Annotated in this window: 27 protein-coding genes (1 of these 27 running past the window's edge); 6 read left to right on the forward strand and 21 right to left on the reverse strand. The window is 39.9% G+C overall.

Annotated features, from left to right (window positions below):
* From HMPREF2794_RS20805 to HMPREF2794_RS20815, 3 genes are all read left to right on the forward strand, one after another.
* On the forward strand, positions 1-975 hold the 3' portion of the coding sequence (locus HMPREF2794_RS20805) for a PTS galactitol transporter subunit IIC (RefSeq protein WP_010536695.1). It extends 423 nt beyond the left edge of the window; only the last 975 of its 1,398 coding nucleotides appear in the window; the start codon falls outside the window, past its left edge; the stop codon is at positions 973-975.
* Between the two features lie 33 nt (positions 976-1,008).
* A complete protein-coding gene (kduI, locus tag HMPREF2794_RS20810; protein WP_010536694.1) occupies positions 1,009-1,929 on the forward strand; it encodes a 5-dehydro-4-deoxy-D-glucuronate isomerase in 921 nt (306 codons plus the stop codon).
* Between the two features lie 258 nt (positions 1,930-2,187).
* Entirely contained in the window at positions 2,188-3,705 is a 1,518-nt protein-coding gene (locus tag HMPREF2794_RS20815; protein WP_029425304.1) for an MFS transporter, read from the forward strand.
* Between the two features lie 370 nt (positions 3,706-4,075).
* Here the strand turns inward: HMPREF2794_RS20815 and HMPREF2794_RS20820 are convergent, their stop codons facing one another.
* The 5 genes from HMPREF2794_RS20820 to HMPREF2794_RS20840 form a co-directional block, all read right to left on the reverse strand.
* On the reverse strand, positions 4,076-7,447 hold the full coding sequence (locus HMPREF2794_RS20820) for an AAA domain-containing protein (RefSeq protein WP_070752565.1): 3,372 nt from the start codon (positions 7,445-7,447) through the stop codon (positions 4,076-4,078).
* A gap of 83 nt (positions 7,448-7,530) precedes the next feature.
* On the reverse strand, positions 7,531-8,358 hold the full coding sequence (gene tatC, locus HMPREF2794_RS20825) for a twin-arginine translocase subunit TatC (RefSeq protein WP_010536691.1): 828 nt from the start codon (positions 8,356-8,358) through the stop codon (positions 7,531-7,533).
* A gap of 6 nt (positions 8,359-8,364) precedes the next feature.
* Entirely contained in the window at positions 8,365-8,586 is a 222-nt protein-coding gene (locus HMPREF2794_RS20830) for a Sec-independent protein translocase subunit TatA/TatB (RefSeq protein ID WP_008760985.1), read from the reverse strand.
* A gap of 159 nt (positions 8,587-8,745) precedes the next feature.
* On the reverse strand, positions 8,746-11,235 hold the full coding sequence (locus HMPREF2794_RS20835) for a bifunctional UDP-N-acetylmuramoyl-tripeptide:D-alanyl-D-alanine ligase/alanine racemase (protein WP_070752553.1): 2,490 nt from the start codon (positions 11,233-11,235) through the stop codon (positions 8,746-8,748).
* On the reverse strand, positions 11,211-12,200 hold the full coding sequence (locus HMPREF2794_RS20840) for a GSCFA domain-containing protein (RefSeq protein ID WP_022300740.1): 990 nt from the start codon (positions 12,198-12,200) through the stop codon (positions 11,211-11,213). The genes HMPREF2794_RS20835 and HMPREF2794_RS20840 overlap by 25 nt, the downstream gene beginning before the upstream one ends.
* Positions 12,201-12,719: 519 nt before the next feature.
* Here HMPREF2794_RS20840 and dxs point away from each other — a divergent pair.
* From dxs to HMPREF2794_RS20855, 3 genes are all read left to right on the forward strand, one after another.
* On the forward strand, positions 12,720-14,663 hold the full coding sequence (gene dxs, locus HMPREF2794_RS20845) for a 1-deoxy-D-xylulose-5-phosphate synthase (RefSeq protein ID WP_010536688.1): 1,944 nt from the start codon (positions 12,720-12,722) through the stop codon (positions 14,661-14,663).
* Between the two features lie 2 nt (positions 14,664-14,665).
* Complete coding sequence (gene trkA, locus HMPREF2794_RS20850; protein WP_010536687.1) at positions 14,666-16,006, forward strand: Trk system potassium transporter TrkA; 1,341 nt, start codon at positions 14,666-14,668, stop codon at positions 16,004-16,006.
* A gap of 98 nt (positions 16,007-16,104) precedes the next feature.
* Positions 16,105-17,556: a TrkH family potassium uptake protein gene (locus tag HMPREF2794_RS20855; protein ID WP_083312149.1), complete on the forward strand. Its 1,452-nt coding sequence runs from the start codon at positions 16,105-16,107 to the stop codon at positions 17,554-17,556.
* 89 nt (positions 17,557-17,645) lie between these two features.
* On the opposite strand, the gene HMPREF2794_RS20860 is transcribed toward HMPREF2794_RS20855, so the two are convergent.
* The 16 genes from HMPREF2794_RS20860 to HMPREF2794_RS20935 all read right to left on the reverse strand — a co-directional run bounded on the left by HMPREF2794_RS20860 (position 17,646) and on the right by HMPREF2794_RS20935 (position 45,554).
* Positions 17,646-19,028, reverse strand: a complete 1,383-nt coding sequence (locus HMPREF2794_RS20860; RefSeq protein WP_055268594.1) for an SGNH/GDSL hydrolase family protein — start codon at positions 19,026-19,028, stop codon at positions 17,646-17,648.
* A 93-nt stretch (positions 19,029-19,121) separates the two neighbouring features.
* Positions 19,122-20,660, reverse strand: a complete 1,539-nt coding sequence (locus HMPREF2794_RS20865; RefSeq protein WP_055268593.1) for a family 43 glycosylhydrolase — start codon at positions 20,658-20,660, stop codon at positions 19,122-19,124.
* A gap of 6 nt (positions 20,661-20,666) precedes the next feature.
* Positions 20,667-21,800, reverse strand: coding sequence for a glycoside hydrolase family 130 protein (locus HMPREF2794_RS20870; RefSeq protein ID WP_010536683.1), 1,134 nt, complete (start codon positions 21,798-21,800; stop codon positions 20,667-20,669).
* A gap of 26 nt (positions 21,801-21,826) precedes the next feature.
* A complete protein-coding gene (locus HMPREF2794_RS20875; RefSeq protein ID WP_055268592.1) occupies positions 21,827-23,980 on the reverse strand; it encodes a GH92 family glycosyl hydrolase in 2,154 nt (717 codons plus the stop codon).
* Between the two features lie 117 nt (positions 23,981-24,097).
* The gene (locus tag HMPREF2794_RS20880; protein ID WP_055268591.1) at positions 24,098-26,371 is read right to left on the reverse strand and encodes a GH92 family glycosyl hydrolase; all 2,274 of its coding nucleotides are present in this window, start codon (positions 26,369-26,371) and stop codon (positions 24,098-24,100) included.
* Between the two features lie 37 nt (positions 26,372-26,408).
* Positions 26,409-28,397 carry a sialate O-acetylesterase gene (locus tag HMPREF2794_RS20885; protein ID WP_055268590.1) on the reverse strand — a complete coding sequence of 663 codons (1,989 nt, stop codon included), beginning with the start codon at positions 28,395-28,397 and terminating at the stop codon, positions 26,409-26,411.
* Between the two features lie 153 nt (positions 28,398-28,550).
* Positions 28,551-31,631 (reverse strand): SusC/RagA family TonB-linked outer membrane protein, encoded by a 3,081-nt coding sequence (locus tag HMPREF2794_RS20890; RefSeq protein WP_055268589.1) that lies wholly within the window; start codon positions 31,629-31,631, stop codon positions 28,551-28,553.
* Between the two features lie 4 nt (positions 31,632-31,635).
* Positions 31,636-33,432 (reverse strand): RagB/SusD family nutrient uptake outer membrane protein, encoded by a 1,797-nt coding sequence (locus tag HMPREF2794_RS20895; RefSeq protein ID WP_070752556.1) that lies wholly within the window; start codon positions 33,430-33,432, stop codon positions 31,636-31,638.
* A 6-nt stretch (positions 33,433-33,438) separates the two neighbouring features.
* Positions 33,439-36,573: a SusC/RagA family TonB-linked outer membrane protein gene (locus HMPREF2794_RS20900; RefSeq protein ID WP_055268588.1), complete on the reverse strand. Its 3,135-nt coding sequence runs from the start codon at positions 36,571-36,573 to the stop codon at positions 33,439-33,441.
* A gap of 23 nt (positions 36,574-36,596) precedes the next feature.
* Positions 36,597-37,649, reverse strand: a complete 1,053-nt coding sequence (locus tag HMPREF2794_RS20905) for a DUF4961 domain-containing protein (protein WP_010536677.1) — start codon at positions 37,647-37,649, stop codon at positions 36,597-36,599.
* A 17-nt stretch (positions 37,650-37,666) separates the two neighbouring features.
* Positions 37,667-38,119, reverse strand: a complete 453-nt coding sequence (locus tag HMPREF2794_RS20910) for a DUF5004 domain-containing protein (protein ID WP_010536676.1) — start codon at positions 38,117-38,119, stop codon at positions 37,667-37,669.
* Between the two features lie 29 nt (positions 38,120-38,148).
* Positions 38,149-40,005 carry a RagB/SusD family nutrient uptake outer membrane protein gene (locus HMPREF2794_RS20915; RefSeq protein ID WP_055268587.1) on the reverse strand — a complete coding sequence of 619 codons (1,857 nt, stop codon included), beginning with the start codon at positions 40,003-40,005 and terminating at the stop codon, positions 38,149-38,151.
* 217 nt (positions 40,006-40,222) lie between these two features.
* Positions 40,223-41,551, reverse strand: a complete 1,329-nt coding sequence (locus tag HMPREF2794_RS20920) for a DUF5005 domain-containing protein (protein ID WP_010536674.1) — start codon at positions 41,549-41,551, stop codon at positions 40,223-40,225.
* Positions 41,552-41,577: 26 nt separating this feature from the next.
* A complete protein-coding gene (locus HMPREF2794_RS20925; RefSeq protein WP_010536673.1) occupies positions 41,578-42,606 on the reverse strand; it encodes a BT_3044 domain-containing protein in 1,029 nt (342 codons plus the stop codon).
* Between the two features lie 19 nt (positions 42,607-42,625).
* On the reverse strand, positions 42,626-44,677 hold the full coding sequence (locus tag HMPREF2794_RS20930; protein ID WP_070752558.1) for a RagB/SusD family nutrient uptake outer membrane protein: 2,052 nt from the start codon (positions 44,675-44,677) through the stop codon (positions 42,626-42,628).
* Positions 44,678-44,708: 31 nt separating this feature from the next.
* Positions 44,709-45,554 carry a SusC/RagA family TonB-linked outer membrane protein gene (locus HMPREF2794_RS20935; RefSeq protein ID WP_246839627.1) on the reverse strand — a complete coding sequence of 282 codons (846 nt, stop codon included), beginning with the start codon at positions 45,552-45,554 and terminating at the stop codon, positions 44,709-44,711.
* Positions 45,555-45,688: the final 134 nt, after the last annotated feature.

A 45,688-nucleotide genomic window follows, 5' to 3' on the forward strand; every position in this document is an offset into this window, starting at 1 on the left:
ATTTTCTGGGGATTTTTCGCTGCTATCATTTGCTATATTATAACGTTGGTAATGGCAGATATGACTGCCCCTGCCTTCCAGAAGTTCTATGATAAGATGGACGGTATCTCTATCCCGCAACCTTTCTGCCAGAGCTTTGTTCCGTTTGCTATTGTTATCAACAAACTTTTAGATAAAATTCCGGGATTCGACAAACTGAATATTGACTCTGAAGGAATGAAAAAGAAATTCGGCCTGATGGGCGAACCGCTGTTTTTGGGTATCGTAATTGGTTGCGGTATCGGAGCTTTGGGCTGTGCCAGCTGGAAAGAAGTTTTGGACAGTATTCCGGGTATCCTTGGACTGGGTATTAAAATGGGAGCAGTAATGGAATTGATTCCACGTATTACCAGCCTTTTCATCGAGGGTTTGAAACCGATCTCCGATGCTACCCGCGAACTGATCGCTAAAAAATATAAGAATAATACAGGTTTGAGCATTGGTATGAGTCCTGCACTGGTTATTGGACATCCGACAACCCTGGTTGTATCTCTGCTTTTGATCCCTGTTACTATTTTCCTTGCAGTCATTCTTCCGGGCAACCGTTTCTTGCCTCTGGCCTCTTTGGCGGGTATGTTCTACTTATTCCCGATGATTCTGCCTATCACCAAAGGCAATGTAGTGAAATCATTCATCATCGGACTGGTAGCATTGATCGTAGGTCTGTACTTCGTTACAGAACTGGCCGGATTCTTCACAATGGCTGCCAAAGACGTATATGCCGCTACAGGTGACCCTACGGTAAATATCCCCGCCGGCTTTGAAGGCGGAGCGCTCGACTTCGCTTCCAGCCTCTTCTGCTGGGGTATCTTCCACCTGACTTACAGTCTGAAGATTATCGGTCCTGCCATACTTGTAGTACTTGCATTGGGCATGGCAATCTACAACCGTATCCGTATGACAAGAAATGATGCAAAAGATGCAGTAAACAATTAAGTAATCATATAATCCAAAATAAAGATTCGAAACATGAAAAAATTAGCAATTGCAATGATGTTGGGTATCGCAGCTATGTCTGCTTCTGCCCAGGTAAATTACAAGATGCAAGTGGCTTGCAATCCGCAAGACGTGAAAACGTATGATACAAACCGCCTGCGTAGCAGCTTCCTGATGGAAAAGGTAATGGTTCCTAACGAAATCAATGTTACTTATTCTATGTATGACCGCCTCATCTTTGGGGGTGCCGTACCTGTAACAAAAGAACTGGTACTGGAAACAATCGATCCTCTGAAAGCTAAATTTTTCCTGGAACGCCGCGAACTGGGTGTTATCAACATTGGTGGCGAAGGTATCATAACTGTTGACGGCAAAGAATATACACTGAATTTCAAAGATGCATTGTATGTAGGAAGAGGCAAGCAGAAAGTGACTTTCAAGAGCAAAGACTCCAGCAAACCTGCTAAATTCTATATCAACTCAGCTACCGCTCACAAAGAATACAAAACTCAGCTGATCACCATCGACGGTCGTAAAGGTTCTCTGAAAGCTAACTCATTCCCTGCAGGAAAGATGGAAGAAAGTAACGACCGCGTTATCAACCAGCTGATTGTTAATAATGTACTTGAAGAAGGTCCTTGCCAACTACAAATGGGATTGACAGAACTGAAACCGGGCAGTGTATGGAACACCATGCCGGCACATACTCACACTCGCCGCGTAGAAGCATATTTCTACTTCAACGTACCGGAAGGCAATTCTATCTGCCACTTCATGGGCGAACCTCAGGAAGAACGTATCGTATGGATGCAGAATGAACAAGCTATCATGTCACCGGAATGGTCTATCCACGCAGCTGCCGGAACAAGCAACTATATGTTTATCTGGGGTATGGCTGGTGAAAATCTTGACTATGGCGACATGGATAAGATCAAATATACAGAAATGCGCTAATCATTGCGCAGTTTTTTAGCACATATCAAGTGATCCGAAAAGCTTCATCCTTTCCCCAAAACAGGAAAAGGATGAAGCTTTCCGGATTTGTCATATTCTTCCCCCAAAGAGACCAAATGTTACGATAATACATTACTATGTACAAATTATATGTATAATGCAACGAATTATACATGATTTTGACCAATTATTACAAAAAAAAATCAGCTGAAATACCGACCTTTGTCAGCAAATCAAAATCTATTTAAATCCATTATCATGAATGCATTTCAAAAAACAGGCGAAAAGATGACAAACTACAGATGGACGATCTGTGCGATGCTATTTTTTGCTACTACAGTTAACTATCTCGACCGCCAGGTACTTTCGCTGACCTGGGATGAATTTATCAAACCGGAATTTCACTGGGATGAATCGCACTACGGTACTATCACTTCCGTATTTTCTATTGTTTACGCAATATGTATGTTGTTTGCCGGTCGCTTTGTGGACTGGATGGGAACGAAGAAAGGATTCCTTTGGGCTATTGGTGTATGGTCTGCCGGTGCCTGCCTTCACGCCGTTTGCGGTGTTGTTACAGAAGCTCAGGTAGGACTTCACAGTGCTGCCGAACTGGCCGGAGCTACCGGAGACGTTGTTGTGACAATCGCTACTGTCAGTATGTATTGTTTCCTAGCTGCACGCTGTATACTTGCTCTCGGAGAGGCCGGTAACTTCCCCGCTGCTATTAAAGTAACTGCCGAGTACTTCCCTAAGAAGGACCGTGCCTACGCTACTTCTATCTTTAACGCCGGTGCTTCTATCGGTGCTTTGATCGCTCCGTTGACAATTCCTATCCTTGCTAAGGCTTTTGGTTGGGAAATGGCATTTATCGTTATTGGTGGACTCGGCTTTATCTGGATGGGGTTCTGGGTATTTATGTATGATGCTCCTTCAAAGAGCAAATACGTAAACAAAGCCGAGCTTGAATATATCGAACAAGACCAGAATGAAGCCGGTGCCGGTCCGAAGACTGAAGAAAAAGACGAGAAAAAGATGAGATTCTGGCAATGTTTCAGTTACAAACAGACTTGGGCATTTGTCTTTGGCAAATTCATGACTGACGGGGTATGGTGGTTCTTCCTGTTCTGGACTCCGTCTTACCTGAATTCTCAATTTGGCATCAAAACATCTGATCCTCTGGGAATGGGACTAATCTTCACACTTTACGCAATCACCATGTTATCAATCTACGGTGGTAAGCTTCCTACTATCTTTATCAACAAGACTGGTATGAATCCTTATGCAGCGCGTATGAAAGCGATGCTGATTTTCGCATTCTTCCCGCTAGTAGTACTGCTGGCACAGCCTTTGGGAACATTCTCTCCCTGGTTCCCTGTTATCCTTATTGGTATTGGGGGAGCAGCTCACCAGTCCTGGTCAGCTAATATCTTCTCTACTGTCGGTGATATGTTCCCCAGAACAGCGATTGCAAGTATCACAGGTATTGGCGGTATGGCCGGCGGTATCGGCTCCATGATTCTACAGAAAGTAGCAGGTAACCTATTCGTATACGCTTCCGGAACAACGATGCTGGACGGTAAAGAAGTGGAAATGACAAAAGATCTGCTGGAACAAGGAGCACAATTTGTACATCCTGCCATGACATTCATGGGCTTCGAAGGCAAACCAGCCGGATACTTCGTCATCTTCTGCGTATGTGCAGTTGCTTACCTGATCGGTTGGGTAATCATGAAAGCACTGGTACCTAAGTACAAACCTATCGTATTGGATTAATCCCAATATAATAATATAGAATAAAAACAGGAGGACGACTCATACAAGTTTGTCCTCCTGTTTTTATTAACCAATTATTTATTCAAAAAAGCTCAAAAACAAAAAAGCCTCTTCTCACGAAGAAGGCTTTTTAGGTTTACTTATTCTTCATAGCCATTCTGCCTATTTTACAAAACATATTGTGCATTCAAACAATGAAGGATAGTAAACGTTAAGATGAAAAAAAGGGAAGTCTCACGACTTCCACAATTCTTCTAACCTTAAATCTAAATCTCTATGAAAAAAACGTATTGCAAAGATAGGGGTTTGTTCAACAAATAGGTGTTAATGAATTGCATAAAGAGAGAATAAAAATTAACGACTGCAAAAATTACGCAATAATCCGAAGGCTCTCTATTAATTTTAATAAACTTTTATAGAGTGGATTACGCTCAAGCAAAGCCGGCACACCTGTCAGAAGCATTTGTTTTCTTGCACGCGTCAGAGCGACGTTCAATTTCCGGTCAATCAGAATTCCATCTTCTTCTGTCAGATTAGAAAGGAATTTCAGTTGATACGGATAGTTCACACAGAATGAATAAATAATCACATCCCGCTCACTTCCCTGAAAGCGTTCTACGGTATCGATCAATATCTGATTCAGTGCAGGGATGTCAAGAGCCTCTATTTCTTTCTTGATTAAAGCGATCTGACTGCGATAGGGAGTAATGATTCCCAATGTACGGGAAGCATCAAAGGTCTCTGAATGTTCTTTATATACATCTGCAGCCAAACGGGCGGCTATCTGTGCTTCCGAACGGTTTGTCTTTGCGGAAGATCCCATCGGTTCGGGTTGCGAAGGGTAGAAAACCAGTCGGTCGATATGTTCGGAGTCTTCCAGTTGATGCGGAAGCCCGACAGGCAGCAGGCGGCCTTCATAGAAAGCACGGTTTGCAAACAGAGCAACTTTAGGATGCATACGCCCCTGACGGCAAAGCATATCGTAAAGATGATGGGCATCAGTATGCTGGCGGACTGTACGATACAGTCTTTCAAACAAAGAATCCTTCAGGTTCTTCAACCCGATAGCGGACAGGGATTCATCATAAATTTCCGACTGTTCCGAATTCTGCAAGACGACGGCAGGAAGTTGTTTATGATCGCCTATCAGAATAAATTTGTCAACGGCATCTTTCCCATTTTCTCCCCGGGCACAAAGAATGCCCAGTAGCTGCGGTTCCAATATCTGAGTAGCCTCATCGACAATAGCCACATTGAAATGTTTCAATCTGAAAAGTTCCGGTTTGGCGGAGATAGACGCTACTGTACCTACCAATATACGGCAGCGGTTGATACGTTCGTAAACCTCGCTACGACGCATACAGGCAGCCAGTTCATTTTCTATCAGATGCCCCCGATAGCTCTCGTCGCATGAAAGTTCGCTTCCTACACGAATAAAATCAACTTCCGGACGAATGGAGGAAAGGGCTTTGCAAATTTCATCAACCGCACGGTTGGTATACGAAAGCAATAAAATCTGAGCATTTTCATCCTCATAAAAGGTTTCAACCATCTTTTTTAGTGCACAAGATGTTTTGCCGGTTCCCGGGGGGCCTACCAACAGGAAGTAATCTTTTGCAGCTTTGGCTTTCAAGGCGATACGGAGAAAATCATTAGCAGCTTCGGCTATCTGCGCATTCAATGTCTCATCAAACTGTGGTTCCCGCTGAGAAAGCAGCAAGTCACGACGTTCTTTGGTAGCAGACATAAAAGCATAGAGCCCTTGATACATGCTGCGGAAAGTAGTATCCATCGCATCGTGTTCGATAGCGTAAAGACTATCAGACGGAAGAACTGAAGAATTCTGCTGTGTAGCACGAAGGCGGATACAGATTTCATTCTCGTTCAGAAAGTCGATATTCCCTTTAAATACCATCTTATTAGTAACGTTGTCCGCATCCGAATTCCGTTCATAAAGAACGATAGCATCGCCTTGACGAAAGTTAGGAAGGACGTCTGACGCATCTTCTGCCGGCATTCCCGGAGGTGCCGACGGTACCAGCAGTAAATGGGCTTTATGCTCATCAGCTGCGTGATTCTCTTTAATTCTTAAATCATAGATAATCTCTCCCGATTCACATTTCTCCGCTAAAGTGGAAAGCCATAGAGAAGCTGCTCCTGTACACCCTTCATAATCCACATCACCGGATTTGGATGTATAAAGCTCCTTTGTTATAAAATTATAGAGGGCATAGAAATAGCTTTTTTCCAAAGAAGAAAGAGAACTCAGTTTTTCTTGAAAGTTATCAATGGAAGGGCGCAGATACGTTTCCCAGAAACGTCCGGACAGCCCTCGCTCATTTAATACGGAAGCCTTGATTTCTTCCAGCTTCTGTGCCGTGTATTCAAGACTGTTCCGCAACTGGACACCATATTCGTCCGCCACAATCCGGTTGCGCAAATCGATCACCCGACGGACCATTGCCCACGAAGGACGGGAAGGATAGAGCAATGGATAGCGAGTATAGAGCAGATAGGCTTTCACCTTCCGGTGATCCATCCCCATTGAGTATTGCAGAACAGCCTGATAAAGCAACATCTGCACTTTATTATTCTCTTTCGGCTCTACTTTTCCACGAATCGCATATTCGTCAGCTTTACCCGATTTCATTTCGATAAAGGAAGACATATCGCGTTGCATATAGTCGAGCCGTCCTTGCAGACCGAGTGCTTCGCATATATAAGAAGGTTCGAGCACGGCATCCGTTTTATCCAGTTCATAGCCGGCTGCATGAAAGGTGTCATTCACCGTCTCACGAATATGATCGAAATGAAGTTTGCAGTCATCAAAGAACTGCCGTTCCTTTTCCCGGTCACGCAGATCGGCACAAGCCGCCAGCTCAATAGGATAACGGCGGAAAGCTTTCCGCATACATTTCAGATAGTCGACCTCTCCCTCTGCATGTATCCACTCATCGAGGAAAAGGTTGGCTATATTTCCTAAAAGTAATGGACGTGCATTCTCTATCGGCTGCAGGCGGGAAAGGAAATAGTTTGCCGGATGATGTCCATAATCCCGATAACATTCTGCCAATGAACTGATATCAATCAGGTAGTCCGGTTCAAGGACAATGAACGAAGGGGTGAGAAAGCCAGCTTCGTCAACAGAGACATCCAGCAAGTTGAGTTGTGCATGACGCCAAAGTAACCGGCAAGTCTCCGCAAATTCTTCATTTATCTGAGGAATATTATAACGAACGCGCAACGGTTCATCCGCTATTTCATCCAAAGGGGTCACATACAGATACTGCTCATCGGAATACTGAAAACAGACACGCATCCGCTGGACGCGCTTGTGTGCCGGAGGAGCCACGATATAAGTGGCATCCGTTCGGGGAAGCAACTGATACAGTTCCTGTGGAATATCTTCCTCAAAAAGTTTACGGATGAAGAAAGCCAACGTCTTCGCATCCCGCAGAAGATGTTCACGGGTAGGTTCCTGCTGTCGGTTCAGAATCGCATTGGAAGTCAGCCGGAAGGTATGTAGCCTGTTCTGTTCTGCCGCAGAAAGCCCCACTTTAGCCGCTACAAAACTAATTCGTGCGGAAAGATCGGTCATCTGCAAGCTCCCATTGTGCATATGTAAGCGACAAAGCCTTTCGAGCAAATCGCGCATCTGTTTGTAACCGACTGTCAGTTGCAAATGATCTGCTTTACAAACAGCTAAAAGGATTTCATAAGATTCTCTTCCTTCATTTTCCATACGACAAAGGTACATGATAAAAATTACATCTGAAGAATATCTTCTTCAGATGTAGAGCAACGAACGATAAATAATTAGGTTTATCAGACTTTTGCCACGCCTTCTTCCTCTTCTTCTTCCAATTCAGGCACCTCTTTCTTATCCTTTATCATCAGAATACTCATTTCATAGAGCAGATAAAGCGGGATAGCTACCACACTCAGTGTGAACGGGTCGCCAGTCGGAGTGATAATAGCCGCAGCGATTACGATGATGACAACTGCATGACGGCGATATTTGCGCAGGAAAGACTTATTGACTACTCCCAGCAAAGACAACAACCAAGTCACCAAAGGAAGTTCAAAAGCCAACCCCATACAGAGAATCAGCATCATAAAGTTATCGATATACGAATTGAGCGACAGAATATTCTCGACTTCCGAACTCAACTGATAGGTAGAAAGGAAACGGAGCGTCAACGGATATACCATAAAGTACCCCATAAGCACACCGATAAAGAACATACCGGTTCCTATGGTCAATGCCTTCCTCACTCCTTTCCGTTCATTCGGATAAAGGGCCGGATTGATAAAACGCCAGACCTCAAAGAAGATATAAGGCATAGCTGTCACTACCGACATCCAGAAGGCTGTCGACATATGTATAAAGAAAGGAGCTGCCAAATTGATATTGACAAGCGTCACCTTAAACTCCTGCGTAAAGAATTCATCAGTCAAATCGAATTTCTGACCGATATAGCGTAGTAAGTCGTAAAATACAAAATCATTATGGCAAGGCGCCAGTATTATATGGTCGAACAAATAGGGCATCGCTATGAAATAGCCGATTGCCAATACAAACCATACCCCGATAACACGAAAAAGTACCCGACGCAACTCATCCAAATGATCCCAGAAGGTCATTTCTGCCATTGCTTATTATTTCTTAGCTGAATCTGCCGGTGCGTCGATTTCGTCTTTTGCCTTATTGATTTCTTCTTTTGCCTCGTTCACGCCATCTTTAAAGCTCTTTACTCCTTTTCCTAACCCACGCATCAATTCGGGGATTTTCTTACCACCAAAAAGGAGAAGAATAACAAGAGCAATAATGATCCATTCAGAGCCACTAGGCAAAAAGCCTAATAATAATAAGTTTGTCATATGTTTATTTATTATAGAGGTTTATTAGTTGGTGCAAAGATAATTATTTTAATGGATAATGGAGAATGGATAATGGATAATTTGCTATGCAGATGATTGTGCAACTCATTTTTTATTCATTATCCAATCCATTGTCCATTATCCATTGTCCATTATCCATTAAAGAAAGTAGACTCGTTTTACCCGGTTCGAAATACTGGTCAGCACTTCGTAAGGAATAGTATCCAGTTTATCCGAAAGAGTGGTTATCGGCAGGTCATCACCAAAGATGATAGCCTTGTCACCTTCTCTGCAATCGATATCTGTCACATCAATCATACAGACATCCATACAGATGTTTCCGACATAAGGGGCTTTCTTGCCATTCACCAGACAATAGGCATTGCCACGTCCCAGATGACGATTCAAGCCATCGGCGTAACCGATAGGAATAGCTGCAATGCGGGAAGGGCGTGCCAGATGCCCCATCCGGCTATAACCTACCGTATCTTCTTCGGGTACATCCCGAATCTGAAGGATTGTCGTTTTCAGCGTACTTACATTATTGATAATCGAATTGTCGATCGGACTTACTCCATAAAGTCCTATTCCCAGGCGTACCATATCAAACTGTGCACCGGGGAAACGTTCAATACCGGCAGTATTGCAGATATGACGCAGAATCTTGTGAGAGAAGGCTTCCTGCAATTCCTGAGAACCTTTCTCGAACAGCTCAATCTGTTGACGGGTAAAGAAGTCGAACTGCGCCGAATCACTTCCCACAAAATGAGAGAACACCGACCGGGGAATAACTGCATTCTGACTTTTCAAACGGCGAATCAACAAAGGAATTTCATCAATGGAAAATCCTAGACGATGCATACCCGTATCCAGTTTCACATGAATCGGGAAGTTGGTTATTCCTTCTTTTTCTGCTGCTTTAATCAGCGCGTCGAGCAAATGGAAATTATATACTTCCGGTTCGAGTTTATAATCAAACATCGTTTTGAACGATGTCAGTTCCGGGTCCATGATGATAATAGAAGAAGTGATACCTGCTTTACGAAGTTCGGAACCTTCATCGGCGACAGCTACAGCAAGGTAGTCGACATGGTGCTCCTGCAACGTTTTGGCTATCTCGTATGAACCGGCTCCGTAAGCTGCAGCTTTCACCATGCAGATTATTTTTGTCTCCGGATGACGGAGCATGGAACGATAATGATTCAAATTGGCAATCATCGCGCCCAAATTGACTTCCAGAATCGTTTCATGCACTTTCAGTTCCAGTTCTTCCGACACCAGATCAAAGTTAAACACACGGGAGCCTTTTATCAGGATAACTTCCGAATGCAGAGATTTGAAAAGACCTGATCTCAGCAATGCGTCCGTATCCGGAAAGAAATATCGTTCGGGCGTACCTTCAAAGCGGGCGGCACACGAAGAAATCTCCGCTCCTACACCAATCAGTTTGTTAATGCCCCGACTCTGAATCAGCTGTGCTACCCGACGGTAAAGCGTAGCTGTACTCTGTCCTGTCTCCAGAATATCCGATAAGATGAGTGTTCGTTTAAACCCTTTCTTCTCGGAACGGCGTACCAGAAAATCAAGCGCTATATCTAAGGAAGCCAGATCTGAATTGTAGCTGTCGTTGATCAGAACACAATTATTTTTACCTTCTTTTACTTCCAGACGCATGGCGATCGGTTCGAGCCGTGCCATTCGTTCGGTTATCTGGTCAGCAGGTGTCATCAGATAAAGACAAGCTGCCAGACAGTTCAACGCATTCTCGATGGAAGCATCGTCTATAAAAGGGATGCAGAAGATGTTATCCATATCCAGATAGCGGTAAGCGATCACCGTATGGTCTTCTTTTTTGGTCACTTTACTGATATAAAGCGGGCGTTCTATATCCTTGCAACTCCAGGCTATTTCACGTGCTGTCAACATCGACTTTGCCACGCAATTACTGATCAGCTCGTTATCTCCATTATAGATCACTACATCACAATCTTTAAAGAGGGTGAGTTTCTCCATACATTTCTCTTGCAATGAAAAGAAATTCTCCTGATGGGCACCACCTATATTGGTCAGAATACCGATAGTCGGTTTAATCATCCGCTTCAATGCTCCCATCTCTCCCATTTCGGAGATGCCGGCTTCGAAGATACCCAGTTCGGCTTCTTCATTCAGTTGCCAGACAGACAAGGGAACACCGATCTGCGAGTTGTAACTACGGGGCGAACGGATAATGCAGCGGTCAGGGCTTAATAATTGATGCAACCACTCTTTCACAATGGTCTTTCCATTACTACCCGTGATGCCGATTACCGGAATCTTAAAATTCTCCCGATGGGCTTCGGCCAGTTTTTGCAAAGCCTTCAATGGATTCGCTACAATTAAAAAATTAAGATCACCTTCCAATTTCCACTCTCCGCTCTCCATTCTTTTAAAGTCCTTTTCCGCCACCACAAAATTGCGCACTCCCCGGTCATACAGTTCGGGGATGTAACGTGCACCATTATTACGTTTGGTGGTTAGAGCAAAAAACAGGGTTTCTTCCGGAAAACTCAAAGAGCGGCTATCTGTAAGTAGCCAATCAATCGTCGCTTCGCACTCTCCTACACGGCGTGCACCGATATATTCGGCTATGGATTCAATCGTATATGACATAGTTCTTTTTCTTTTTGAAAGTCTAAGTACGGGTATTTTCCGTTAAGTCGTTCGATTTTTAACACTATTTGTCCTAAAAAGCGTTGATACGCTTCCGACTCCGGATGAAAAGGCTTGTGTGACAAGTCTCTGGATATATCTTCTACGGCAGTAATCAGCTGCTTTGTTTCAGCAGAAAAGAAGGTTTCCGAGAAACGTTCCCACAGATAACGGACAGTCATCGGTGACGGATGGAGCATATCATCGGCATAGAAACGATAATCACGGAGTTCATCCAACACAATCTCATAAGAAGGGAAATAGAATACATGTTCCGGAAACCGTTGTTGCAGGCGGTCGATTGCAAGCAACAGCGTCGATTTACTCAACTGGTTAGCATGCATCCCGTCACGTATATGCCGGATAGGGCTAACCGTGAATAAGATCTTCAAGCCGGAGTTACGTGCAACGATACTGGTAATAAGCGAGGTATATTCGTTCACGATCTCATCGACTGAAAGAATCCGACGGTTGAAGTGACTTTCCGGCAGTTTATGACAATTAGAGACTACTTGCCTTGTTTCTTTCTGCTCGTACACGTAAGCAGTACCGAAAGTCAGCATCAGCCAGTCGAGCTCATGAACAGAACGGTGAGCCTGCGACAGGCGAGTGTTTATCTTTTGAAGAACTCCCTCCGGAGATGACGCGGAAAATGAACCATGATGCATCGGACTATGCCAACACTCCTTATACAGGAATAAATCTTTCTCCTGATATACCTTTCCCTTCAATATCTCCACTAAAGCGGCAGAGACAGACAGCGGATTATAGAGAATCCCAAAAGGATTCATGTCAACACGGAACTTATTTTCAGCCAACAGCGAGCCTATGTTTTCAGCAAAACAAGAACCCATCAGAAGAATCCGTTCTGAATGACTGATAAGCGGTGAACCCGTCGGCAGTTCTACCTTTGTTTGAAAATCCATATATTCTCCTTCTTTCGATTGTTTCTATAGAGCAAAAGTACGACAAAGATAAGATATTCCATTTTATCTTCAGCACACAAATAATGATATTCTCTACTCAAACATCCTAAAGCCACTTCGCTACGACGTCAGCCATTAATTGGAAAGTTACTTTCCATGCAAGGAAAAGAATCACTTGACTTAAGGAAAAAGTGTCTTCTCCCGTTAGAAATCTATAAACGCAACTTGCAATTATAAAAACGAAGCTTGCATTTATATAATCAAAACTTGCAATTACAAAAACAAAGCTTGCAATTATACTTTGGAATGGGAGGAAAATAACTTATCTTCCTGCGAAGTAGAAGTTTGCTATAAAGGATAAACAAGTTAAGTCCACATACTTCATACGAACAAGCCGGTTTAAAAAGCTGTGAACGACGGGATTCCTTCCGACAGCTTAGCTTTAACAATAAGAATTTAAGCAAAAAGAAAGGGCTTCCGCTTTCTTTTTCGTATTTTTGCACCAAATTTTCTCGAATCATGAAGAATGAACCGATATATAACTTGCTAAACTCAATCAATAGCCCTGATGATCTGCGCCGTCTGGAAGTAGACCAACTGCCGGAAGTATGCGATGAATTAAGGCAAGACATTATTAAAGAACTCTCCTGTAACCCGGGGCACTTCGCTGCCAGCCTCGGTACTGTGGAACTGACTGTAGCCCTGCACTACGTCTACAATACACCTTATGACCGTATTGTATGGGACGTAGGACATCAGGCATACGGCCACAAAATTCTCACAGGACGGCGTGAAGCATTTTCCACTAACCGGAAACTGGGAGGCATTCGTCCTTTCCCTTCTCCTGAAGAGAGCGAATACGATACCTTCACCTGCGGACACGCTTCTAATTCCATCTCTGCCGCCCTCGGCATGGCTGTTGCCGCTGCCAGAAAGGGAGACGACCAACGCCATGTGATAGCCATTATCGGAGATGGTTCGATGAGTGGAGGACTGGCTTTTGAGGGACTGAACAATTCTTCAACTACCCCGAACAACCTGCTTATCATACTGAATGATAATGATATGGCCATTGACCGTAGTGTCGGTGGAATGAAACAATACCTGTTCAACCTGACAACTTCGAACCGCTACAACCAACTGCGTTTCAAGGCTTCCCGCCTGCTATTCAAGCTCGGCATCCTGAACGACGAACGCCGCAAAGCACTTATCCGTTTCGGCAATAGTCTGAAATCAATGGCTGCCCAACAACAGAATATATTCGAAGGGATGAACATCCGCTACTTCGGTCCTATCGACGGACACGACATAAAGAACCTTTCACGAGTATTGCGCGACATTAAAGACTTGAAAGGTCCCAAAATACTGCATCTCCACACGATTAAAGGAAAAGGATTCGCCCCTGCCGAAAAACATGCTACCGAATGGCACGCTCCCGGCAAATTCGACCCTATCACCGGAGAACGTTTTGTGGCTAATACGGAAGGAATGCCTCCCCTGTTTCAAGACGTCTTCGGAAATACATTAGTGGAATTGGCAGAATCCAATCCGAAAATTGTAGGTGTAACACCCGCCATGCCTTCCGGTTGTTCGATGAACATTCTTATGTCTAAGATGCCCAAACGGGCTTTCGACGTAGGTATTGCCGAAGGTCACGCCGTTACTTTCTCCGGAGGAATGGCGAAGGATGGTTTGCTCCCCTTCTGCAACATCTATTCATCGTTTATGCAACGGGCTTATGACAATATTATCCATGATGTAGCTATTCAGAACCTTCCTGTAGTTCTCTGCCTCGACCGTGCGGGCCTTGTAGGAGAAGATGGTCCGACGCATCATGGTGCGTTCGACATGGCTTATCTGCGCCCGATACCTAATCTGACCATCGCCTCCCCCATGGATGAGCATGAATTACGGCGACTGATGTACACGGCACAGCTGCCGGACAAAGGTCCGTTCGTACTCCGCTACCCACGTGGCCGCGGTGTGTTGGTCGACTGGAAATGCCCGCTCGAAGAAATTCCCGTAGGCAAAGGACGAAAATTGAAAGATGGAAAGGATGTGGCTGTCATCAGCATAGGTCCTATCGGTAATAAAGCAGCCAATGCCATCGCCCGCGCCGAAGCAGAATCAGGAAAAAGCATCGCCCACTACGACCTGAGATTCCTCAAACCACTGGATGAGGAACTGCTGCATGAAGCAGGCCGAAAATTCCGTCACATCGTCACCATAGAAGACGGAACGATTCAGGGAGGAATGGGAAGTGCCGTACTCGAATTTATGGCCGACCATGCATATACCCCGACCATCAAACGCATCGGAATTCCGGATAAATTCGTGCAACACGGTACGATACCCGAGCTATATCAGCTCTGCGGAATGGATGAAGACAGTATAACAAAGGAACTGCTGAAACAATGTGAGCTTCTGCCCAGCATGAGCAAAATAAAAGAATTAACGAACTGAAAATGAAGATTATTATCGCAGGTGCCGGCAATGTAGGCACCCACCTGGCTAAATTATTGTCACGGGAAAAACAGGACATTATCCTGATGGACGATGACGAAGAAAAACTAAGTGCTCTTAGCGCCAACTTCGATTTGCTGACAGTCACAGCTTCTCCTTCTTCCATCTCGGGACTGAAAGAGGTAGGTGTGAAAGAGGCGGATTTGTTCATCGCAGTCACTCCCAACGAAAGCCAGAATATGACTGCCTGTATGCTAGCCACGAATCTAGGAGCTAAAAAGACGGTCGCCCGCATCGACAATTACGAATATCTTCTACCCAAAAACAAGGAATTTTTCCAAAAGTTGGGTGTACATTCGCTGATTTATCCGGAAATGCTGGCTGCCAAGGAAATCGTATCTTCCATGCGCATGAGCTGGGTACGTCAATGGTGGGAGTTCTGTGGAGGTGCCTTGATACTGATCGGTACCAAGATGCGCGAAAAAGCAGAAATATTGAATATTCCTCTTCATGAACTGGGTGCACCCGATATTCCCTACCACGTGGTAGCCATCAAACGAGGTACGGAAACCATCATTCCACGCGGAGATGATGTTATCAAACTACATGATATTGTTTATTTCACTACTACACGAAAATATATTCCTTATATCCGAAAAATAGCCGGTAAAGAGGACTATGCCGATGTACGCAACGTTATGATCATGGGCGGAAGCCGTATTGCTGTCCGTACCGCCCAGTACGTGCCGGATTATATGCAAGTGAAAATCGTAGATAATGATATCAACCGCTGCAACCGACTGACTGAATTATTGGACGATAAAACAATGATAATCAACGGGGATGGCCGGGACATGGACCTTCTCATCGAAGAAGGATTAAAAAATACCGAAGCATTTGTCGCTTTAACGGACAATTCGGAAACGAATATCCTCGCCTGCCTCGCCGCCAAACGAATGGGAGTGGAAAAGACGGTAGCGGAAGTAGAGAACATCGATTATATCGGCATGGCAGAAAGCCTTGATATCGGCACCGTCATCAATAAAAAGATGATTGCTGCCAGCCATATTTATCAGATGATGCTGGATGCCGATGTATCCAATGTGAAGTGTCTGACATTCGCCAATGCCGATGTAGCTGAGTTTACCGTGCCCGCCGGAGCAAAGATTACCAGAAATTTAATCAAGGACTTGGGATTGCCTAAAGGAACGACCATCGGAGGAATGATCCGTAATGGCGAAGGAGTGCTCGTAACGGGAGATACGCTGATTCGTCCCGGAGATCATGTTGTTGTATTCTGTCTGAGTATGATGATCAAGAAAATTGAAAAGTTCTTTAATTAGCAAGTATTAGGTGTTAAGTATCAGGTATTAAGTATTAGGTACTAACCGTAGCCGCTTATACTTGGCGCATAATACTTAATACCTAAAACAGACTGTTTATGATTAATTCGAAGATGATATATCGCATCATGGGGTTTCTGTTACTGATAGAAACAGCTATGTTAATGTGTTGTGGTGGCGTTTCACTATTCTATAAGGAAGACGACTTAAATAGTTTCCTGCTTTCATCAGCTATCACAACCTTCGTAGGGGTGATTATGCTCGCTATCGGAAGAGGGGCTGAGAAATCACTCAACCGTCGCGACGGATATGTTATTGTCAGTGTAGCCTGGATCACATTCTCTCTTTTTGGAATGTTGCCTTATTATATAGGTGGTTATATTCCAAATGTTACTGATGCCTTCTTCGAGACTATGTCCGGATTTAGCAGTACAGGTGCCACCATCATGAACAATATAGAATCAATGCCTCACGGCATCCTCTTCTGGCGGGCAATGACACAATGGATAGGTGGTTTGGGAATTGTGTTCTTTACGATTGCTGTTCTTCCGATTTTTGGTATGGGAGGTATCCAGGTATTTGCAGCCGAAGCCAGCGGTCCTACTCACGACAAAGTACACCCACGTATCGGAGTTACTGCCAAATGGATCTGGGGAATCTATGCCGGAATGACCGGAACACTGATTATCTTACTGGTATTTGGAGGGATGGGGCTTTTCGACAGCATCTGCCATGCTTTTACTACTACCAGTACTGGCGGATTCTCTACTAAACAAACAAGCATTGAATATTATCACTCGCCTTACATAGATTATGTGATATCTATTTTCATGTTTCTATCGGGAGTCAATTTCACTTTATTATTGTTGATGTTCAACGGAAAAATAAAGAAGTTCATTCATGATGCCGAACTGAAGTTCTATTTCATATCTGTTGCTTTTTTCACAATTTTCATTGCTGTCTGGCTTTATCAGACCAGTTCGATGGGAGCAGAAGAGGCATTCCGAAAGTCTCTGTTTCAAGTTATATCACTGCAGACTTCCACCGGTTTTGCTACTGCTGACTATATGCTCTGGCCTTCTATTCTTTGGGGCTGTCTTCTTATCGTTATGATAATAGGGGCTTGTGCAGGTAGTACGACAGGCGGTATCAAATGTATCCGCATGGTCATTCTCTTCAAGGTTGCCAAGAATGAGTTTAAACATATTCTGCACCCCAATGCTGTATTACCCGTACGAGTGAATAAACAGGTTATCTCCCCTTCTATCCAGTCCACCGTACTGGCTTTCACATTCTTATATGCAGTTATCGCTATTGTCAGCATACTTATTATGATGGGATTCGGAGTAGGATTCCTTGAATCAATCGGAACAGTCATATCAAGCATCGGTAACATGGGACCGGGACTCGGCACGTGTGGCCCAGCCTTCTCGTGGAGTGAATTGCCTGATGCAGCCAAATGGCTACTCTCCTTTCTGATGCTTCTCGGACGTCTGGAGCTATTTACGGTATTGCTGCTGTTCAGTTCCGACTTTTGGAAAAAGAATTAATTGAACATCATATATAAAAAAGGTGCCGACTATTAGCCGGCACCACAATACACCAATTCAAACCTTTACTAACTTATCTAAAACCAATATTATATCTTTCTCAGAATAATCTTTCTTACTACTGGTTTGTTGATTTCGTAAATCTTGGAAACCAGAACATCCATCTCTTGTTCACGTGCATCACGAATCTCTTTAAACATCATCTTTGAATAAAGATCTCGACGTCCCTTCAACCACATGTTCTTCTCTACATTTTCATCCATCACTTCAATAGCCTTTCTGTCATTAGCAAACAATAAACCTTTTTGTTGGAAGAAACCAAACTGGCACCACGCATATTCTCTAAATGTTCTTTCAAGTTCCCAACGGTACTCATTGAGATGCATGATAGCTAATGCCTGCTGGTATTGTGGAGTTTTAGATTCTGCAGCCAAGTTTATACCCTTTGCCAAATCAGCAGCATCCCAGGTTCCTATTTCCTGATTGTCAATCAACAGTTTATATTGCCCCTTCAAACCGGTAACTTTCAGCAATTCTGTGTTCATTTCTTCCATAAAAGGAACTTCTTTTATAACTTCTGCCTGACTCTTCTTAGATCCCCAACCACGTGCAATAGTATCCAAAGGATAAGGCAATGCCTCTGCCAGATAATCAAAACTAATATCTTTGCCTATCTTCTTTATATTCGAGATGGTACAACCTTCTGCCTTCACTGCTTGTTTCTTATTCGCATTGATTTCCATGTTGGCCACATCTTTACCAGCAAAACCTTGTGCTTTCAGGAAAAGATAAGCCATCACCATATGACCGTCATTGTCCGGATGGATACGATCGTTACCACAAAGAGTAAAACTAGGATCTTTTTGTTGAAGTTCCTGATTTATAGCTACCATAGGTGCATTCCAATCTGTGAATTCCCAACCATTTCTTGCAGCAGATTCTCTTTGATATTCTATGATTCTCTTAATAGTCTCATTTTTTTTCTTAAAGACCGTATTGTCCTTTATTTGCGCAGTTTCGTCATAAGGAGAAGTTCCCGTCATTACAATACGAGTATGTGGCAACTCCTTGAAGCGTTTTTCCATCTGCTGGAAGTTTTTGATGCTTTCCTGATACTTCTGTTCACCAAATTCTTTCGCATTATCACCATTATATTCATAATAACCGGAATCATTCATACCGAAAGTTACCATCAATACAGTAGGATTTTTGCTAAAAATGTCGCCATCCAAACGTTTATTCATATCATACGCTGTATCACCTCCGATACCTCCATTGAATATGCGAATAGGCATATTCGGGAAACGGGTCATGTAATACAACCAGATAAATGAATGGTAACGACCACCATCCGTAATACTATTTCCTAAAAACACAGCTCTGTCACCTTCCTTAAAAGGTTTCACAGTCTGAGCAAACGCAGTAGTATACGCCATGCAAACTGCTGCAACTAATACTAAAAACTTTTTCATTTTATCAATCTATATTTTACAAATACTGTTAATCTACTATGAGGGATAATTTAATAGTATAAACTAAAAATTTTATCACCATCTACTTTCTTTTTATTTTAAATTCTTCATTTTAAAATAAGAAAACTCTGCCGGTACATCCTTATCTCCATAATGTAGTAATCCCGGACGCTGCACTCTATCCCAACGAATCAAGGATTTACCCTTGAAAGGGGTATTCTGCACAGATTGCCATGTTTTTCCATCCAGACTTTTATAAAAGTGGAATATACACCCCTGTTCAACTTCCAATTTCAAATATATCTCTTTACTTGCAAAAGCTGAATCATAAAGTACTGACTCAATATCGTCTTTCACCACTTTCAAAATAAGTTTATCTCCTTCAATTCCCCAAGCAATCAGGTTTTTATCATCGCCATACAAGGTCAATCCTTTCAGTCCTTTGCCTGTGTTTATTACTTTCGTCTCACAGCTATACTGTGGAGATTGAGGACGTAAACATAATGCTGTACCATATTTATTGTTATTCTTTGGAGTACCGGATAAAAATAACTTTCCTTTCTTTAGCACAGCGTGTATATCTGAATAAGGATAATTCCACGTCCAATCAACTTTCAATTGATTCCCCTTAAAATTATCTTCAAAATCCGAAAGAGGCTCTTGCTTTGTACCGACAAAAGGTACAGGCTGTTCAGCTATAGCCAAATTCCCAGTCTGGAAACGCACCCAATGATCATCCGTCATTTCCATTTCTTGCAAAATCGGTTGACGCCCGATAAAGAAACCATCTCCCTTCAAATAAGCGTGACACATATAAAACATACGACCATCAGATGTTCTCACCACAGTACCATGACCACATGATTTATAATCTCCTTCTCCGCCATGAAGAATGGGGTTTCCAGAATATTTTTCATAAGGTCCACCATAATTCCTTGCACGTGCTACATATACATCATAGTCACTAGAAGGACCACAACATCCATGGGCAGCGTATACTATATAATAGTAGTCGCCTTTTTTAAAATGGTACTGTCCTTCCATACCGATTCCCTTTTCATCTACTAAAAGAGTAAAAGGTTCACCATCCAAATGCAAACCATCAGCGGACAGTTTACATCCTAACAATTCTATCGGACGCGTATCCAAACCATAAGCTTTCCAACTGATATACAATTGCCCGTTATCATCATAAATAAATGCATCGATAGCTTCCTTTCCATACTCTACAATCGGACCATGATCGGTAAATTCATGTAAAGGAGAATCAGACGTAGCTACTCCAATATATGATATTCCAGTACTTTTTTGGCGGGCGGTATAATAACAATAAACTTTATTATTATGATAAAACAATTCTGGTGCCCAAAATGAATTAGAAGTCCAGGACGGTTGCTTGGTAAAAACATGCCCTACCTGTTTCCAGTTTACCAGATCCTTGGAGGTAAACATTGGATAAAAAGGTGCCCATTCCGAAGAGGTACCCGTAGCATAATATGTATCTTCAACCCGAATGACGGAAGGATCGGGTACATCTCCCCGAATAACAGGATTTGTGAAGTAGTTGTGTTCTTGTGCCACCATTTGCAATACAAAACAAATACCAAACAAAAAGAGTCCTATCTTTTTCATTGCATTTTATTTCTTAAAAGAATCATACACAGCAACTGCTACACGTGAATCTGCACAACCATAATATAAGTACCATTTCTGATTATGGAATACTAAACCTTCTATAAATACTGTTCCCGCGGGATATTGTCCGCTCTTCTCAAAATCTGATTCCGGAATATAGAATGGTTTATCCAATTGGTCAATCAATTTAGTCGGATCTTTAGCATCAAATAATGCTTGCCCGGCACAATAAGAATTAGCAGTATACAATGTATCCCCCTCTGCACCTGACTTATTCTTACCATTATAAAGCAATAAAATACCTTTATCAGTCATGATTGCAGGTGGACCACACTCTGTCAGGTCACTATCAAATTTACCTTCACGAGGAGTAATTACTTTCAGAAAGTCTCCTTTTTCATCAAGCATTGGTTCCCAATTAATCAAATCCGTGGAAGTAGCTACGTTTACAAATTTTTCTCCCCAATACATCCAATATTTTCCATCAATTTTAGCAATCACTTGTTTGCCATCTACCAATTTTGTGACAATAGAAGCTGATTTGGAAAATTCATCAAAAAAACGTCCGCCATATGCTTTTGCAAAAGCCGGACCATATTTTTCCCATATCTGAAGATCACGAGAAGTAGCTACGGCAAGACGGGCCTGCTTACGATTCCATTGTGTATAAAGCATTACATAAAGGCCATCCTCTGTCACAGCAACTCGCGGATCTTCACACCCCCCTGGCCATTCCAATTCTTTCTGGTTATCATCTGCCGGATAAAATACAGGAACAGTCATCCGGTTAAAATGCAAACCATCATCAGAATAAGCATACCCTAAGCGAGAAGTGCGTGAACCAATTCCTACCGCCGAATTATCTTCTGCCCGGTAAAGCACAACCACTTTACCATCATAAATTGTAGCAGCCGGATTAAAAGTATCACTAGATTCCCATGCTACCGAATCCTGTCTCATTGGGCAATAAAAAACAGTAGTGGTATCAGGAGAAACAATTGGGTTAATACCTTCCGGGCGTTGAAAATCCGCCCATGCCCAATCGGGAAATTCAGATGTTTGCTTCTTCTCTCCACAGGAAGTAATCACTGCTGCAACCATCAATAAATAAGCTATATGTTGAAATTTTCTTTTCATGATTGTTCTTTATAATAGTTCATTAATTAAGGAAAAGATGGTGGAACAACCTTTGCTCCCCACTTCATATCCGGTTTACCCGAAGTACTGTATTCGATAGTAGCTCCGCTGTTGAGTTGATCCCAGTCTATCCATGTACTTTCATGTGATTTTCCGTTTAGCTTCATGGATTTGATATAGATGTCCTTTTCTGAACCTCCCTTTATCACAATATCACCTTTTTTCAAATGCACCTTAACAGATGAAAAGATTGGAGTATTTATCGTAAATCCCCCCACGCCCGGAATCTCCGGATAAAGCCCGATACAAGCAAACACATACCAAGCCCCCATTGTACCCAGATCGTCATTTCCCGGAAGACCGTCTATCTTACTTGAATATTGCTCATTCAACACACGATTAATGATTTCTTGTGTTTTGTATGGACGACCAATCCAATTATATATCCAAGGTATGTGGAAACTCGGCTCATTGCCGGAAGCAAACCATGCATCGTTATATCCGGCATCCAGGCGCGTAAAGAATTCATCCAACCGTTTCTCGGCTTTTTCCTTACCACCTATTATTTCTACCAAACCGACAATATCATAAGGCACCATCCAAAAATAATTCTTATAAGTAGATTCACGGAAGTCTTCACCAAGAGATTTCCATGATCCGTCCGGATTACGTGATTGTAGCCAACCTGTGTCCGGATTATACAAATTCTTCCATGAACGGGCAAAATGGAAATAACGCCAACTGGCAAATTCATCTCCCACTGCATGCAATGCAAACTGTCCGATAGCAAAATCTGCTGAGGTATACTCCAATTGAATAGATGCATTATAATAACCCTTATCCAAATATTGCTTCAATCCCGGGCGAGTCTCCACATCTTGCGACTTAGAACCCGGTTCCTCCGCCCCTTTTCTCATAATCTTGAAGATAGGTTTCGGATCATAGTTACGAGCTCCGAAAGCATAAGCATTAGCAATCAGAATAGGAGTCGGATCTCCCTGCATTACCCCTGTTTCAATATTAGCCATCACCCAACGAGGAAAAGAACCACCGGACTGTTCTGCAAATAATTGATGGGAAATAACAATATCGGAAGCTACCTCCGGATCAAGCATGGATAATAATTGAATCTGTGTACGATATGTATCCCAATTACTAAAAGAAGTATAATGTTTAGAACGTGACTTATGCACTCTGAAATCCGCTCCCATATATTCCCCATTTACATCGCTACAAACATTCGGGTGAATAAATGAACGATATAAATGTGTATAGAATTGGGTCGTACGATCGGGATTGGTACCCTCCACTTCAATCATACCCAAATAATGATTCCATTTTGCCTCCGCTTGATTCTGTATCTTTTGGAAATCCCATTCTGTATTTTCGGCTTTCAAATTTTCACGTGCATTCTCTACTGAAACATAAGAAACTCCAATCTTATATTGAATATTCTTCTTTTTGTTTACATCGAAAGTAAAGTATACACCAGAATACTCTCCTTCCGCAAAAGTTGTATTTGGCATCAATTCTTCTCTTTTCCATGTACCGGTTTCTAAAGCATCGGTATCAAACTCTGCAACAAAATAGACTTTATACGGAGTACGAAGTCCACAGAAATTTCCTCCTTCTGCATAACCTTCACACTTATTCGGGGCAGTAATAACAATAGCAGCCTGTTCAATAGGAGTTGCAGAAATACCTCCACCGATGATTATTGTACCATATTGTTGATCTGCCGGATATTCATAGCTAGCCATCCCCGTTCGCTCGGTCACTGTCAGTTTTGCTTTGATATCCTCTTGCACCATAGCCTCATAATAACCGGCATGTCCTTTTTCTTCAGATATATTTATACGATAGTTAAGGATATTATCTGGAGACATTTTCAGTTTTCCTTTCACTGGAAAAGTAGGAAAATTTCCCATATGCTCACAACCACCACCACTCAACTGATTGATGACAAACCCCGACCTTTTAGAGAAATAAGATGGAGTAAATTGCACCATTCCGTAAGGATAAGTTGCTCCCGGATAGAGATATCCGGAAGTCAGTCCGGTACCTTTTGTTCCAATCAATGTATTGACTTGGCAAGCATAATCATCAGCCACAGCTTGTGTTGCAACCATTCCTCCTAAAATAAGAGAGAACAATAAACTAAATAAGAATTTATATTTCATTCCGGATGTTCTTTAGTAGAGTCTATTTCGAATAAGAAACAGGAATACCACTAATAGTATCCTATTTCGTTATTCGAATAAAATCTATCGTATTATTGAACTTTATTCTTTGATTCTTTATTCTTTAGACAAAGAGAAAGGAGCAGCATACTTCGAAGTACATCTTTCTTTATTAGGTTGGCTTCCCATTTCAAATTTTAAGACTCCTCCTTCTGCTATATCATCATAATGGATATAGTTTTTATCTAAAAGTCTGCCATTCAAAGTAGCTGATTGTATATACAAATTTTCTTTACTATTTTCCGGTGCTTCAATCACAAACTTATTGCCATTTTCCATGGTTATGGTAGCCTTCTTAAATAATGGGCTGCCAATCACATATTCATCTGTACCCGGACAAACAGCATATATACCCAATGAACTCAGAATATACCATGAAGACATACCGCCTTGGTCTTCATCACCCGGATAACCTTTCTCTGTTGAGTTATATAATCTTTCAACAATCTGACGTACCCAATATTGAGTTTTCCACGGCTGACCTGCATAGCAATACAAATAAGGCATGTGTTGAATCGGCTGATTTCCGTGTGCATATTGTCCCATATTAGCTAGCTCCATTTCTTTCATTTCATGAATAATCCCGCCATAAGTACCTGGTTTAATTACATTAGGAATAGTAAATACAGAATCTATTTTAGTAGTAAACTTCTCATCACTTCCAAACAAATCAATCAAACCTTGTACATCATGGAACACTGACCATGTATAATGCCATGCATTTCCTTCACAGAAAGGTCCACCCCATTCTAGTGGATCGAATGGTTCCTGCCATTTACCATCAACACCCTTTCCACGCATAAATCCGATAGACTTATCAAAGACATTTTTATAGTTGAACATCTGACGGGCAAATACTTCCTGGTAATGTTTATTTCCAACCATTTTAGCAAGTTGATATCCGCAGAAATCATCATATGCATATTCCATTGTTTGTGCACTAGAACCCATTGATTCAGGATAAGGGACATATCCTAACTGGAAATATTCTTTCCAGAATCCACGTCCGTTAGCACCACCCCAAGGACCTTTATTCATTGCCTCATGCGCATAAGCCTCCAGCGCTTTTTCAGGATCAAAATCACGAATCCCTTTTGCCCATGCATCTGCCAGCAGTGAAATAGAATGATTACCTAACATTCCTCCTGTTTCACCCGGGGAAGACCATGAAGGTAACCAACCGCATTGTTCCTGTGCTGCCAGAAGAGCATTCATATAACGTCCCTGCATTGTTGGATGCAAAATGTTTGTCAAAGGAAATTGAGAACGGAATGTATCCCAAAATCCATTATCAGTATACATGTAACCATCATAAATCTTACCATTATATGGGCTATAATAATACGGTTCACCATTTTCTTTGCGTTCGTAGAATTTACGAGAGAATAAGTTAGCACGGAAAAGACAAGAGTAGAAAGTCTTCATCTGTTCGTCCGTACATCCTTCAACTACAATTCTATTCAGTACTTCATTCCAAGTCTTCTGACCACGTGCTTTCGTTACTTCCAGATTCTTATCTTTACCGAGTTCTTTATTTAAAGTTATCAGAGCCTGCTCTGCACTTATGTATGAGGAAGCTGCTTTAGCCTGAACCTTCGAGCCTTTTTTAAATTTAATAAATGCACCATATCCTTTACCTGATCCATCTAATTTCTGTGGAAACACTTCATCCTTTTGGTTTTCCCATACGCCGTAATCTTCGAAAGATTTATCAAATTGAACAACAAAATAGTTACGGAATGATTTTGAATCGTTCACAAAACGTTGATTATTTACCCAACCGGAGATTTGTCTCTTAGCCGGATCAATTTTGATTTCACTCATATCCGTATATCCGTCAAGTACCAAATAAGCATCTCCTGTAGTAGGATAGGAAAAACGTAAATGTACACCACGGGTAGTCGGAGCCATTTCAGTAGTAATGCCATTATCGAATGTTACTTTATAATAATGAGGTTTAGCTATCTCATTATCGTGACTAAACTTAGTAGCACGGGCATCTTGATTTACAACCAACTCCCCTACCATCGGCATGAAAGAATATACAGCATAATCACTCACCCAAGGACTACATTGATGTGATTGGCTAAAAGCACGAATCTTATCAACAGCATACATATACTTAAATCCATCCCCATTTTTACCTGTTTGCGCAGACCACATATGCATACCATAAGGCATACCTGTAGTAGGATAAGTATTACCGTAGCTCAAACCAAAATTAGAATCGGTACCTTGTAACGTATTCACATACTGTACCAGATCTTTTAGCTGAGCATTCATCACAGTCGAATACAAAAAGAAGATAATTAAATAAACTAGTTTCTTCATGGTTTATTATTGAATTTATTAATTAAATAAAGACTTACTATTTATTGACATAAGTAATACCTTTCCAATCATCAGTACGGAAAGGAGACATTGGCAGATCCGCACCGTTATACATATTGCATATCGGATAATCAGCCCATGCATAACGTACTGCAACCGGGAGGGTAACTTCAGGTGAGGAAACAACAACTGTATTTCCTTCGATCACAGCATCTGCCCAATGAAATTTATGGTCTACACCAGCAATGGTAAATCCTTTCGGCATTTCGCCATTCGCCGTCTTCAGACCACCATCAATATGATCAAAGAAGATACGAATTTTATTTCCTTCAATCTTATAAGATTTATATATCGGACCGGAATAAGGAATCTTCTCGCCATAAGTCTGCGCCCGGGCCGCTAATGCCAAGCGTCTACCCACTTCTTGCTTGTTCTTCGGATGAATATCAAACTCCTCACCTATATCAATTGCCACAGCCATACCTGTATTTTGCAAATGTAAAGTCCGAGTTTGAGCTTCTCTCAATTCCGCCCAAGTAGATTCAACAGGAGCTGTTTGTTTCGCTGTAAAACTAGCTAACTGCACCATATAGAAAGGGAAATCATATCCCCAGCGATTTCTCCAATCAGTAATCATCAACGGCATTAAATCACGATACTGAAAAGCCTCTCCCGCATTTGATTCTCCCTGATACCAGATGGCTCCTTTGATAGCATAGGGAATCAGTGGATTAAGCATAGCATTAAATAAGAAAGTAGGAGAATTTGGATTCCATGACATATCAACAGGCATTGGTGCAACCTCTCTCATATCTAAAGAAACCTGATATTTCCAATTACCAGCCAACTGGATAGCTTCTGTATCGGAAAGATGAAGTGAAATACTTTCAGGACTTCCATTGATACCACCAGTACCACCAGTATCCATTACACGTACAGCAATCACCGCTTTTCCCTTCTTCACAAGTTCTTTCGGAATCTTATAGCTTCTAGGTGCCATCCATCCTTCTGTATGTCCTATCTGTATACCATTGAAATAAGTAAAATCATTATCATCAATAACACCTAAATTCAAGATCAAGTCTTTTCCTGCCCAACCAGCCGGGATATCAATTGTTTTCCTAAACCAAACAAGCCCACTAAATCCTGGTAAATCTTGTTCTTGCATCAAACCTGGAACTTTCATAGATTTCCATGCCGCATCGTTAAAATCAGGAGCTGCCCATATAGCCTCCCCATTAACACACCCCTTGTCAATTCTTTCAACTTCAGATTTCCAAGTCTCAACATCTTCTTCAAACTTTTTCTTGCGTCCTTCCTGAGATGCAGGCAAACCGACCAATGCTTCGAGTCTTTTCTTCATACTCGGTATAGTGGCTAACGCCTCGTTACTGGTCCATGTTTCTATGATTGTTCCTCCCCAAGATGTATCAATCAACCCAATTGGCACATTACGGTATTTATTTAAATCACGTCCAAAGAAGTAACCTGCTGCAGAAAAGTCCGCTACACTCTTTGATGTACACACTTGCCAACCATTCTCTTTTGCTGTAATATTCTCAACAGGTGTAGGACTCATCGCATTTTCTACCAGTAAGAAACGAATATTAGGATAATTATTTGCCTCTTCTTTCTCCTGTTCATAGTTCTTCACCTTGCCCCAACCTTCTACCTGCATTTCCATGTTGGATTGTCCGGAACATATCCAGACTTCACCAATCATTACATTAGAAAGTTTCACCTTTTTACCATCAGAAATTGTAATATTATAAGGGCCACCCGCTACTGGGGTAGCAACTTTCGTACTCCATTTTCCTTGTTCATCAGCTTGAATAGTATATTTCTTCTGATCCCATGAAGTCGTAATTTCTACTTTCTTATTAGGCTTAGACTCGCCCCAGATAGGGGCTTGCGTTTGTTGCTGCAACACCATATTATCCGAAAATATCGGAAGCAATTTCACTTGTGCAGAGAGTGTAGCACTCCCTAATAGAAAGAATAGAGAGATTGCAAGATTCTTATTCATATTAACTACTTTTTTATAGTATACAATGTTTCAATTTATTTTATGACGAACAAATATACAATAACCACTAAACTTACTCCTTAAAAAAGTAAAAAGAGAATAATGTTTTTATAGCAAACATTATTCTCTTTTTATCTAAGCTCTACTTATTTACTAGAAGCCCAACTGAACTCCAAAGTTTATAACACGCTGATTCATATAAGCATCACCTGCTGTATTGGTCTTAATTTCAGGGTCTTGCTGATATTTATCATAACCGGTAAAAGTCAGTAAGTTATAAGCATTTACATAAAAACGGACATTGTCTAAGAACTTAGGTAATGCTGTCTTGGGAAGTTGATAACCCAAGTCAACAGTCTTCAAACGAATATACCATGCATTAATCAGCCAAAAATCCGAATTATAAGCAGAAGCACTGTTTATTGTACCATCTTGCATTGTCAAACGTGGGAACTCAATACTTTCTCCATTTTCATAACGTTCCTGTGTCCAACGCTTTTGGTGAAGTGGCTGGAACTGACTCTTACCAGACTCAATCCCTGTTCCATTGATAGCAAAACTATAATCAAACGATCCTTGGAATAATACACTGATACTAAACCCTTTCCAACTTCCTCCAATCGTCCATCCCAATGTTGTAGTAGGTAAGTTCGGTTTACCAATAGCACGTTTATCAAAATCATTGATAGTACCATCACCATTCAAATCTGCATACTTTAAGTCACCTGCCTGCACAGCAATATCAGGTTTAGCCGGAGCGTCCGCAGCACCAGAATTAATCTTTTCAATATCTTCCGGTGTATAATAGCCAATCCAATGATAACCAAAAGGCTGCCCAATCTGTCTACCCGTTTCTCTCAACCATTCATATTTCTGTTGAGCCTCAGCTTTATAATCGACTCGATTTTTAGCATAACCAAATACAAAATTGGTATTAAAGTTGAAGTTACCAAAACGGTCTTGATAACCAATCTGTCCATCAAAACCTTTATTGGTAGTTTCTGCTACATTTTCAGGAGACAAGCCGATACCTAATATGTCCGGAATATCATTTCTAGTAACTAGCTGATCATAACGTTTATCTATAAACCAGTCGAAAGTCAAGGAGAATTTATCAAACAAATTCATATCTACACCAACATTAAACTTTCTCGCTTTCTCCCACGTTACATTTAAATTTCCTAAATCACCTTCTTTAATGCCACTAACACCAAAGTTGTTACCTTCACCAAAAGCATAAGAATCACCTGTTTTATATACCTGCCGATACAGATAACGATCGCCGCTTGCTACATCTGACCCTACAAGACCATAAGAAGTTCTAAACTTCAATAACTGCACATTCCTTCCCAACCAGTCTACATTCTTGAAAAAGTCTTCTTGAGAGATAGCATAACCTATAGCCAATGCTGGAAAGAATCCGAAATTGTTATCTTTACCAAAACGATCGGTCCCATTATATGCCATGTTCAAATCTACCAAATATTTATTTTTATATTTATAGCCTAGCTGCATCGTATAACCTTCGAAATTATTGGGAACAGCTGCATCCTTTTCATTTGTTGTACTCTGACGATTGTACAAAAACATAACATTTACATCATGTGCATTATTGAAAACATGGGCATATTTCAAAGATGCTTTGATATTCAAATCTTTGATAGCTTTATCTGTACTGTTATATACAAAATACTGCTCATAATCATAGACTCCATTCGGATTGATATTATACAAACCTGTTGTAGAATCGTAATGATAAGTCGGATATCGTGTACGCATCACTGCACGATAATTTTCATCACTACTGGAATATGCCAATTGAAAATCAGCTGCAAGCCCTGGCGTTAAGAAGTCCATCTTCCATGTTGCACCATACAAAATATTATTATCATTACGTCTAGTACGTTTATATCCTTCATTTGCCAACCGTGCGTTCAATGTCGGTTTTCTATCTTGCGTATCATATAAATAAGCAAATGAACCATCCGGATTCAAAAGTGGAGCCGAATAAGGGTGCATCTTAGAGAAATCATAAAGCTCACCTGTTACATTCATATTGTACGGTTCATTGATATCCATGAAGCGCGAAGAAACATCTAAACGCATATTGAAGTTATCAGTCACATCAAAATCAAGATTAGTGCGATAGTTGAAACGACGATAGGAATAATTAGGATTCACACCATCACCAGAATTCCCCCCAAAGTCTTTTACCAAGCCATTCTGAGTAAAATATCCCGCAGAAACAAAATATCTCAATTTCTTAGAACCACCTGAGACATCAACATTTATGTTCTCCTGAAATGCCATTTTCTTAAAAATCTCATCATACCAATTGACATCAGGATGCCCATAAGGATCAGTATGATCTCTGAAAGCGATCATATCGTCTTCAGTATACGGGAAATCAGACAAAGTACCATCATTCGTATGTGCTTCCTTTACTAATTGTAAAGATTCGTAAGCGTTCAGAAATTTAGGCGTACGAACTGGGGTTTGCATACCTGTTTCCAAACGTACATTAATTTTCGGTTTACCTTGCTCCCCACGACGTGTTTTTACTACTAATACACCATTAGCACCTTTGATACCATAGATGGCCGTAGTAGAAGCATCCTTCAATATTGATATACTTTCAATTTCGTTGACATTAATTTGAGACAACTGTTCATAAGTATACTGCATGTCATCCACCATAATCAACGGTTTGTTACCATCATTATTCAAAGAACTGACACCGCGGATAAAGAAGTCGGAAGCATCTTTACCAGGTTGCCCAGACTGTTGCTGACTAAAAAAACCCGGCAGCTTTCCTGTCAAAGCATTCTGTACACTACTAGTTGGAACATTACGAATCTCACGTGCCTGTATTCCACTAACTGCACCTGTCAACGTTATACGCTTAGCCTTACCATAACCAACGACAACGACTTCATCCAAATTTGTTTGATCAGGAGCCAATTCTACATTCAGCATTTGCTGACTATTTACTTTAATGCTTTGTTTCTTAAAACCGATATAAGAAAACTCCAATACAGCACCTTTGTTTACATTTAATTGGAAATTACCGTCAATATCGGTAATTGTACCCACTGTTGTACCTTGTATTTTTACATTTACCCCCGGCAACAACTCACCGTCGGCTGAAGAGACAATTCCCTTCAAAACGAACGATTGACCGAACGCCGACATAAAAAGGCTTATACATACTAATATTAATAATAGTCTTTTCATAATATTACCACTTCGGATTTTGAATCATGTTATCATTCTTAACTACCTCATTATATGGGATCGGATATAAATAGCGTTTCACATCAAACGTCGTACTTAGGACATCCACTTCATTGAAACTCGTAGTATTTCCTTTTACCCTAATCTCCAAACCTTCCAAAGGATTCTTAAATATCTCTTCAGCAATTCTCCATCTGCGAATATCCCAATATCGTTGTTCTTCAAATGCCATTTCAATACGCCGTTCGTTTTGAATCACTTCACGCATCTCTGCCTGTGTCATATTTTTCTTAAGCCCATAAGGAGATTCATCATTACTTGCTTCAATACCAGCACGTGCCCGTAATGCAATGATAGCATCGTACACATCCTGAGAAGGAGAAGAAAGGTACTCATTCATTGCCTCTGCATAATTCAACAACATCTCTGCATAACGAAACATAACCCAAAGATGTATCTTATTCCCATATTGAGACTCTTCACCGAATTTACCCATAAACTTACACATATAATAACCCGTCTTAGAATATTCAGCAGAGTTAGATGGATTATTAACTCCTCCGATTGAAATATCAAGCGTATTATTCAACCAAGATGACCCATGATGCAGTATTGTATAATCCAAACGCGGATCACGGTTTTCATATGGATTACTCTGATTAAGAGTATATTTACTACCTTGTCCAGCAAACATACCATCCTTCATAGGGAAAGCGTCTACCAAATTTTGAGTTGGAAGCGTACGTCCTTTACCTAAATTGTCACCAGAAAATCCTAAAGGCCCATTATTGCTTTCTATAGACTTATCTTCACCCCCCGGACGATAAAAGATGACTTCAGGATTATTAGTCTTATTATAAAAACCTAAAAAGACGTCACGAAAATCCCGATTATCGCCATCAGATGTAGACTGTGTTAAACCATATGCCCCATTACCATTCGGACCGTACTCATCAATAAATGTCTTGGCAGCTTTAGCCGCATCATTCCAACGCTCTCTATCATAAGAAGCATAGCCTATCAATTCATTACCAATCTCAATAGGACGTTCATTAAATAAAGGACTCGCTGCATATAATAGCACTCGAGACTTTAAAGCTAGACAAGCCTCACGAGTAGGAGTATGTGCATATTGTTCAAAATCAGGCATTGGATTGGTACGCAAATCATCTTTAATATCATCTAATTCATCACAAATATACTGTACACATTGCTCAAAAGTATTTCTTGGGATCTCCATATCATCACCCAATATATGTACATCATCCCCCATCAAAGGAACACCACCATAGCGTTTCACTAATTCGAAATAGAAATAAGCTCTCAAGAAACGCGCTTCTGCTTTCATTGTAACATTCAATGGTTTTGTTTCTCCCTTTGCGTTCTTATAAGTCAGCATAAAAGGGACAACATCAATATGATTAATTAGAATGTTTGCCTTACGGATTCCTGAATAATACTCTTTCCATCGCATGTCCGATTCAACACGTGTACTCGCAGTATACCGTCCCATTGCCAACTTATAAACATCCGGGTCAGAAACATTTATAGATATAGCATCATCAGACGCAGCATCTAAATAATCACTTCCTACACGATTGTGCCCGTTTTGCAACGTAGCATAAATATTATTCATAAACTTTACCGCATTCGTACCAAGAGAATCGGTTTTTGAAAATACAAAATCAATTGATACCAGTTCAACTGGCTCTGGTTCATACCCATCGGTACAGGATACAGCTGTAAACAACAATCCAGCTCCGATTAGCGTCAAATATTTATTTCGTATCATAGATATCATAGTATATTAGAATTTAACATTAATACCTGTGCTGATGCAACGTTGTAGCGGATAGTTACCGAAGCTAACTTCGGGGTCAACGAGTTCATTAGCAGCTTTTGTGAATAAGTTTTGTCCACTTACGAAAACCTTCACACGTGCTCCACCTAAATAATTACGACAGAATGAATCAGGTAAGTTATATCCTAAACTAACATTTTTCAACCGAATATAATTACCGGAACGTAACCAAAAAGAAGACCCCCAGCCATTACCTTGATTATACTTATTACCACCAGCACTCAACCTCGGGAAAGTTGCTGTAGCAGCAGTTTCTGGAGTCCATCGATCTAACATGTTTTCATATGCCTGTCCATAAACTTGTCCTTGAGTTTGAAAACCTTCCAATAAATTCCAATCACTCATTAAAACATCTTTATTGTACACTCCTTGCCAAAACATTGAGAATTCTAATCCACGCCATTCGAAACCTAAATCAATACCAAAATAAGAGAGTGGTTTATCGCCACCAATCATTACCTTATCAAAGTCATTGATAACTCCATCGTTATTCTGATCTTTGTACTTGATATCACCAGGCTGAATATTGTTAAATCCTTCAATTACAGGACTCTTTGTAATTTCGTCTTGAGAAGTGAAAAAACCTTCTGCCACCAAACCGAAGATTGCCCCTTTGGGCTTACCTGTAGTACGCAGATATTCATAAGGCACTTTTTGTTCGTCTTTATATAACACTTTACTTTGCTCACAACTCCAGTTAGCAGATGCATAATAATTAAAATCGCCAACGTGATCTTGATAGGTAATTGAGAATTCACCTCCATACCAACGTTCTTTAGCAATATTTTCATCTGGATAATTCTGGCCAATTAGTTCGATACTTTTTCCACGAGCCTGCAACAAGTCATAATATTTATCATTAAAATAATCAGCAGTTACCTGTAATTTATTGTTAAACAAAGCTATATCTACACCAATATTCAGTTTATTACCTTTTTCCCACGTTTGATATAAATTCGCCAGTTTATCTTTTTCTGTAAAACTTCCTGAACTTTGTCCTAAATTAGTCCCCAACCGATAATCATCACCTCCTGAGGAATAAGTCTGATAATACGTATAGTACCCAGCATTGTTCATACCATTACCTGTTTTACCATACACACCGCGTATCTTTAGTTGATTCAGCCACTCACAGTTTTCCATAAAATTCTCTTTGCTGATATCCCATCCTAAACCGAAAGCATAAAAGGTTCCCCACCTTCTGCCTGGAGCATAACGATTGTAATAACTTTCACTTAATGCTACCTGTGCAAAATATCGCCCCGCATAATCATAAGAGACATCACCTATAATATTTGATGGATATTCAGGAAGATCCCAGTTAGTAAGAGTATTTCGCGTATCTCCTAGAACACTGGCCTTAAATTTGTGCTTACCAAATTGACGTTCATAATCAACAGCAAGTTGACCATACATCTGCCGATAGGTAGACACAGAACTAAATGAATTTGATTGCGTTTTCTTTTCTCCATACCGAGTATAAACGTCATTGCCATCCTTATCAATAGTATAATCAAAAACTTCAGAAGTTTTTGTTCGTTTCGTAGTCGAACGATTCTGAGAAGTTACACTACCTACCATACGAACAGACAAGCCTTTAACTAACTTGCCAAAATCATAGCGCAAATTAATAGCTCCCAATACATCCCGAGCCCCATCTGTTATATAACCAGAGTTAATAGTCTGCGATAGCAAATTATTATTGAACGACTGACTACCTCCCCATGATCCATCCGGATTTGTCACAGGATATGCATTACTTGGAGTAGAATAAATTGAACTGAGAATATCATCATACCCATTTCCAGTCCCTCCTGGTTGGGTACCTTCTTCTATACGTCCCATCAAAGTAACTTTTGCAATCAAATCATCAGTTATATTGATGTTCACTTTAGAAGAAATCATATAACGATCAAATGTCATATTTGTATCGTGAGCATCTCCACCTGGATTTTTAAATAATCCATTTTCACCTACATAGCCTACACTAATAAAATATTGTGCGTACTTGTTACCACCTGTAGCATTCAAATTATAAGACTGAGTAGTCGAATTTTTGTTCATCAGTTCATCACACCAATTCACACTTGGATGTGTATACGGGCTGGAATGATCACGAAACTTAATAAAGTCATCATAAGAATAAAAGGGATTTTTACCATCATTCAGCAACGCCTCATTCAATAAATAAGCATATTGAGAAGTAGACAGCGGATTTAGTTTTTTCACAGAACTCTGCACACCAAACCGTCCAGTAAACGATAACTGAAATCCCTGTTTGATAGGATCTTTAGTAGTAATTACTAATGCACCACGAGAACTGCGCATCCCCAAAAACATAGATGACAAAGCATCCTTCTGAATTGATACCGATTCAATAGCATCAGGATCGATAGAATACAATTCTCTTTGCACACCATCCACTACCACCACCGGTGCATTGTGGCGTGATAGAACATTAAATTCCGTATTATCACTATATGCCTCTTTACCCAATGTAGGGCTATTAAAGTTAAAGATGGTTCCAGAAGAACTGGATTCAATTTGACTCTTACGTGCACCACGAGTACGTACAATATCTAATCCTAGTAAACGCCCTTGTAATGAAGGAAGAATAGTAGTTCCCATCAATGAACTAACCTGATCTGTATAAACCGTAGCAGCTGAACCTAAATAGCTTGCTTTATCTTTCGTATCATAAGGTCCATTTATTACATCTGGAAATTTCACGAACTCTTCTGTCAACGTTACTTTAAAAATACGTTCCAGATTTCTTAGCTTGTTCACCTTAATCTCCTTATGTAAAAAACCTGGATGAGAAAAACGAAGCATATCGCCCTTCTTATACTGAAATTCAAAAGCTCCATCATCACCTGTCACAGTCTTAAAATCAGTATTCTTCATCGTGATTACAACACCCGAGACAGGATTGCCATATTGATCGATTACCTTACCTGTAATATTAGCCGTTCCTCCTGCTTCTTGAGCCACCGCATTCAAATGTCCCAAGCCAAATAGTAGCCACATTACAAACCATGTGAAACAGTACCGACTATTTCTTTTATTCAAAATATTACGCATATAATCTTTTTTAAGGTTAAACTCTATTCACATTGAAACTCAAATACGAAAGGCTCTTTTATTCCTTCTTCTACCTCTTCTCCTTCATTATCTCTACTGTCATCTGACTGGGAAATAGATACTGTTCCATCTTCATTTGTGAAAATATACTCTATACGAGAAATTGTTTCACCGTCCGGAATGTTAAAAAATCCACCAGGCCAAAGAGTTACATTATATCTTGGCAATTTCGTTTCTCTTTTCATCAGTGTTTTCGCACTCTTTTCATTGACTGTATATATCTTTCCTTCTATCGTATAAGCAGTAGCTTCTATATACACATTCTCAGCTTTTATCAATTCATTGGTATTAATATCCCCTTGAAAAGTGAATGTTACATAATCATCTTGTAAAGCAGACAAAGGTTCAATTTGATAATAGTGCGTAGAACAAAAATCAATCACAGTACCTGATCCTTCTACCACTTCAAAGCAATCATCAGCATCCTTAACAGAATAATGAGCCTCGTCTCCTCCAATCCCATCACTAGAGTGATTGATAAAAAAACTTGGTCGGAATTTTAAGTTACTTTTTCCTGAATTACACTTAATTGTTACTGTATAATGTATTGTTCCATTTACACTAGAATAGTTATCTGATTTAAATGCAATCCATTCCATATCGTTCAAGACATTGCCTCGTACACCATATTTTTTTTTCAATGCCGCTGACCAACTCATACCTTTATAATTTGCAGGCTGTTCAGTATCCGGAATTACTGTCATTTTGTGATCCACTTCCGTTTCATACCTATCTTCTCTGTATGTCACAGTTGCATTCTGACGTACATTCCAACTTCTTGGAGCCAAGAATCCAACAATAAACGTTTCATTGCTTGCATCACCATCGATGTTTATTTCTCCACTAAACGTAAAAGTTGCAATTTCACCAGCCTTAATATAGGCAACCATCTCTCCAGCCTCGTTCTCTTGTCTAACATTTACCTCCTTAATCAAAAAGGAACATCCAAAGACTATTAAGGAAAGTACCAACAAAAAAGAGATTTTTATTCTATGTTTTTTAAAATAATATTTCATAAGCTTTTCTTTTTAAATCATTCTTCTATTTTTTCAAAAGAATAAACATAAGAGTTGCTCGAGCATCCCGGACTAATTGTAAGGGTTATATGGCGTTTCCCTTGTACAATCGGGTAAGTGATTTCAGTTATTGCTTCTCTTTCAGCACCTTCCTCCTGAAAAGTTAAGAAAAAAGGATATGTCAAATTATCAATTCTCCATGTACCATTTTTCTTTACTAAAAAAGGGAGATAGTTTTCAATATTATATGTATTATCTTTATTCATAATCAGACGAAACTGACTAAAGTCCATCACTTCAGATATATCCGTTCCATTGCGTATAACAGTTTTTAATTGCCACTTCCCATCTAACTGCTTTGGTACTTCCATATAAGAATCAGGAGTTATTTCATCTTTAAATGTATTGCAAGCACTCACAATACCTAATAAGACGAAAAGTAAAACCGTAGTTTGTATTTTAAATCTCATATTTCTTATTTTTAATATAACAATCATTCCTATTCATAATAAGGATTCTGCAACAAATCCGGTGATTTCACAGTCTCTTTATAAGGTATTGGATAAAAATACATCGCTTTACGGAAGGTATGCTGACGAGTATCAATGATTCTTCCTGTCTTCTGCTCACCATTTCTTGTGATTTCAAAACCATGCATCATCCTATTATCTGTATCTTCAGCAATCATCCAACGACGTACATCAAAGAAACGATGTCCTTCAAACGCTAAATCCAACCGACGTTCCAACCGGATAGCTTCTGTCATATCAGCCTGACTCATATTATTTTCAATTCCATATGTTCCATCCTCGCCAGGCTCTATGCCAGCACACTCACGTATCTTTCTCAATACAATATACGGGCTAATTTCTTGATCTCCTAGTACATCTTTATGATCAGGTCCATAATATTCATTAGCAGCTTCTGCATAATTCAGCAAAATTTCAGTATAACGCATCAATGGTCGTGCTTGCGAACCTCCATAAAGCATTTGATTTGCCATTGAACCAAATTTCAAGAATTTATGTGTATAATACCCTGTCGGAGTCCCTCGATAGATAGCGTCCTGTTGTGTTCCCACAGATATATTAATTTCAGTATCCTGCATATTACTCTTCATTATGCATCCATCATAAGTAACAGTGAACATGAAACGAGGGTCACGTTTGTTAGCAGGATTCGTAGGGTCATAATCTGGACTATCCTTAGTCGGTGTGCCATCTGCCATTGGGAAAAGTTCAGCCAAATCATGATAAACATACCCTCCAATACCATTTCCTCCTGTACTAGGAGGAGCAAACCATCGGTTTGTATCTATACTAGCTCCTGCTTTCTTTTCAAAGATTGTACCGCAATAAACCTCCGTTCCCACTTTTCCATAATAATCAGCAGGTAACAACTGTGCATAATATCCCCATCCCGGATAAGCCTCATTATTCTCATCTTCATTACGGATGTACAAATCATACTGCTTCATCTTTATCACATCAAGGGCAGCATCTACAGCTATCTTCCAACGCTCCTTATCATAAGTAGTATACCCTAACAATTCTTTCGGAAAATCAGTAGGCGCAAAATCACTACCGTTGAATAATTTGCTAGCAGCGTACAAACGTACACGTGAAATTAAGGCTTTACAAGCTCCTCGGGTTACACGTCCAAATTTGTTTCCACTTCTTTCAACTGGCAATGTTTCTGCAGCTTTATTAGCTTCATCCACAATATACTCAACGCAATCCGCATAAGAGTTACGCTCCTTGATTGCTTCTTCTACAGTTTCATAAACATCATCACCAATTAAAACCACACCACCATAATGTCTTAATAGCATTGCATAATACCAAGCACGCAAAAAGCGTGCTTCTGCTTTATACTCTTCCTTTGCCGCTTCAGCCATTCGGGATCCATCTGCATATTTAAAAAACACATTTACTCGACGAATATTTCGATATGCAATTCTCCAAACATCGTCCTCAGAAATAGTAACAGGATTGACTGTTCCAGTAGCGAACATTACATCTGTCGTAAGCCCGGTACTAGCTTTATACGCAGCTTCATCACAACTAGTCTGCAATCCTCCATGATCATTATACTGATCTTTATACCGATTATGTTGGATATCAAAACCAATATCCACATAAATCTGGTTTAAGAAATCTGCCGTATAAGTACTATCAGCGAATACGGTTGCCTGATCTAAGTCCGTGGTTTCTGTCTCACCCAGAAAATCATCTGAGCAAGACGAAAAAAGCCACACACCTACAATAGATAGGAATAAATAAAATAAGCTTTTCATATACATAGAAATAGCGGTTAATAAATTTAGTTGATAAACTCTAAAAACGGTAATATTCATTATTATTAGTTCTTTTTAATATATGTACTACTTTGTTGTTATTTATATAATAACGATTTAAAAACGATATACCACTAAAACAATTACATGTTTTTTATTAATAAATTTACTTGTATGCAGGAAAGCTCAGAACATATTAAAAAAGAAAGCCATTTCTCCCTTTTATGAAGAAACGACTTTCTAAATCAATTTACCAAGATGAGTCCGTCAGTAGCTATCACTCATCTTCATCATATATACTTTCCCAATTGAAAACACGATAGAAATAAGGGCGGCAAAAGTCAGCACTACCCGGAAAATCAAAATTATCTCCAACAGTATCAGCATCAGTATTAGTAGAAAATACTAATTCACCTTCTCGTGCAAGTTCTAAATGCAGATTTACTCTTAGTAAATCTTTATAATACTGATTACCTATCTTATCTACAGAATAAGGTACATTAAATAAAATCTTTTGATTAGTAAAAGGTCCATAAGGTGTTTCACTACGATATAGATAAACAGAATGACCATAAGATTTGGCCTGTCCTACCATATAATAGTAATCTCCTTTTCTAAAGATCTGTGGCATACTACATACATAATTATTTTCCATTATAGTAGAGCGAGTCCTCTCCTCTTTCGTCGGATACATCTTTTGCCATATAAAGTTACCATTTAAATCACGTATGTAATACTCCCACTCTGAAGCCAAGTCATGAGTAGTGGTACGAGCTACTAATGGTCGATTATTCTCTGTTACGTAAAGATAAATATGCCCATCTTCATCTTTCCACATAGTAGAACCATAGCCAACATCATCTATATTAAATTCTTCATTTTTACTAATTATTTTAAGATAAGTACTATTACCGGGCTGTCCTTCCAAACTATAAACAGCTAGACAAGTACCAGTTCGAGTCATTTTCTCCTCATTATATTTCCCCCATAACATTTGAAGTTCTTCAACCCCATTATTATCAAATACCGTAGCGCCACCTATTTGATAAAAATACTCTTCATCTGTTTCTCCCATAATAGTCTCATCTGGAGCTATGTGTGCATACGCTTGATAATAGCCTTCTCCATCTGGATCATTAGTCTGCACATAATCAACCAACCATCTTAGGTCATCATCCGTTTCTCCGAGACTACCACTAACAGTCGTTTGGACCATAATACTATTATGTGGGAAATTACAATTCCCCCTTGCTCTTGTTTCAGCATCTACAACTCCATAATAGCTATCATTAAAAGCCCAAAAAACATTTCCATCAGACAATAATGTAGATTGCACACCAATTCCACCATTCCATCCCAATGTACGGGTAAATAGCTTATCATACTTTTTGTCTTTATAAACAAAAACCTCACCACTATGCTGACCCACATTAGGAATTAGCTGCAATTCCCATGCCGAATCCATATTTGGAGGAGTAATCGTTACATCACTATCCACTATTTCTTCATATGCAGTTTGCGCTGCATCATAATCGTTGCATGCAACTAATACCAGTCCTGCAACGAAAGTTGTACATAGAGCACTATATATATTTCTTGTTTTCATAAGATTTATCAATTATTATCAGCCACTCAATTATTTTCGTTAGCAATAGCCACTGGAGACATTACCTCTTTCATTTCATACCAATCATTCGAATTATAATTATAACGATAATTCAACGTAAACTCTTTCTTATCAGGATTATAGTATGATGGAGTATCTTCAATATTTAACACAGTAATTCCACCATTTACATCATACCATTTATCTAATGTCACTTTTTGGCATTTTATATATTCTCCAGTTGGCAACCCATTACTCCCAATAATAGCAACATCAATCATTTCCTCAGGATGAACTGTAACAACGATCCCTTGTTTACGAAGCTCCTTTCTATCCGATGTAAGGGTAGATCCTGTTAAAATACGAATACCATGTTCCGTAACTGGAGCAACCAATTTAGTAGCATTTATTGGTTTATAATCAGGGGCATCATTCTTTTTGTCCAAAGGCTCCCAAGTATCCTTAACCACTCGCAAACTTGTTCCATTCATTGTATAATAGCTTTTTTCCTTGGTCGTTGCATAAGCATTTTTCATAAGTATCTGCATCAATACGTTCCTTCTTTCAGAAGAAATCATGTAATCAGAAACAGAAGCTATTCTTAAAGGAAGAAAGTAATTATCTTCAGGTTCCAAACCATCAATATCCACTTGAATTGGGAATAAAGAATAAGATGAATTTACATTTGGATATAATTTTATAGCCCAATCATCTACCTTATAGTGGTCTTTCGGTAATTCTAAGACATAGTTTTTATAATTATCCCCATATCTCTTCTGATTATAGTCTGATAATACAGTTTCATTCCTTTCTAGTTCTACTGTTACTTCTTTTTCAATTGGAGTCGTACCACTTGCATAAACAGAAAGGTATCCTATCCCTTCCCCGCCAAAAGAAAATTCTTGCTTGAAGATATTATCTTCTCCGCTAACAATATAAATTTCCTTACGATACTGTTCATCCTGATAAAATTCTTGCTCACAAGACGTTAGAACACCAGTAGTTGTCACACCTACCATAAGTATCAATTTATTGATAATTTTCCTATATTTCATAATTTATTCATTTAAAAAATTATTTATCCCAACCCGGGTTTTGATCAAGAACAGAAACTTTTCTAATCTCATCTAGATGCAAAGGCAACCATACCATCTTAGGTTTGAAATCACGTTCAGTTATTGATTTATACTGAATCACGGTAGGTTGGTAAAATCCCTCCCATTCAGCTTGTTCTACATTCAATCCCATTAAAGGTTCCCTTTCTAAATCTTCAACAATTCCCCAGCGCCTAATATCATAATAACGTTGTCCTTCCCAGAATAACTCAATCAAACGCTCACGTTGAATGACTTTGTTAAAAGCATCTGCTGTAGCTAAATCATCTGTTGTCAATCCTGGAATACCTGCACGATAACGAATCTGATTAAAACAATATTTGATAGCTTCTGTATCACGAATATAAGTTTGACCATCAATCTCATGCGCTTGAGTTAAATTATTCAAGGCTTCTGCATAAGCAAGCAATATTTCTGCATATCGAATAATCGGAAATGGCTTATCTTTTTGACGTGCACCACTACCACTCATGGCATCTTGTGGATTTATATATTTTCGAGAAGTATATCCAGTTATATTATAAACATTATTATTAGAATGATTTTTACCTGAATTAGCTCCATTCCAATAATCAATATTAACATTTTTCTTTGCACTTTCAGTAGTAGATCCCATCGGCCACCAAGCATGTGAATAGCCAATATTCACATAGAAACGTGGTTCACGGTTAGTATATGCCAAGTATGTTCCCTGGCTGATTTTATAACCTTCAGATAAAACTTTATCTTCTGTCGTCACACAAGTCTTATCATAAGGACGGGCTATATATGGATATGTACTACTGGAATTTTTGATATCACGCCCATCTGCCATATAAAATTGGTCTACTATATGCTGAGGCACACACAAACAAGAAGAACCTCCAAAATTCAATGGGAATACATAACCCATATGGCTACCCACTTGAGCTGTAGAACTGCACCAAATGAACTCAGGATTTTGATTAATAGAAAGCTCTCCATTGAACATTTCGGCATAGGATCTATAAGGGTCTACAACTTTTTTATCTCCCATCCCTACGCCATTTGGAAATTCAGCAGTAGGAACTCCTTGGGGAAGTGTGACTACATATGTACCATAATTTCCAGATTCAGGATGTTCAACATCAGTGGAAGCAGAAACTGTATATAATTGATATCGTCCTAAATCAATTACTTTTTTCGCTGCTGCAGCAGCAAGTGCCCATTTACGTTCATCATATGTTTGAGAAACATAATATTCTCCATCTGTACAACGCGTGAAATCACCAAAGAATCTACGGGCAGCCTCTCCACCATTATACAATGGGCTAGCAGCTTGTAATCTCACACGAGCAGCTAAAGCTAAGGCAGCTCCTTCTGTAGGAATATATTGATCCATCGAAGTGGTAACATCAGGTAAATTTTTAGCAGCCTCATCAAATTCAGAACAAATATAATCCACACATTCATCGTACGTATTGCGTGTTCTTGCATAATATTCCGCTTCCTCATTATTACTCACAACTTCATCACCCAGCAAAATCATTGGACCATTCTGTTGCAAAATCAAATAATATGCATAAGCTCTTAAGAAACGGCATTTTGCACGAAATTCCATTCTTTCAAAACTATTCATATCACGAACACCATCAATATGTGGCAATATAGTATTCACCTTACGAATCACCTTATAACATTTAGGCCAAATATTGAAATCCCATGTCCAACCGCCCATTGAACTAGAAGTAATCTCATTATTCATTAACTTCGTTCCAGAGAATTGTATAACAACCATGCCATTCCAATCACCACAGCTCACAGCCTCGTCTGAACCTGTAACTCCAGGAGTGTTCCCATATTCCCAATTTTTATCGACAACAGGAAGCAGAGCGGCAGCTCCATTAAAATAACGTTCAATATTACGCTTATTTGCATAAATAGAATCTTCTTGAAAGGTATCCTCAAAATAATCATCTATATTCAAATAATTACAAGAAGCAAAAAAGCCGGATACCAATAACAGAACCGATAATATAAAATATTTTTTCATGGACTAATTTCTATTAAGTTTACATATAGTATTAGAAATTCAAATAAAGCTGCAATGAATAACGTGCAGGCAAAGGATAAGCCTGTCCACAAGAGGTCGCTTGTTCTGGATCAAAGATCTTTACAGAATCCCATACTGCTAAATTTTCACACATCAACTGAATATTCATGGAATTAATACCCAAAATACGTTGTAATGCAGGAACTTTTAGATTATATGCCAAGCTCAACTCCTGCAAACGTAAGTAACGGGCATCACCCATCCAAAATGTAGAAGGTTTCGTATTATTCTCATTTTTCCCATAATACAAACGTGGAAAACGAGCATTTGGATTCTCTGTAGCCTGATTTCCTGAATATTCAGCAGAAATCCAACGATTCTCCGGATTATAAGCAATAGTCATTATATTTCCTTTATCCTTCTGATTAAATGGCATATATCCATCGAAACTTTTACCATCCGAACCACCATATAAGAACTTATTACGTCCTGTCCCCTTGAACAAGACATTTAGTGTCCAACTTTTATAACGAAACTCAGCACCAATACCATACATCAACTGTGGTACCCCTGAATAAGCAAATAAAGGTACTTTATCATCATCAGTAATCTTGCCATCACCATTTATATCTCGATATTTAATATCACCAGGGCGTACCGTACCAAATTGTGTAGGACTCATTTCTACATCTTGTTGATCTTTAAACAATCCCATAGCAACAAATCCACGTTGTACATTATTGGCGTAACCATTATTTTCCAAATATGTATAAGGCTTTTTTGTATCTTCCCAATTTAATATCTTATTCTTGCTTAAAGTAAAATTACTACGTAATATCACATGTGCATCCTTTCCTATCTGTTGATAGAATTCCATATTTACAATCGCCAAATCAAAAAATTCCCGACCGAAAAACAAAATGTGTCATTGAAACACATCTTAACATAAAACAAAATGTGATTTTTGGTGCAAATTTAAAGGGGCTGTGTCAAAACTAAGGCACATCCCCT

It is taken from the genome of Bacteroides sp. HMSC067B03 (assembly GCF_001811315.1).
GTDB lineage: Bacteria > Bacteroidota > Bacteroidia > Bacteroidales > Bacteroidaceae > Bacteroides > Bacteroides faecis.

What these genes read in the sequence shown, in the direction of transcription:
- kduI (WP_010536694.1), top strand. Translation starts at nt 1,009, where the DNA reads ATGAAAAAATTAGCAATTGCAATGATGTTGGGTATCGCAGCTATGTCT.
- HMPREF2794_RS20815 (WP_029425304.1), top strand. Translation starts at nt 2,188, where the DNA reads ATGAATGCATTTCAAAAAACAGGCGAAAAGATGACAAACTACAGATGG.
- HMPREF2794_RS20820 (WP_070752565.1), bottom strand. Translation starts at nt 7,447, where the DNA reads ATGGAAAATGAAGGAAGAGAATCTTATGAAATCCTTTTAGCTGTTTGT.
- tatC (WP_010536691.1), bottom strand. Translation starts at nt 8,358, where the DNA reads ATGGCAGAAATGACCTTCTGGGATCATTTGGATGAGTTGCGTCGGGTA.
- HMPREF2794_RS20830 (WP_008760985.1), bottom strand. Translation starts at nt 8,586, where the DNA reads ATGACAAACTTATTATTATTAGGCTTTTTGCCTAGTGGCTCTGAATGG.
- HMPREF2794_RS20835 (WP_070752553.1), bottom strand. Translation starts at nt 11,235, where the DNA reads ATGTCATATACGATTGAATCCATAGCCGAATATATCGGTGCACGCCGT.
- HMPREF2794_RS20840 (WP_022300740.1), bottom strand. Translation starts at nt 12,200, where the DNA reads ATGGATTTTCAAACAAAGGTAGAACTGCCGACGGGTTCACCGCTTATC.
- dxs (WP_010536688.1), top strand. Translation starts at nt 12,720, where the DNA reads ATGAAGAATGAACCGATATATAACTTGCTAAACTCAATCAATAGCCCT.
- trkA (WP_010536687.1), top strand. Translation starts at nt 14,666, where the DNA reads ATGAAGATTATTATCGCAGGTGCCGGCAATGTAGGCACCCACCTGGCT.
- HMPREF2794_RS20855 (WP_083312149.1), top strand. Translation starts at nt 16,105, where the DNA reads ATGATTAATTCGAAGATGATATATCGCATCATGGGGTTTCTGTTACTG.
- HMPREF2794_RS20860 (WP_055268594.1), bottom strand. Translation starts at nt 19,028, where the DNA reads ATGAAAAAGTTTTTAGTATTAGTTGCAGCAGTTTGCATGGCGTATACT.
- HMPREF2794_RS20865 (WP_055268593.1), bottom strand. Translation starts at nt 20,660, where the DNA reads ATGAAAAAGATAGGACTCTTTTTGTTTGGTATTTGTTTTGTATTGCAA.
- HMPREF2794_RS20870 (WP_010536683.1), bottom strand. Translation starts at nt 21,800, where the DNA reads ATGAAAAGAAAATTTCAACATATAGCTTATTTATTGATGGTTGCAGCA.
- HMPREF2794_RS20875 (WP_055268592.1), bottom strand. Translation starts at nt 23,980, where the DNA reads ATGAAATATAAATTCTTATTTAGTTTATTGTTCTCTCTTATTTTAGGA.
- HMPREF2794_RS20880 (WP_055268591.1), bottom strand. Translation starts at nt 26,371, where the DNA reads ATGAAGAAACTAGTTTATTTAATTATCTTCTTTTTGTATTCGACTGTG.
- HMPREF2794_RS20885 (WP_055268590.1), bottom strand. Translation starts at nt 28,397, where the DNA reads ATGAATAAGAATCTTGCAATCTCTCTATTCTTTCTATTAGGGAGTGCT.
- HMPREF2794_RS20890 (WP_055268589.1), bottom strand. Translation starts at nt 31,631, where the DNA reads ATGAAAAGACTATTATTAATATTAGTATGTATAAGCCTTTTTATGTCG.
- HMPREF2794_RS20895 (WP_070752556.1), bottom strand. Translation starts at nt 33,432, where the DNA reads ATGATATCTATGATACGAAATAAATATTTGACGCTAATCGGAGCTGGA.
- HMPREF2794_RS20900 (WP_055268588.1), bottom strand. Translation starts at nt 36,573, where the DNA reads ATGCGTAATATTTTGAATAAAAGAAATAGTCGGTACTGTTTCACATGG.
- HMPREF2794_RS20905 (WP_010536677.1), bottom strand. Translation starts at nt 37,649, where the DNA reads ATGAAATATTATTTTAAAAAACATAGAATAAAAATCTCTTTTTTGTTG.
- HMPREF2794_RS20910 (WP_010536676.1), bottom strand. Translation starts at nt 38,119, where the DNA reads ATGAGATTTAAAATACAAACTACGGTTTTACTTTTCGTCTTATTAGGT.
- HMPREF2794_RS20915 (WP_055268587.1), bottom strand. Translation starts at nt 40,005, where the DNA reads ATGAATATTACCGTTTTTAGAGTTTATCAACTAAATTTATTAACCGCT.
- HMPREF2794_RS20920 (WP_010536674.1), bottom strand. Translation starts at nt 41,551, where the DNA reads ATGAAAACAAGAAATATATATAGTGCTCTATGTACAACTTTCGTTGCA.
- HMPREF2794_RS20925 (WP_010536673.1), bottom strand. Translation starts at nt 42,606, where the DNA reads ATGAAATATAGGAAAATTATCAATAAATTGATACTTATGGTAGGTGTG.
- HMPREF2794_RS20930 (WP_070752558.1), bottom strand. Translation starts at nt 44,677, where the DNA reads ATGAAAAAATATTTTATATTATCGGTTCTGTTATTGGTATCCGGCTTT.
- HMPREF2794_RS20935 (WP_246839627.1), bottom strand. Translation starts at nt 45,554, where the DNA reads ATGGAATTCTATCAACAGATAGGAAAGGATGCACATGTGATATTACGT.